This window comes from Croceitalea rosinachiae, assembly GCF_031846445.1.
Classification (GTDB): Bacteria; Bacteroidota; Bacteroidia; order Flavobacteriales; family Flavobacteriaceae; genus Croceitalea; species Croceitalea rosinachiae.
In genome coordinates this window covers 980,411-1,038,081 of record NZ_JAVRHR010000002.1, presented here as the reverse complement: position 1 = coordinate 1,038,081, position 57,671 = coordinate 980,411, and the positions used below count along the sequence as shown (strand labels likewise).

The following is a 57,671-nucleotide window of genomic DNA, read 5'->3' as shown; positions in this document are numbered from 1 at the left end:
AATGCCTTTTTCCATAATCAATCTGGCCACTATTATGAATTTGACCGTAGGCCCTTCCACAGATTGTATACGAAATGGATAGCGGTCTAGATTTACTCCAGAACCATTGACAATTGCGGTATTCTGTTTTTTTGAAAGAATTCGTTTCGAATGGAATAGTTTTAAGTCGTCTTCATTTTGGAAAATGACTAATTCGTTCTTCCTTAAGGCATAACGGTAAAGCCGTTTCGTTACCTGTTGTAACAAATTGGCTTTTGTTGAAGCCCCGCTAAATGTGAACCCCAAACCTGTTATCAATGAAACTGTGGGAATATTGTACATAGCTGCAGCAATGGACCCATAGACTACAGGTTTAATAGTATATGGAAATACTAAATCAATCTCATGTTTTATAATGAGCCGTTTAAGCTGTTTTATGGTCCTATAATCTTTGAAGGGGTTCAAACCCGTCCCATCAAGTTGAATTTCCAATGGAGTTCCACCAATTCTTTCTAACCCTTTGGCAACTTCGAGAGATATTTCAGGGGCAACACCAAAGACCTTGAATCCTGATTTGACTAAGGCTTCAATGAAATCACCTCTAAAATGAATCAACGAGTACGAAAGTGAAGCGATAATCATTATTTTCTTGTTCATATCTATAGAATAATTTTTACACAAAAATTTTATAGTTTTTTCTTTTTAAATGAAAGCTCTTTATAAAGTCTTATATAGTTGTTAGTCATAAAACGAATGTCATACATTTTGGCCCTTTCTTGACACTTAGCTACTGTTTTCATATAGAATTCACGGTTATCAATAAGGGATTGTATTAACTGTGCCAATTCCTTATGGTTTTTAGATTGAAACATCAATCCTGCATTTTCCACAACTTCAGTGAGGCCTGGTACATTTGAGCTTATAAATGGCTTTCCGGAGGCCAAACCTTCCACACTCGCTAGGGATAGTCCTTCAAAGAGAGAGCTTAATACAACAACATCAACCGTTTTGAGCAATCTTGGAACGTCGTTTCTAATACCAAGGAAAATCACTCGTTCAGATAAGTCCTGTTTTTTGACATAATCTAAATTCTCCGCTTTTAACGGACCGCCCCCAACTAGTACTAGTTTAAATTGATCAGGTAAATGTTGTAATGATTTGATAAGCGTTGATTGGTCTTTTTGAGGTGTAAAACTAGATACCTGCATGATGAGGACATCACTTTCCTTACACCCAATTTCATTTTTGCCATAAGGTTTTGCCACAGCTATTTCATCTAAATCAATCCCATTGTAGATTTTCACAATTTTACTATGATGATTAACTAGATGTGATTTAAGTGTTTCGTCAACGGAATTCGAAATGGTAATTATTCTATCATACCTTCCATATATCAGTTTATCGAAAAACTTGAATAAGGAAATTTCCCTACGTCTGTTGGTCGTATTGTGTTCAGTGAAAACCAGATGAAAGTTCTTTTTTTTAAAGAAGTTAAAGATACCACTCCAATACAATGCAGGAAACAGATGTACGTGTACAACATCATACAGATTAAAATAGGCGTTGAGTTTGAGGATGTGAGAAGGGTTATAAACACTTCCTTTTCCAGTCAGTTCCATTACCTTGATATCCATATCCGAACTCAATTTTTCCAAAAAAGGAGAGTCACCACCTTTTATCATCAAAATATCGGTTTTAATACCTTTTTTGTTCAAACGTAGAACTAAATCCACTAATAAACGTTCTGCACCACCTGCTGAAAGTGAATTTATGAAATGTAATACTTTCATGTATATTTTTTTGTGGGGTTTAAAAACAACTTTTCATTACCGATACTTTTTCTGACTTCCAACGCACAATAGTTGTTTCAATATAGAGGTTACTGCTCCTTTCGGTTTTCTATGGAATTGGTTGATTGTGGAACCTTTCATAATCTATTGTTGTAATGCTTCTAAAAATAAAGTCTCATATTGTTTCAAAATTTTGGAACTGCTGAATTTTTGGAATACCGTAAAACTAACCTGTTTGGGGTTTAATTTTTTAGAGAGAAGTAGGCTGAGTTTATCGGTAAATTCCATTTCATTTTCAACGATGTACCCATTTATTCCATTTTCCACAATTTCATTTATTCCCCCTTTGGCTTTAAAAGCTATAACAGGTGTGCCAGTGGCACAACTTTCAAGAAGTGCATTGGGGAATCCTTCTACGAAGGAACCTTGTAAGAACACATCCGCTTTTTTAAGGTAATCAGCCACATTTTTTGTAAATGGGATGTGGGTTATATTCTCTTTCATTCCTTTTTCCGCCGCATAATCTAAAATTTCATCAGCCATACTTCCATTACCAATAATCATATATTCATATGCCCCATCATAATTTAGGAGCGCGTTCAGAATTCTTTTATGTCCTTTTCTTTCCACCAGACTACCCACTGTCACAAATTTGGGTACAAGGTTAATTGGGTATTCCTCTTTTGGATAAAATTCATCAGATATTGGATTATTTACAATTCGTATTTTTTCAAGAGGAACGTCAAAGTTAATTCTCATGTCATCAGCCATATCCCGCGACTGACATAAAATGATATCTAGTAGTTTGTATGTGTGTTTTGTTAAATTAAGAAAGGCATACCATTTTTTAGAAGGTTGAATTTTTGACAAAACACTTATTACGTTTACTTCCCTCCCTACAAAGATTATTCTCCTAAAAAAAATAGACTCCAAACCCATTAAGGCATTAACATGACCGATGGCACTTATTACGATATGGGGTTGATGTTTTTTTAGAAAAAAAAAGATGGGAAGGAACGAAAACAATACCCGGTTTTTTTTCAAAAAGACTACGTTGGTTCGGTCTAGAGTATATGAGGTATCCTTTCTATGACCAATGACCAGCAGAGTGGTGTCAAATAAATTTGGATTGAGATTTTGTGAAACATATGACATGACTCTTTCCGCCCCTCCTGCTCGTAATGATGGTATAACAAATAGAACTTTGATTTTTTTACGACTCATGTAATTTCGTTATGATTCCTTGGTAGTGAGGTGTGTTGTGCTACTTGAACGTAAGTATTTCCATTTCAGTACATTGTCTCTTGCACTTTTTTCATTGTTTAAGCTAAAGGGAATTAGCATTAATATCATTAAAAATGTATAATCAGATTCAAGAATGAAATTGTTATGAAAACTCGTATGAATCACATAGCCAATAAGAGCAATTTTAAAAAATATCACTAGTTTCTTGTTCTCGATATTATTTATGTTTTTCAGTAGCAATGAGACTAAGAAAACAAATATTATATAACCGAAGAACGTATAATGAAAACCAATATTGATTGCGCCATTATGTGGCCAAAGATATAGAATATCGGGATTTCCAAAAATCCGAAACATTTCTTCCCTTGCGATTTGATAGTTGGCTTGGGTAAGACCAAAAGGATTGCTGGCAACAGCGTAAAATGCCGTAATCCATAACAATGGTCTTGAATCAGAATGTCCGTTGGCACTAATTGAGGTAATTCTGCTAGAACCACCTTTAAAAAGAACATCGCCAGCTGTGTAAATACTTAATGATAAAATTAACGCTCCCAAAACAATAGCTATTTTATAGAAGAAGTGTTTTTTAAAGGGAGCGAAAAACAGGTATCCGAAAATCAGAAATGATTCGGCTAGTAATAGTGAACGCGTTTGTGAGAGGATAGAGGCAATAAATAAGACGATTAGTAAAAACAAATATTGCTTCCTCTTATATTTTATAAAGAGAAATAAATTAAGGGCAAAGCTGCTAAATGCGAAATATGAGAAATTTATGGTATTTGCAAATGGACCTGCAAGTCTAAATCTGTCCCCATAACCACCAGTGATATAAGTTCCTTCCCTTTTCAAATCTTGAGCTATTCTTTCTGATTCAGCACTTACATAGAGCAATTTTTTTATCTCCAACATTTGATCCGCAATTGGAGACAAAGGATGTTGTAAAAAGGCAAATACGAGAATGAATAAATGTATTAGCACAATGATATTCAAATATTTAACCCCTTCTTTTGCTAGAATTAAAAATAAGAACGAAAACACTATAAAGGAAAAACTCTTGATTAGGGGGGTATAGACAAATTGAAATTCCAGTTCTCCTATAATAGATAAATAAAGTTTGAACAATAATTGAATTGCTGCAAGGCAAACAATTATCCTACACCATTTTCTAAAAAAAGAATTTACTTTAAGTTCAAACACGAAGTCTTTAAATAGAATAAAAAAGAAGATGAACTCTAAAAGTCTATCAAAACTAATAAAACCAATCTTGAATCGTATGAATATTTGGTCAATTGCCAATAGAATCGCAATAAAGATGAATTTCAATTTCATAATCTTGTAAAATTTAATAAGACCAAAATCACACTGTTTTTCATCACTTTTCTTTTTTACAAAAGGCTAAACGTATTTCTTTATCACCGGAATTTTATCAGTTTTTTTGAATGATATTAGTAAATACTGCATCACTTCCATTATGTCGTCCTTTCATTGTCTCTTTCAAATATGATATTTCCCTTATTGATGATAAAGAAAATAATATGAAGTGCATAATAGCCACAATATCAGGGTCAAATGGAACCAAATTGATTTTCTCCTAGAGAAAACAATAGTAGCATCAATCCAAAAAAAAGCAAATATGGAATTAGAGTTTCCATCTGGATTTCAAAAAAAATCTTTTTATTAAAAGTAAGTTCCTTAAAAATTCTTACACTCATTTTAATTTAATGAATTAAAGCAGCTAAGATAACTTAAATGGCAACACCTTTTAAAGCTAAAACGATGCTTCCAAATAACAAAACAAGATGTCAAGAACCAAGATTGTATTTGATAACACGATGTATTTCCAAATAAATCCGTTAGTTGCATATTTGCTTGAGATATTTAAAAAATAGCATTTCTCTTATAAGATTGCTCGTCTAGATAATCATACCAGCTGCCACTGTTTCATTGGTAGTCTCATCTATTAAAATCAAATTACCTGTGCTTCTATTTTCCCTATATGAATCTATCATTAGAGGTTTGGTGGTTCTAATCTTTACCTTACAAATATCGTTCATGTTTATTTGTTTGTCCTCAAAGTTTCTACCTAATGTCTGAATATCTATCTTATATAATATTTCTGTAATCATTGCGGTCTGTTCATTTGTAGTATGTCGAATGGTATACTTTGCTCTCGGCCTAGCCGGGGCGTTATTCATCCAGCAAATCATTGCTTCCAAATCCTGAACGGGTTTAGGCTGGTTGTTCGACCGAACAATCATATCACCGCGACTGATATCGATATCATCTTCCAAGGTAATTGAAATGGACATGGGCGCATAGGCCTCATCAATTTTTCCTTTAGGTCCCTCTACTGTTTTGATTTTTGAAGTGAACCCAGACGGCATTACCGTAATTTCATCGCCCGGTCTAAATATCCCGCTTGCAATTCTACCTGCATAACCTCTATAATCAATGAACCCTTCACGTTGGGGGCGAAGTACAGTTTGAACCGGGAATCGGGCATCCACACTGTTGAAATCACTGCTTATATGGATAGTCTCCAAAGTATGGAGAAGGGGCGCGCCGTTAAACCAAGACATATTTTTTGATCGATTGACCACGTTATCACCTAAAAGTGCACTAATTGGAATGAACCTGACATCTTTAACTAGTAATTTTGAAGAAAAATCTTGAAACTCTTTGACAATTTTATCATAAGCTTCTTCTTTAAAGTCAACCAAATCCATTTTATTGATACAGACTACTAAATGTGGAATCTGTAATAATGAGGCAATAAAGGAGTGCCTTTTTGTCTGTTCAATGACTCCGTGTCTAGCATCTACCAAAATAATGGCAGCATTCGCGGTAGATGCACCAGTAACCATGTTCCTTGTGTATTGAATATGGCCAGGAGTATCGGCAATTATGAATTTTCTCTTTGGGGTGGTGAAGTAGCGGTAGGCGACATCAATTGTTATCCCCTGCTCGCGTTCATCTTTTAATCCATCTGTGAATAAGGCCAAATCCACACCTTCGTGGCCTTTTCTTAAACTGGTACTTTCAATTGCTTCTAATTGATCCTCAAATATTGATTTAGAGTCATAGAGAAGCCTTCCTATGAGTGTGCTTTTACCATCATCGACACTTCCAGCGGTGGTAAACCTTAATAATTGATTGTTATCTATTTTCATATTTTTTTTTAAAAATACCCTTGTCTTTTTCTATCTTCCATTGCACTTTCAGAACGTTTGTCATCTGTTCTATTACCTCTTTCGGTTTGCCTCATACCAGAAACTTCTTCCGCAATTTTTTCTAAGGTATCAGCATCAGATTCAATACCACCAGTAATGGTAATATCCCCAAGGGTTCGAAATCTAATTTTCTTTTTTACTATTTTTTCCCCTTCTTCTAACTTTAAAAAATTAGAATTTGGAATCCAAGAATCACTTCTCCATACGACCTCTCTTTCATGAGCAAAATATAGCGAAGGAATGGCAATATTTTCACGTTTTATATAGTTCCAAACATCCATTTCAGTCCAATTACTTATTGGGAAAGCTCTAAAGTGCTCTCCTTCGAAATGTTTTCCATTAAACAAATTCCATAATTCTGGTCGTTGATTTTTCGGATCCCATTGTCCAAAATCATCGCGATGTGAAAAGAAACGTTCTTTAGCTCTAGCTTTTTCTTCATCACGTCTTCCACCGCCTATTGCACAGTCAACTTTATGCGCTTCAATAGCATCGAGTAATGTAGTAATCTGTAGTGAATTCCGAGTTGCACTTTTCCCTTTTTCCTCTGCTACCCTTCCATCGTCAATGGCTTCTTGCACAGAACCTACTATCAAATTAACCCCAAGCTCTTTTATAGTATCATCCCTAAATTGTATTGTTTCTGGGAAATTATGACCAGTATCTACATGCATTAATGGGAATGGAATTTTGGCTGGAAAAAAAGCTTTTTTAGCTAAGTGCGCCACAAGAATTGAATCTTTACCCCCAGAAAAAAGAATAACTGGATTTTGAAATTGTGCCCAAACCTCGCGTAAAACGAAGATGGCTTCTGATTCCAATTCGTCTAGATAATTTAAATAGAATTTACTCATTTTTTGAGTCTTATTTGGTTTTTGATTTTATTATATATGATATCAACAGATTCTTCAAGACTATTTTCATTTGAGACTTCTACATCTGGTTCAATGGGACTCTCATAAGGCGCAGAAACACCGGTCATATTTTTGATTTGCCCTTTGCGAGCTTTTGCGTAAAGTCCCTTGACATCCCTTTCTTCACAAACATCCAAAGGGGTGTTAACAAAGACTTCGACATAGTTTGCGGCGTCAACAGTATTTTTTATTGACTCCCTATCTTTTTGGTAAGGTGCTATGAACGCTGCTAAAACAATAATTCCAGCATCTATAAAAAGCTTTGAAATTTCACCGATTCGTCTAAGATTTTCTGATCGATCTTCCGGTTTGAAAGAGAGATTACTATTAATACCCTTACGTACATTATCCCCATCAAGTACATAAGTCCTAATCTTTTCTTTATGCAACCGTTCTTCGAAGGCATTGGCCAAAGTAGATTTCCCGGAGCCTGATAGTCCTGTGAAGAAAACGAGAAGTGAATTGTGACCATTTAATTCACGGCGTTCTTCAGCTCCTATTTTGTATGAATGCGCTACTATATTCTTTTCCATGTTTTTGATCTAATTATTTTGTCCAGACCAAAATTAATCCGGTACCAAGCCCTTTCATGGCAATAATACAATATCATTTTGGTAATGATTTCAAAACCACCAATTTTTAAGCCGGTCATAGGGTTTCCCGAGATTAACCACGATAGTAATATGGTATCTAAAGTCCCGATAAATCTCCATGAAAATGTTTTAAATAGGTGTCTTTTTCTACTTTCTGGTATTTTCACCTTTACCCATGTTCTTTCATGTAGGTAATATAAAATCATTTTAGTCAATACCTCTGAAAATCCAATTTTGAGCCCAGTGGTCGGGTTTCCAGTGATAATCCAAGATAATACGATTGTATCCAGCGTACCAACCATACGCCAGGTAAGTGTTTTAGCAATATGTCTTTTATGGGAAATCTTACCCATAAAACTGGAAATTTTACCCATAGTTATTGCGTTACCAAAAAATAAGGATTTAACATACTCTCTTTATTGTACAGTAATTCATCATTTGTATCCTGTGAAATCACCTTTAGTCCGACGGCGTTGCAAATCGCATGACCTGCAGCTGTATCCCATTCCATAGTTGGAGCAAATCTTGGATATATATCGGCCTTGCCTTCGGCCACTAAACAGAACTTTAGGGAACTGCCCTTTGAAACAATCTCAACAGCATCATATTTGGTCTTCAATCCTGTCATAAAATCAATAGTATCTTCATTCATGTGCGAACGGCTACCTACAATGCGGATTTTTTTCCTATCAATAGTTGAAGGTTGGATATGGTCTCTTTCATTGAAAAATCCATCGGTAACTTCATGATTTTCATTTAATACTGTTTTGAAGGCAACTTCGTCTTTGACCCTCGCATAATAAAGTTCTCGAGTCACCGGAGTGTAAATCACTCCGGATATCGGTATTCCATCATGACAAAGGGCAATATTAACGGTAAATTCACCATTTCGCTTTATAAACTCCTTGGTACCGTCTAGAGGGTCGACCACCCAGCAAGTTGTCCACGACTCTCGAAGGGATTTTTTTTCCGTTTTTACTTCTTCACTGATAATAGGGAAAGGAGTTTGAGTCAAATGTTCGTTGATGATTTTGCTAGAAATTAAATCGGCTTCTGTTAAAGGGGAGGAATCTTCTTTTGAAGTCACACCGTAATCAGATTTATCGTAAACCTCCAATATTGCTCTTCCCGCCTCAATGGACGCGGTAAGTGCAGCTAGAAAAAAATCGTTTTTTGAATCCATAAGAACCTTTATTGGTTAAAAATTGGTAAAATTAACTTTCACCTTCAATTGAAATGAACCATGATCTAGGAATAGTAGTTTTTATACCAATCTATGAAATGTGCTATGCCTTCCTTTACAGGGGTGTTTGGGCTATAGCCATAGTCAGTAATTAAATCATTCACATCCGCCCAGGTCCTAATTACGTCCCCCGGCTGCATAGGTAACATATTTTTTTTTGCTTCAATCCCTAAGCATTCCTCTATGGATTGAATAAAATCCATAAGTTTTATAGATTGGTTGTTCCCTATGTTGTACACTTTATAAGGCACCTCTTTTTTTTGGTTAGTGGTTTCCGACTCAATGATTTTTGTAACACCTTCTACGATATCATCGATATAGGTGAAATCCCGCTCCAATTGGCCATTGTTAAAGACTTTAATAGGTCTATCATTTAAAATGGAGTCCGTAAACAAAAACATAGCCATATCCGGTCTTCCCCAAGGACCGTATACCGTAAAAAAACGAAGCCCAGTTGTGGGCAGGTTGAACAAGTGACTGTAAGTATGAGCCATGAGTTCATTGCTTTTTTTCGTAGCAGCATAAAGACTTACTGGGTTATCTACACGATCTTTTGTTTCAAAGGGAACCTTTTCATTGGCTCCATAGACACTTGAACTGCTGGCGTAAACCAGATGTTTAATATTGTTATGGCGAGAGGCCTCCAATATGTTCAAAAAACCTACCAAATTGCTATCAATGTAGGCCTCAGGATTTTCCAAACTGTAACGAACCCCTGCCTGTGCCGCTAAGTTACAGACAATATCAAATGATTCGGTCTTGAAAAGTTCAGGAAGATTTTTGCGATCCTCCAATACCATTCTTACAAAACTAAAGTTAATATGCGTTACACTTTGCACCCGCAAATTTTCATTTTTGGCCTGTTCTTCTTGGATACCTAGTTCTTTAAGTCTGTCAAATTTCAGTCTTGTGTCGTAATAATCATTAATATTATCAAGACCGACTACTTCATGTTTTTTTTCCAGAAGGCTTTTGCAGACATGGAAACCTATGAATCCGGCTGCCCCGGTTACCAAAATTTTCATGATTGCCCTATTTTATAATACTTAAACCCGATATCCTCCATTTTTTGGGTTTCCAACAAGCGTCGGCCGTCAAAGAGGAAGGCAGGTTTTAACATATTTTCAAAGATTTTTACCCAGTCAAATGTTTTAAACTCGTCCCATTCCGTCATTATGGCCACGGCATGGGCTTGTTCCGTTGCTTTAATGGGATCATCGACAACTTTCAATAATTCCCTCGTCAAACTAGAACTTCGGCTCCCCAAGTAATCAAGATCGGCATATATCTGATCTTCTGATACTTTTGGGTCGTACACCACAATCTCTGCTTTCTCCTCCAGCAGAGCATCAGCAACGTAAATGGCAGCAGATTCCCGGGTATCGTTGGTATCTTTTTTGAATGCCCATCCATACATAGCAATCTTTTTTCCAGATACGGTGTTGTACAGCGTGTTCACGATATTCTCGGCGAAACGGCGCTTTTGGTAATCATTCATTATAATTACCTGTTCCCAATAATCAGCTACTTCTGCTAATCCATAACTTCGGGCGATGTATACTAGATTAAGGATATCTTTTTGAAAACAGGAACCTCCAAAACCTACAGAGGCCTGCAAAAACTTTGGACCTATTCTGCTGTCAAAACCGATGGCTTTTGATACTTCTTGAACATTGGCGTCAGTCTTTTCACAGAGAGCGGAAATTGCATTGATGGAAGAGACGCGTTGTGCCAAAAATGCATTGGCGACCAGTTTCGATAACTCTGAAGACCAAACGTTTGTCTGTAATATTTTCTCCTTAGGAATCCAATTTTCATAAACCTGGCTCAGCGCATCTTTGGCTTCTTGGCCAGTTGGGGAGTCATTACCACCTATTAACACCCTATCAGCGTTGATAAGATCATCAATTGCCGTACCTTCAGCCAAAAATTCGGGATTGGAAAGTATCTCAAAATGTACTCCTTTACCCGTATTGTCCAAAATGCTTTTTATCGCTTGGGCAGTTCTAACTGGCAAAGTAGATTTTTCAACCACTATTTTGTCATCTTTGGCTACCTCGGCGATAGTTCTTGCGCACAGCTCAATATATTTTAAGTCTGCCGCTTGACCCTTTCCCTTGCCATAAGTTTTTGTTGGTGTATTGACCGAAATAAAAATCATTTGGGCCTTATCAATGGCCTTATCGACTTCGGTTGAGAAGAAAAGGTTTTTATTTCTGTTCTTGGCTACGATTTCTTTTAGTCCCGGTTCGTATATAGGTAGGTTTTCAAGATTTGTGTTATTCCAGTCATCTATACGTTGTTGATTAATATCCACCACGGTGACATTGATTTCAGGACATTGATTTGCGATTACCGACATTGTAGGTCCTCCCACATATCCAGCGCCAATACAGCAGATTTCTGTAATTTTTTTCATGAAATGATTTTGTTCATTGAGCGTGCAAAGATTAGTAAATAACTCCACTATTTAAAAAATATTGTCGATAAATGGATTTTTAAGTCGACAAGATGTTACACTATCAAATTCTCGACTTTAGGTTTATTTGTTTGGGTTGAAAAAGCCCTTTAACCGATATTTTTTTGATATTAATCGAAATTATACCCAATTTTGACTTGGGCTACAAAACTATGGCTAATTTGGCTGTGTATTTTAATTGAATCTTACTATAATTTAACCTTGTGGAAATACTTACTAAGATTTGGCTTTCATCTCCCCATATGGGAACCAACGAACAAAGTTTCGTCGAAGAAGCGTTTAGAACTAATTGGATTGCCCCTCTTGGTCCCAACGTTTCTGGATTTGAAAAGTCAATTGAAGATTATCTAGGAAATGGCACGCATGTAGCGGCCTTAAGCTCTGGCACTGCTGCCATACATCTTGGACTTAAGCTATTGGAAGTTGTCCCTGGTGATGAGGTGCTGTGTCAAAGTTTTACTTTCTCCGCTACTGCCAATCCAATTGCCTACTTAGGTGCGCGACCTATTTTTATTGATAGTGAACTGGAAACTTGGAATATGTCTCCCGAACTTTTGGAGATGGCTATTCTTCAACGTTTAGAAGAGGGTGTTAAACCCAAAGCCATAATTGCTGTGCATTTATATGGAATGCCCTATAAGGTTGGAGAAATTCATGCTATAGGAAAAAAGTATAGTATTCCAATATTAGAAGATAGTGCCGAGGCTCTGGGAAGTTCTTGGAATGGACAAAACTGTGGTACCTTTGGTGATATTGCCATACTCTCTTTCAATGGTAACAAAATCATTACTACCTCTGGGGGTGGTGCATTAGTATCAAAGGACATAGAAAAAAAGGAGAAAGCCGTTTTTCTGGCAACTCAAGCCAGAGATAATGCACCACATTATCAACATTCTGAAATTGGGCACAATTATCGAATGAGTAATGTACTTGCAGGTATCGGAAGAGGACAAATGGAAGTCTTGGACGAAAGGGTAGAGGCAAGGAGAAGGAACTACAGATATTACCTTGAAGAGCTTAATGATATAGATGGATTATCTTTTCTCCCGGAGCCGGAAGGTATGTTTTCAAATAGATGGTTGAGTTGTGTCTTGTTTGATAACTATGCTACAAGAGAAAAGGTTAGGATTGCATTGTTAAACGAAAACATAGAATCACGACCTTTATGGAAACCAATGCATTTACAACCAGTTTTTGAGGAAAATATGGCGTTTGTAGATGGGACTTCAGAAACATTATTTGATAAAGGACTTTGTTTGCCTAGCGGCTCCAATTTAAGTTCAATAGATTTAGAACGTACTGCCCAAACCATTAAAAAAACCATTCAATGATACAAAGTTACTTAACCAATACTGTAGAAAGATATGCCTCTAAATGGTTGGTTTTGGCCATCGATGTGGTTATTGTATGTATGGCTTTTGTGTTGTCTTATTTTGTAAGATTCAATCTCACTTTTGACTTCGCAGTAGAAAACTTATATATGCAAGTGCCGCTTGTTGCTATTGTAGCTCTTTTTTCATTTTTGATTATCGGCTCTTATAAAGGAGTCATAAGACATACGGGTATAAAAGATGTTTACAATATTTTTAATGCAATATGTCTTACAAGTATCATTGCCATATTTATTGTTTTGACTTACCGATCTTTTGAAACAGAAGTAAGGTTTACTATTCCGCTATCCATAATCATTATTAATAGTCTGATAAGTTTTATTGGGATGGTTTCCTCTAGATATGTCTTTAAAGTCTTTTACCTAAATGTTCTGAATGAAAATAGGCCAAGCTCTTCTAAGAACATCGTAATATACGGTGCAGGAGAATCGGGAATACTCACATATAATGCGATTATCAACCTTTCCAAAAATAATGTGAAGGTTGTGGGATTCGTTGATAATGACAAAAAGAAGATTGGCAAAGTCATTAATGGCGTTAGTGTGTATTCGCCAGATGTCCTCACTGAAGACTTCATTGTTAAGAGAGCCATTTCTGAAATCATATTTTGTATTCAAACCATTTCCAGCTCGAGACTAAAGGCACTTGTAGAAGGACTGGTTGATTTTCCTGTGGTGGTTAAAATTGTTCCTCCGATTGAAGATTGGATCAATGGGGAATTGAAAGCGTCCCAAATAAAGAATATTCAAATTGAGGATTTATTAAATCGCGCTCCTATTGATCTGGACAATCTTAACATAGAAAAGGAATTGTATAACAAAACTATTTTGGTAACAGGAGGAGCGGGTTCAATAGGTAGTGAATTGGTTAGGCAAATATGCAATTTCAAGTACAAGTCTTTGATTATCATTGACCAAGCAGAATCGGCTTTGTATGATTTGCAGCAAGAATTAAAACAAAAAGGATTTCACAATTTTTCTGCTATTGTAGGAGATGTAAGGGATAAGAAAAGGATGAATAATCTTTTTGAGGAGCACAAGCCAAATATGGTATTCCATGCAGCAGCTTATAAACATGTCCCACTAATGGAGCAAAATTCGTACGAAGCAATTAAAATAAACATTGCAGGGACAAAGAATATAGCTGATTTATCAGCCGAACATGAGGTGGATAAATTTGTGCTGGTTTCCACTGATAAGGCGGTAAATCCAACAAACATAATGGGCGCTAGTAAGCGAATAGCTGAAATTTATGTAAGCTGTTTACAACAACTTAGTGATACGCGGTATATTATTACAAGATTTGGAAATGTTCTAGGTTCCAATGGGTCGGTTATCCCATTATTTAGGAAGCAAATCGAAAAAGGTGGGCCACTTACGCTTACCCATAAGGATATAACACGTTATTTTATGACAATTCCTGAAGCGTCTCAACTGGTTTTAGAGGCAGGTTCAATGGGTGTCGGTGGTGAAATTTTTATTTTTGACATGGGTGAGTCCGTGAAGATTTTTGATTTGGCAAAAAATATGATTAAGCTTTCAGGTTTACTTTATCCGGAAGATATAGATATTATTATTACAGGTTTAAGACCTGGAGAAAAGTTGTATGAAGAATTATTGGCAAATGGAGAGAACACGCTACCTACCTACCACAAAAAAATAAAAATTAGTAAGGCTAGAAAAATGGAATATGGGAAACTTAAATCTCTTATTGACGAGCTTTGCATAGCCAATATGTTTTTTGGAAATAACACAGTACAGCTAATGAAGGATATTGTTCCGGAGTTTATATCTAACAACTCTGAATTTTGCAAATTGGATAAGAAAAAAAACACTATTTTTGAAGACGAAGGCAAAATTATAGCTAGGAAAACTGCAGCTATTTAAATTAAATTGTTTAACACTTCTTATTTCATGAAAAAAAATAATTTGATGCTATTCGGCAAGGTAGTAGTTGTGTGTGTTTTGATCTTACTATCTTCTTGTGCCTCCAGAAAAGAGGTGGTATATTTTCAGGATACTGGAAATTTCGAGACTTTGGTTAATGATAATTCATTCATCTCTAAGTTTAAAGTTGACGATTTGATATCCATTCATGTTTCTTCATTAAATCCGGAAGCAAGTGCACCGTTCAACCTTTTTAGAGGACGTACAGAAGGCGGCTTTCAAGCAGAACAAGTGGACTATTTGGTCGACCAAGGTGGAGAAATAGATTTTCCGGTTATCGGAAAGTTAAAAGTCGAAGGACTATCTCCTGATGAGTTACGCCAATTGTTACGTAATAAATTATCCGAATATTTAAAAGACCCAATTATAAACATTAGGCTTAGAAATTTTACAGTCACGATACTTGGGGCGGTTAATAATCCAGGGACTTATCCAGTTAGTGGAGAACAGGTTACCATCTTAGAGGCTTTAGGATTTGCTGGTGATTTGACGATTAGAGGTGTCCGCGAAAACGTATTGGTTATTCGGGACTTTAATGGTACTAAGGTCTATTCCCGAATTGATTTAACTTCTAAAGATATAATTAAATCACCGGTTTACTATCTGACCCAAAATGATGTGGTTTATGTAGAACCCAACAAGTCTGGAATAAAGGAAACTTCAATCGATGCTAGGGCGGGATTATACGTGTCTCTCATTTCAGTTCTGATAACATCTACTGTTATAATCATAACTAGAAACTAGTCCTCATTTTAAAAAGCCATCTATAACTATGAATGTTAGAAACCACATTAATACTGGGGTTGATTTCAACTTGTTGTTGAAACCATATCTGAAAAATAAGGTTTGGTTTTTTGTAAGTGTTTTCTTATGTGTTTGTTTGGGTTTACTTTACATTCGCTATACCACACCTAAATATGCAGCTCAAGCTAAAATCAGAATTTTGGATGAAGAATCTTCAGGACCTTCTCTTAATCCATTCAAAGACCTAGAAGTTCTAACCGGTTCGGGGGAAGCTAAGGTCATGGATGAAATGGAAGTCTTTTTGTCCCGCTCTAATATGATAAGTGTAGTTAAGAAACTAGGTTTGAATATAAAAATTAGGGCTTTAGGAAATATTCGTGATTCAGAACTGTATGATAAGCCACCGTTTAATATTAATTTTTTAACTCCTGATACCTTAATAAATTCTTTGGATGATGTGAGTTTTTATTTGAAACCAATCAATAATACATCATTTCTATATGGTATCGAAAGTGGAGAATATGGTAATAGCTATTCATTTGGTGAGAAAATCAGTTCTGAAGTTGGAGAAATTATAATAACTCCAGCCTTAGATAATCTCCCAAAGAGTTATGAAAAGGAATACAAAGTCACTGTAGTCCCTCTCTCTGTAATGGCAGAGTTTTATCAAAATGCGATTACGTTAGTGAATTCAGGAGATGTTTCTAACATTATAACTGTTTCCTTAGAAGATGCCATTAAATCAAGAGGTAAGGACATAATTAATTCGTTAATTGAGCGATACAATCAAAATGCAGTGGATGACAAAAAAGCCGTTGCAGATCGTACGGCAAATTTTATTAATGACCGCATCGCCGATATTTATGGAAACCTTTCTGCAGTAGATCAGAATGCAGAAGATTTCAAATCGGGACGTGGAATTGCTGATATCGCTGCACAAACTAATGTAAATCTAAATATTGGTGCTAGCAATCAGCAGGAATTGCAAAATGCAACGGTACAACTAGATATTGCATCATCAATGAGAGACATAGTTCAAAGTGAAGAAGGCTACGAACTACTCCCTGCGAATGTTGGTTTGTCTGATGCCACTATTGCAAATACCACTGCACGATACAACGATCTTGCTTTGGAGAGAAAGAGATTGTTGGAGAGTTCCAATGAAAAGAACCCTATTATCGTTAATCTTGATCAGCAACTGGATGGATTAAAGAGAAGTATGCTATCCAGCTTAAATGGTATGGAAAACAATCTCACCCTTCAGGTCAATAGTCTTAGCAGTCAACTCTCAAGAATTAACTCTAAGATTTATTCTGCTCCCAAAAATGAGCGTGCACTTAGGGACATAAGTAGACAACAGCAGACTACAGAATCCTTATACCTATATCTGCTACAAAAAAGAGAAGAGTCACAAATTACCTTTGCTTCTGCATCTCCGAAATCTAAGATTATTGATGATGCTTATTTGGTCAGTGAAATTCCAGTATCGCCAAAAAAAAGTATTATTTTATTAGCATCCATTGTATTTGGACTATTATTCCCATTTTCGATAATTTATGTTAATGAGGTATTGGATAATAAAATACACAATAAAAATGATTTAGAAAAGTTAACTGGTGATGTTCCGGTTTTAGCCGAGCTACCAAAGATTTCTAGCAAAGAAGATACCCTAATTAAAACGGATGAACGTACAGTATTGGCCGAATCCCTTAGAATTCTGCGTACCAATCTAGACTACTTACTAAAATCAAAATCGAATAGTAGAGAATTTGGCAATTCAATTTTTGTAACTTCAAGTGTCCCAGGTGAAGGAAAAACATTGGTTTCTTTCAATTTGGCCATGATTTATGCGAATGCAGGGAAGAAAGTTCTTCTAATTGGTGCTGATATCAGGAATCCAAAGATTTACGAATTTTACAGCTCAAAGAATGTAGATAAATTGGCTAAGTCTCAAACAAACAAGGATAATAAAGGATTAACTGACTTTCTTTCTAATCGTGATTTGGTTCCAAAGCAAATTATTTCCTCAATTCTTGCGAATAATCAAACCATTGATATCGTATTCGCAGGCAATATTCCGCCAAATCCAACGGAATTACTTATGAATGAAAGAGTGGATGAACTTTTCGAATATGTTAGACAGAAGTATGATTATATCATTGTGGATACCGCCCCACTAATGGTAGTTTCCGATACCTTGTTGATAAGCGGTAATGCCGATCAGACCTTATATGTAACAAGGGCGGGAATAACGGAAACCAGTGTTGTAGATTTTCCTGTTCAATTACAAAAGGAGGGGAAATTAAAAGGCCTGTCGTTTATCGTTAACGGTGTAAAGTCATCTAATTTGGGTTATGGAGGAAAATATGGCTACGGTTATGGTACTAACAAAAAGAAATGGTATCAATTTTAGATTGAATTAGTTTCTGGGAAACATATCGATGATTGTCTCTACAATTAAATGCGTTGGGCAGACTTCGATTTTGTTTAAAGAAGCTTGGGCGCACTCTTGATACTTACTCTTCATCATGAGGATATCGCTAAATTCAGTTATCCCCACATAAGCAAATGTTTTAATTAGGGATATTAAGGAATATGCATAGTAATTCAATCTAGGTTTTTATTTAATATTTTCCGGCGGCTGATTTGATTTTTTTTTGGTTTCTTTTCCCGATTTTAAGTGCATTTGAAGTGTAGATGCCAAAAAGAATCCATCAAAAGGTTATGGTCGGTATCAAAATTTGGATAAACAAAATGACCTTGGAACTCAGATAGTCTTCGAAATTTTAATTCAACTATACAAGACAAAACCTACTTTTTGGACGATGTCGCCAAATTTGGAGGTTTGTTGTTTCTGTACGTAATGAAGTATTAGAATATAAGTCAACAGATTAGAGTGCTCTATATATCCCAAATTCCAAATGGAAAGGCCAAATTTCATACAATGAACTTGCTGACAAATAGTAGATTATGACTAACTGTTAAGAAAGGAGAATTGTTGGAAATAATCTGTCGTCTTTGTTTTCAGAAGGTTTATTATAGGTTTCAAAATACCATTTATTAAAATAGCCTCCATACTGGTTGGCGAGGTCTAAGCTCATACCATGGTACTTTTCCTTTAAAAAGTTCAAAACCACGGGGGGGCAATCTAGTTCTATGGATTTGTTCACTACCTTATTTATTGTCGAATCGTTAACATTCCAAGATTTTTTCAACCCTTCCTCAGATTCATTTTTGGATGAAATAAAGTGTATCACCTCCTCAAGCAATTGCTCTGGTGCATCCATTATTGCATCAAAAAAACCGATCAATAGTTGCTCTTTAGGAAAAACACTGGTAAAGTTGTTAATGGTACGCACATAATCCGACCTTAGTTGCTGCCCTTCACTTTGCATAAAAGCTATAATGTCATCCTCTTTGACGTTATCAAGATTAAATCCTTTAATACCTTTTTTAGTATGCCTAAAATGAGACCAGGCTCTATCAACGGGGTTTCTGAGCATTAAAACTAACTTAGCTTCAGGAGCCATCGCATGCATTCTGGATATATCTTGCTTGCTTAGCATGGAATAGCTAGGTGTTATCTCGCCTTTAATTCCCTTTAAAGGGGCAAAAACTGAAATATACCATTCATCGCTATAATCAGAGAAGAACCATTTAAATGTAAAAGGAAGATTCTTAAATTTTCCCTTAACAATTGTTGATATAATGGATCTTGAAGCCTTTTTTAAATAGGCGAAGCTGGTAATCCTATCTCGAACCTGGGTTTTGGAAAGGATGTTTGGCGAAGGGTATTTGGTGTCCCTGTCAAAATAATGCATTTCCTTTACTGGAGGAATCACAAACTCTGGTTTTTTAGACAAATTGTAATATAACCATGAAGTCCCTGCTTTTTGAGCTCCTATGCCCCAGAAATTAATTGGTGATTGCTCTTTCATAATTAAAACTCAAAATATTTATAATCCTACTATACTTAAAATAACAGTATTACCTTATGTCCAATGTATTTCTAATTGTCGTTTCTAAATATTGCCCAAATACAGTAGGTTTAGACTTTACCAAAACAGCACACAATATCAACAAACCTACTATAAATACAATAAACATAACGACATCGGTTTTTCCCCATAAATTGAATAAGTATTTATATCCAAAGATCAAAAATCCAAGATAGAGGCCTAGCTTTAGCCCTTCTTTAAAGGGCTTATAAAAATATTCTCCAATTGATCCCTTGAAAACATTTTTTACTAAAACAATCATCATCGCATAGTTTATAAAATGACTTATAACAATTCCAACGGCCGCACCATTGATTCCATATAAATAACCTAATACTCCAGAAAGTACTAGGATGATTACCATAAAAATGTACTTGCGAGTGACATTTTTATAAATTAAACCTTGGGCCCTAATAACTGTATCTGTCATTTTTCCGGAATTACTGAAAGTCAGAACTAGAAACATAATTTGCAGAGGTATTACAGCCTCTGACCACTTCGCTCCCATTAGAATTTGTACAATTTCAGCTGAAAAAAAAACTAGTAAAACCGTAGTAGGAATCATAATCGAGTTGCTTAACCCCAACCCAAATTTGTAAATTCTAATCGACCTTTCCTTCTCATCCTGTATTTCAGACATCACCGGAAACATAACTTTATTTATAATCTGCGCAAGAAATTTACTGGGTATATCCTTTACCGTAGAGGCTCTTTCATAGACACCTAATATATCTTGTGCAAAGATTTTTCCAAAAATCAGATTCAGCCCCTTATTCGATAAAAAATTGCTAAACGTCAATAACATCATACCTGAACCAAAACCAAACAACTCACGGGCTTCTTTATAATGTACTTTTAGGCTGATTTTTATAGGAGCTAAATAAAGCAAAGCTATAGCACTTAGTAAAGAGGCTATAAGGGTCGCAATAACAAGAGACCATACTCCATGATTATTCATTGCTAAATAAACGCCGGTACCATAGCCGATTATATTTGAGATAATTTGAACTATCGCGACGTTTTTAAAGTAGTAATATTTAAAAAGCAAATTGACTGAAATATTACTCAGCGCAAGCAATATAAGATTTAAGGACGATACTTTAATGAGACTATCTAACCTAAGGTCGTTATATGAGGAAGCAATAAATGGGGCGATAATATAAAAAACGATATACAATATTACTGCTAAAAGCAGGCTCGTTTGCAAGGCGCCATTAATATGCCTGTTATTTATTTCCTTTCTTTGTATTAATGCAGATCCCATACCCCCTTGTATAAAAATATTTCCAATACCTATTATTGCATTGATAATCGCCATGAGACCATAGTCTTCTTTAAATAAAATCCGGGTCATGATGGAAAAGTAAAGAATCTGCAAAACGCTTAGAGATAGGACAGAAAAAGACTGCCATTTACCTGCGTGCTTAATTTTGCCGCTAAGACTCATCCGATTTTGTTAAGTATATAACCTAAGGCATTGAAAAGGGGAAGTTTTTTGGCGGTACTATGCCATTGATCATCGTATTTGATCTTTCTCTTCTCAAAGCGGTTCGGAGTACCAGCTATTGTGTGGTCATTGTTTAGTTCCATATATTCAGGCATCTCATATGCATCAAAGCCAAAAAAGTTTGACATTTCGTCCAATATCTTCTGAGGATTATCGAAAAATTCTTCGTACTTGAGGTAATAAATATCTTCTTTCTTTACACTTCGAAGCATTGATGAATATCTCATTCTATGTAAATAGTTGGACAACAGAAACCTTAAAAGGCTTTTGTCTTCCCCACCGTATCTTTTCCACCATTTTTGTTTTGAAATTGATACGGCACGTAAATCCCTTCTCAAATAGATGAATTTAAAATTAAAGGGGGAATTTTGATAAAGAGAAGTCCCATGAAACGCTTCCTTAGAAGAGTCAACCAATACGTTACATTTAGTGGTTTCAAAGACAGCTTTGTAAATCTGGTTCATCAAGGCTTTAACCTTATCATTATTTGATTTTTGCTTTGCCTTATCTTCCCCTTTAGGATTGTCAATCCTCGTATTAGTGATTTCTCTGGGGTCTGAAATTTCCAGCTTTCTATATATTTTATTCCAAAAATCACATTCCAATAAACTTTCACCACAAGAACAATTCCAATCCCAATTACTACCGGGTCCGGTCTTATGAATATGTCCGCTCAAAAGAGCCGCTTCCCCTAACGAAACAATTTGGGAAGATTTTGAAAGCACATTCTCAATTAGTGTAGAACCAGATCGTTGATTAGACATGATATAGATGATAGTTGGTCTTTCCTTCATAAAATTATCTTGATATTTTGTTATTACAATTTTTACTCCTGATATCAGGCTTTTAAACAATGGTATTAATTAATTGAACCTAGATGCTACATCAATTCTTATGACTATCGGATTCGTTACATACGTCTTTTGCAATTTACCTCATTAATAACGTACTATATGCAATATATTATATGTTGGATCAGTTATTTTCTGCTAAAACTAATGCTAAATAGGGATTATCCTTCCATGATGTTTATACCTCCCAAAAATGTTAAAAAAACTTGCACTTTGTCGAATAAATCATCGATAAAAATCCAAAACCGATTCTTTCGGCGTATTACTTAAGTGCTTAAAATATATTTCAATATTGTGCTTAGTGCGAAAGATTTGTTAAGAAAACAAGCGTTTTATCGAAAAAAATTAATGAAAGTCTAAAAGGTTTTGTAAAGCGCACAACTATTGTATTATAAAAGTGTATTTCATCGAAAATATCATGATTTTCATCGATTAAGCTTAAATATTAAATAATTTTAAGACCCAAACATTGAGTACTTAATATTCTTAACCTATATTCCCCATGAATCAAAACACTAATTCCCCACTCAAGGTGTTATTATATACAGCATCATTATTTATTATTTTTTCTTGTTCAAAAGATTCTGACCTGTTCAATGAATATGTATTGGCTGATTCCGAATCTGATATTGAGACTGCAACTGATGAAAACGATAATACCAACACCGAAGAAGATAATATCAACATCGAGGATAATACTAATCCCGATACGGATGACTCTAATCAAGAGTACACGGGACCGTTAAAAGCATTTCCAACCGCTTTTGGTGGGGGGTCCAATGCAACAGGAGGAAGAGGTAAGATCCTATACATAGTCGATACACTTGATGACACTGTAGCTGCAACATTCCATTCTGAAAACGGTGTTAATGATGCGTATTACACAGGTGGTCTTCAAGATGCTTTAACACTCCATGATGTTGGATATATTGTATTCAACGTAAGCGGTAATATTGACATTGGCGTTGGGGGAACGAAGAATTGGCCCAAAGGAAATGGACAGGGAATTTATGTCCGTGGGAAAACGGTTTTTGGCCAATCAGCACCCCGGGGGGGCATTACTTTAACAGGCGGAACCTTCAGAATCGGTGGCTTTAATCCTGACCAAGGTAATATCATTATACGTTATTTAAGGTCACGCCCCATTTTTAATATTGAAGGTGTACTTTCCACAAAAGATGATCGTCAAACGTGGGCATTTCATTTCACTGGGGTCAACGATTTGATGCTTGATCATGTCTCAGGTAGTTTTGCACCAGATAAAATTGCAGGTTCTGCAGTGAGGCAAGAGAACGTTACGGCGCCTAATTGTCCTTGTACCAACAAAGGACAAACGTTCCAATATGGACTTTTTGCTGATGGCCATACAGGTCTTTATACTGAAGTAAATCCTGACCGGCCGAGCAATCCCGAAGAACTTATTGATAACATTAGTTACTTGAATAACGTATTAATATCAACAAACCGTGCTCCTAATATGGCATTTGATGGGTTTGGAGAAGTAGTCAATAACGTGATTCACAATGGTCAGTCCAAATCCAGCAGAGTTTACCATGACATTCGATTGAACCATCTAGGTAATTATTATCAAAGAACCAATGGCGTATATTCTTGGATTGGAGGTCTGGAATCAAATGATGTGCCCCAAGTGTTTACGCGCAGAAATGTGTATAGTGGATCCATTAAAATAAACGGATACAATTCGGGAACAATTGATCTTAAGGGCAATGATTCGGAGGACAATACAGTTCTTTGGATTAATAATCCAGATAGGAATAGGATTGCTGACCCTTTGAACATTGCGGCTTCACAATTCCCATCCACCGTACCCAATCCCTGGGCAGAGACCACGGCACAAGATGCTTTTAATAGGTTGGTAGTTAATGGGGATATAGGTGCTTATAAGTATCTTGATGATAGTGGAGAAGTTCAAGAATACCGAGATTCTTTCGATGTAAAGATGCTTTCCGTTCTGCGGGACAACATCGACTATAAGCCAAAGGTTGCTGCAAACTGGGTGTTGCCTAACATACCTTCAAATATCCGACCAACTAATTATGATACTGATAACGACGGTATGTCCGATTCATGGGAAATACAACAATTTGGAAATTTAGATCAAAGTTACCGGGGAGATTTTGATGGTGATGGTTATGAAAATATTGAAGAATATATGAATCAGGTCGATTTTTGATAATAAAAAGACACTAGCTAGGCAAGTGTACTAATTAAAAAAGACCAGGGTTGGACTTTTTTAGGGCCCGAACTTTTTTGTATTAATTTTTAATGTACTTGTAACTTCTTTTAAGATAATATTCCTACAATAAATAATTTTCAATTTTAAATAAGTTGAAACCAATTCTTGGAGTAAAAAACCAGTATTGATAAGTGAAAATGCAGATCAAACTCCTTATGTAACTAGGGCAGGTACTACCGAAACAAATGTAATTGGTTTTCCTATACAGATGTAAAAAGAAGGTAAGTTAAAAGGTCTGTCGTTTATTGTTAACAGTGTAAATGCCCCCAAATTTGGGATATGCCGGGTAATATGGGTATGGCTATGGAAAACCTAAAAAGAAAAGGTATCATTTTTAGTTTGAGTTACTTTCAGTGAAAAAAAGTTGATTGTTGGACTTAAGACGATAAATTTCATCCAATACCTTTGGTTGGATTTTTATTTCCTTGAGAGTATCTAAATGTTCAATGTTATGCACATCACTGCCCAAGAAATCATACTTTTCCATTTCCAAGAGTTTTAAAGATGTTTGTTTTGGTTCTTTTCCATAATGACCTCCCAGAGAAAGTAAATTAAGTTGAAGTTTAATACCTAAGGGCTTATAGGCATAATAATTTCTAATATCATTATTCAAATATTGATATCGTTCAGGATGCGCAAAAATAGGGAAATACCCTCTATTTTTTATCAGTCCGATGGAAGCTTCAAAATTGATGCTAGGTTGTAGATAGGACATTTCAATAAGTATATGACTTGAATTTAGAGGGATAATCATATTGTTTTCCAAAAGCTCATCAAAACTTGAATCAATCATGTGTTCGGCGGCATAGCTTAAATTGGCATTTACGATCTTCTTCTCTTCAAGCTCCTTTCTAAGTTTTATAAAGGATTTTTTTATGGTTTCTGGAGTATTCTCGTAATAACCACTCATAATATGCGGGGTGCAGATAAAATCTTTTATTCCAAATTCTCCAAAACTCTTAATCAAATCAATAGATTCTTCTACTGTTTTTGCACCATCGTCAATTCCTGGTAGTATATGATTATGAATATCAATGAGTCCAGATAAGTGGTCGACAAGATATTCTTTCTTTGAAAAAAAAGTAAACATGCATAAAATTTGGAATACAAAGATACACTTTACGATTCGGAGTTTTTAAAGGTTATTTCCCCGATGCAATATTTTACTACGTCCATAAACAGTGGGGTAGGGGCATTCGAGGTGGAAAATAGGTGAAAACCTTTGGTTTCTTTTAGTAGTATTTTTGTTTTCCATACCTATTGATTCGAATCTTCCATTGGATAGTGAATACTCTCGTATTCTTCAATAATGTCTGAAACTCTGAGAAACTCTTTAGCCAATAGACTATCCAAAGGTGTATTGTCATCGACTAGATTAATTAATTCTTCTAAACGACTGGTTGCAGATAGGTATTGTTTTCGAGAGATTGTTTTCATAACAAATACTTTCAACTTGGTCATTTGATAAATTTAGGGATATCCCTTCTACCATGTAAGACCCTTGCAATTAAGATATACTCTTCATGTATTTCATAAAAAATGATATGCTCCTGTTCAACAATACTATAAATGCCTTTCTTTATTTCCTTTCGCTCTTTTCCGAGATTGGGATTTTTGACCAACCGCTCAAACAAGTTATCCAAATCTGATAAGTATTTAACAGCTTGATTAAAACCATGTTCAGTTTCTGTATAGTCAAAGATTTCATCTAAATCCGCATCGGCATCATTGGATAATAGAAAGGATTTAAGTTTGTCGTTTCCCATCAAGCGGTTTTCCTAGATTTACGCTTGGCCTCGATAATGTCTTTCACTGACCTTATGCTAATACCACTATTTAAACCTTTTTCAATCTCTGCCCTTAAGTCTGCAATCACCTTATCGCGATAAATTTGATGCAATCGAAGTGCATCTCTTATTACCTCGCTATTGTTTTGATACTCTCCAGATTTAACCTGTTTAGAGATATATTCTTCTTGTGTTTTTGTGAAACTTATGTTCATTTTATCTGTTTTTAGAAGATAAAGATACTCTATTTATCTATATATAGCAAATTTGGACATTATTAATGTTATTCTATTTGATTCCCAAATCTTACCCCAAAACTTTGCGCATGGCTCCTGTGGAATTTCTTCCGCGTTCGGGAAGATAAGCGAGAAGCCCGCCAGAGGCGGGTAAAAAGAAATTCCGTAGGGCGCAAACTACTTTTTGCCTGTGGGGTCGCGCCATTCTTCGTAAAGCGCACCTGCCTCTGGGTTTTCCTCCATAAATCGCTCAAAGTGCCGAACTCCTTATAAGAAATAAAAAAATAAACTTATTTACTTCCCGATACAGAAATTAGAGAATATATTTCCTAGTAAGTCGTCAGTTGTTACATTACCTGTTATCTCACCAAGGTGGAACAGCGCTTCTCTAATATCAATGGTCATTAAATCGCTCGAAAGCTCTATTTCCATGCTTTCTTTTACTTTCTGAATTGATTCTAAGGCTTTGAGCAACGCGTCATAATGACGGTTATTAGTTACTATAGTATCATTTTTGCCCAATTCACCCGCATTTGAAAGTTTGAGTAATTTTTGTTTTAAATCTTCTACGCCCTTTCCTGTTTTTGCAGAAATTAGTTGAATTGAAGGAAAATCATTTTTTAGTCTTAGCAAATTTTCTGCATTTGCTTCATCAACTTTATTGGCGATTAATACTATTTTCTTATCCGAATATTCTTGTTCCAACCTTTTTATGTCTTCTTTTTTATCTTTTGAGGCTTCAATAAGATAAATAACCAATCGAGCTTGTTCTATTTTTTCAAAGGCTTTGGCTATTCCTATTTGTTCTACCTTATTATGGGTTTCGCGTATTCCAGCAGTATCAATAAATCTAAAATTGATTCCACCGATTGATATTTGATCTTCAACAGTGTCACGTGTGGTACCAGGAATATCACTTACAATAGCGCGTTCTTCGTTTAGCAAGGTGTTCAATAAAGTTGATTTACCAACATTTGGTTCACCAACAATAGCAACGGGTATTCCATTTTTGATAACATTGCCGAGGGCAAAGGAATCAATTAGCTTTTTTAATAGCTCTGTTATTTTACTTAGGAGCTCTTTAAATTGGGCTCTATCGGCAAATTCTACATCTTCTTGAGAGAAGTCCAGCTCTAATTCAATCAATGATGCAAAGTCCAATAATTCTTGTCTCAGATGAGCAATCTCATTACTAAAGCCACCGCGCATTTGTTGCATTGCAATTTGATGTGCTGCTTCACTGTCACTTGCGATCAAATCGGCCACGGCTTCAGCCTGGCTTAAATCCATTTTACCATTTAAAAATGCCCTAAGGGTAAATTCCCCAGCTTTTGCAGACCTACATCCATTGCGTAAAAAAAGCTGAACGATTTGTTGTTGAATATAGGGCGACCCGTGACAAGATATTTCAGCTACATTCTCACCTGTATAAGAATTAGGATCTTTGAATATAGATACCAAAACCTTATCAATGATTTTACCTTCATCAACTATGTGCCCTAAGTGAATTGTATGCGTTTTTTGATTTTCAAGTTTCTTATTTCGAACGGATTGAAATTTTTTCGAAACTATGCTGATAGCATCTTTTCCAGATATACGAATTACCGCAATTGCTCCAGTACCAGAGGGGCTTGCAAGAGCTATGATGTTATCATTGTATGACATATGGCAAAAATACGAATTAGACTGTGGTTGTAACATTTTTGTAAAAAATGCTACCAATAAATACATCATTAAATCAATCAAAAATGGAAGTAGTAAATCAAAATGTTTTAAGAAAAGACAACACACTAGTATCTATAACCCATTTGACACAGTTATTACATTATGTAACTGGTTTTGGCGGGTTTCTAGTGCCATTAATAATATGGCTGAGCTCAAAGAATAATGTTACCGGTATGGCTGAGCATGGCAGATCTATCATTAACTTTCAATTAAGCATGCTCCTTTATATTGTTTTGAGTATTCCTGCAATATTATTATTAGGATTGGGAATTTTAACTTTAATTGGAGTGGGAATATTAGGGTTTGTTTTACCAATAGTGAATGCTGTTAAAGCTGCAAATGGAGAATCACCTTCATATTTTTTAACTATTAAGTTTATAAAATAAAAAAGGTAGTGTTATTAGACACTACCTTTTCAATATAATGGGTTGGTTTGTTTAACTGTTGAGCATTACTGGCATAACTAACATGGTCACTTGTTCTCCTTCATCAAGTCCGTCAGCTGGGGTCAATATTCCCGCACGATTGGGCAAGCTCATTTCTAATGAAACTTCATCAGAAGATAAGTTGTTCAACATTTCAACCAGAAATCTAGAATTGAAACCAATCTGCATATCGTCACCTTGATAGGCGCATGACAAACGTTCTTCAGCTTTATTGCTATAATCAACATCTTCAGCTGAAATATTTAATTCAGCACCTGCAATTTTAAGCCGAATCTGGTGCGTCGTTTTATTAGAAAAAATAGATACTCTTCGTACCGAGCTTAAAAGTTGATTTCTTGAAATTGAGAGCTGGTTCGGATTTTCTTTTGGAATCACAGCTTCATAATTCGGGTACTTTCCATCTATCAATCGACAAATAAGTTCAGTGTCATCAAAAGTAAATTTAGCATTACTCTCGTTATATTCAATTTTAACTTCAGATTCTGAGCCCGCTAAAATTCCTTTTAGCAGATTCAAAGGCTTTTTAGGCATAATAAACTCTGCTACTTCCGTCGCCTGAACATCATTTCGTTGGTATTTTACCAACTTGTGTGCATCTGTTGCAACAAAGGTCAAATTCTCTGATGAAAACTGAAAAAAGACACCACTCATCACAGGTCTTAAATCGTCATTACCAGCGGCAAAAATAGTTTTATTGATTGCTGTTGCCAAAATATCGCCCATTATGTCGGTAGAGCTTGGATTTGAGAGTTCTACAGCTTTTGGAAATTCTGCACCATCAGCGTAAGCCAATGCATATTTACCATGGTTTGAACTAATTTCAATAATATTATTGTTTTCAACAATAAAAGTAAGAGGTTGCTCTGGAAATGTCTTTAAAGTATCTAAAAGTAATCTGGCAGGCACCGCAATGGCTCCTTCTGATTCTGAATCCACTTTAAGGACAGAACTCATAGTAGTTTCTAAATCTGATGCAGAAACTGTCAATTTGGATTTACTTAAATCAAAAAGAAAATTATCTAATATGGGCAGTGTATTACTGCTATTGATTACTCCGCCTAAAACTTGAAGTTGTTTTAATAAATAGGTGCTTGATACAATAAATTTCATTTTGTCAATTTACATGGTTCTTTGTTGGTTTAAAGCCAATAAATGAAGATATAGCTTTCTAAACCAGTGAAAACAAAGATATTTTAAAACTGTCTTCTTCTAAAACAATTTTATCAACATCTAAAGACCAAATTTCTTTTTGCGGAAGAAATTGAACATAAGCCCCAAGAGTAATGTGATAGTCACTGGAACACCAATGTTTATCAGTTGCCATTTTGATTTTTGATTCTTGATTTTTTGGATATCTAAAAGTGGAATGGTCACTTTTTTGTTTCGAATGTTTATAAGTCCCGTATCATCAAGAAGGTAATTGATGCTATTGACCAAGAATTCTTTGTTACCATAAGTATTATTGGTCCACTTGTCATATCCCAATGCAAGTGGTCTATTATTTCTAATTTGATTTTTGATAATATCGCCATCAGCTACAACCAACATTTGGTTTTCACCACCTTTTTTTAGTGCATTTTTCAGTTTAACTGGCTTGACCCTATTGGCAAAAGCTGAAATGAACTCTCCTTCAATCAATACAGCTAACGGAAGATTTCCTTTTTTTAAATAAGATTCTTTTTTTGGTTGAACGTTTAACATAGAAAGACTGATTTGCTTTGGTACACCATCAGATTTTGACAAGGGAGAAGAACGTAGTAAAATCGTTTTATCATTTTGATTGGTTATGGTATCAATGGAATTTGCAAATTGTAATCGTGATGCTTCAATATTGGTGTTGATAGGATGGTCATTTTTTGAGAAAACCATTGGATGATAAATCCATGGTAGTGGATTGTACTGTGAGTCGTTGGCTTCACCTGATGCCAATACAATAGGGGTGTTGTATAGATCATTGATCAAAACGGGATTGACTCGAACACCATATTTAAAGAAAAAATCATCTAAATTTAAATCTCTGCGAAGTGCTATGGCACTTCCGTCTTTATTAAAAAGGCTGTCAAGTTCAATGCCAACTTGGTCTATAAGCCAAATAGACTTTCCGCCATTTATAATATACTGATCTAGAATGAATTTTTCTTGATCACTAAAAGGTTCTGTTGGTTTTGCAATTAATGCCAAGTCAAAATTATTTAGTTGGTCTAAAACATTTTGCGGATTACTACTAACAGAATCTAAAGTAATCGCACCGATATTGTAGTAATCACGAATAGAGGTTAAGTAATCGGCCAAAAAAATATCATCAAGCTCACCATTGCCTTTAATAACAGCTACACGCTTCTTTTCTTCGATTGCCAATTTGGTAAAGGCATCTGCAAAAGCATATTCCAATTGCTGAACCGAATTGTTGATGCGATCTTCGGAGGTAGCACCTAATTTGTTCTTTAATAGTGGAACTTTTACTGTAGTATTGTCATAATTCACCATGGCCCATGGAAATACCAATTCATTTGATACTTTTCCATCTTCTTCAATAGTTACATTGGCAGGGATTAAACCTAATTGCTGTAATTCTGCAATGGTCTGTTGTTGATTTTCAACATCTTTTAAAGGGTTAATGAAGTTAAATTGGATGATGTCGTTCTTCGATTGAAACTGCTCCAAAAGCAGAATCGTTTCAGTTTTAAGTTTGGCAAACTCAGCAGGTAAATTCCCTTCTAGTAGAACATCAATGATTACGGGGGAATTAAATTTTTCAATAGTAGAAATAGCTTCTTCTGAAAGGGTATATCTTTTGTCTTCAGTCAAATCAAAGCGAGCATAAATAAAACTAGCCAGAATGTTGGTAGCTATCAAGAATCCTAATCCTTTAAACAAACTTAGAATGACCTTTTTTCTCATTTGTTTAAATTTTTAAGTTGTGCATAAGTCAGATAGATAAAAAAGAAAGTCAATACCAAAAAATAGATAATATCTCGAGTATCAATGATGCCTTGTGCAATAACTTCGAAATGAGCTTTAGCCCCAAATGATTTTATTACTTGCAGCTTATGCCCATCGGTAATTAAAGTTGCGAGCGCTTCAAATCCAAAAAAGAGGAAGAAGCAGAGTACAATGGCAATGATGAAAGAGAGAATCTGATTATCAGAAATAGAAGATGAAAAAAGGCCAATACTGGTATAAGCAGCTATTAGAAACAACAATCCAAAATACGACCCGATTACCACTCCAAAATCATAATTACCCTCTACTATACCCAAACTAGATATTGAAAAGACGTAGATAGTAGTAGGTATGACCGCAATAAGACAGAGCGCGAAGGAACCCCAAAATTTGCCAGAAACCAACTGGAGAATGCTGACAGGTTTAATCAATAGTAATTCTAAAGTGCCTAGTTTATGTTCTTCAGAGAAACTTTTCATCGTAATTGCAGGAATCAAAAAAAGAAACACCCAAGGAGCCAATAGGAAAAAGTTACTTAAATCAGCAAAACCATAATCAAAGATGTTGAAATTACCCTTGAATACCCAGAGAAAAAGCCCATTTAGAAGTAGGAATAGCCCAATAATCAAATACCCGATGGAAGATGTGAAAAACGATTGAATTTCTTTCTTAAAAATGGCTATCATAGAATTTTTAGCTCAAAATGGCTTTTTTCGTTACGCTCCATGCTTCAGGTTTGGCATCAAATAATACTTTGGTTTGTGACCAGACCGATTTGAAAAATTCAGATTTTCGGTAACTTTCCAGATTATTTGCATTCTCCCAATAGCTATAAGTGAAAAAGATATTAGGATGCTTTTGGTCTTGATACAATTCCAATAGGGTGCAACCTTCAAAATTTCTAATATTTTTTTTCGTTTCCTCAAAAAGCGATTCAAAACTAGAAATATTTTCTGTTTTAAAAGTCAATTTTACAATTCGCACTAACATTTATAAAAAGTTTATGGTTATCATGTCAAGATGTTTAAGGCCTAATAAAGTTGAGGCTCCCCCGACAGACTTTAAATCACTTTTGTAAATAGCGAGCTCAATATATCCTGAAGAATTGAATAATGCGAGTAAATCACTAGGTCCTAATCGCTTATTTTCTGGCAGTTCAAAATTTATGATGCTATTATAGCTATTGTGTATTGAAGTTATTTTTTGACGCCGTGCAATGATTTCAAAAGCTCGTCCATTTCTATAGGCCTCAAATATAGCCTTGGTAATATTAGTAACCACATTACCATAATTATCAGTATAGATTACATTGCCGATTATTGTTCGCCCATCATTGGTGACTCTAGGTTCTAATTCCCTAATTTCTTTAAGGTTTTTGAACGGTTTGCTAACTACCCCAAGTTTGCCTCCTCTTGCCAAGTGACTCGCTACTTTAGTAAATATTTCCATAGAAGGAAACGAATTTATCGAAGTATTCGGAATGTTAATCTCAACCAATTGGTCGAGATTCAGTTCTTTTGCAATCAATGAGATAACCCCGTTGTTCGCACCTATAAAGTAATGGCCATTCAATTCAGCTGCAATATGTTGATTTTCTGGGGAAACTTCAGAATCCATGCCAATAATATGGATAGTGCCATTTGGGAAATAGGGGTAAGCATTTTTCAAGATGTATGCGCATTCTTGCACATCTAATGGAGAAACAGCATGAGAAATATCAACAATATTTGCATTCGGAACTTCATTTAGAATAGTTCCCTTTATGCCTGCAACAAAATGGTCTTTGTACCCAAAATCTGTCGTTAATGTAATGATTGCCATGCAGTCTGTTAATATGTTTTTGCGCTAAAAAAGGCTTTTTTTGACTATGTTTGTGTACGAGTATAAGACGTAAAATTAAACAAAAAGGAAGAGTAATTTTTTCCTAAATTCCACAAACCCCATAAATAGTAAAATTTCTTTGAACGAACTTGTAATAGAACTCACCGAAATTAGCCCAAGAGATTTTTTTGGGCAACAAAACGAAAACATAGAATTATTAAAAAAGTATTTCCCAAAGCTTAAAATTGTTGCCAGAGGCAGTAAGATTAAAGTTTATGGTGATGAAGAGCTTCTTGAAGAATTTGATAAGCGTTTTGATATGCTTACCGAGCATTTTGCCAAATACAACAAACTAGATCAAAATTCTATTGAAAGGGTATTGACAAGTAATGGAGAACAAGAAAATTCTTCCAAGGCCAGTGGTGAGGTTTTGGTTCATGGTGTTAGTGGAAGGTTGATTAAAGCGCAAACTGCCAATCAACGCAGAATGGTAGATGCCAGTAAAAAACACGATATGGTTTTTGCTATCGGGCCTGCTGGTACAGGTAAAACCTATACAGGTGTGGCACTAGCCGTAAAAGCTCTAAAAGAAAAGCAGGTGCGCCGTATTATACTAACAAGACCGGCAGTCGAGGCTGGAGAAAACTTAGGTTTTCTTCCTGGTGATTTAAAAGAGAAATTAGACCCGTACATGCAACCTTTGTATGATGCGCTCCGTGATATGATTGCTCCTGAAAAGTTAGAAAAGTATATAGAAGATGGAACTATTCAAATTGCACCTATGGCTTTTATGCGCGGTCGTACTTTAGATAATGCATTTGTCATTTTGGACGAAGCACAGAATACCACGCATGCCCAAATGAAGATGTTTTTGACCCGAATGGGCAAAAATGCTAAGTTTTTACTGACCGGTGATCCCGGACAAATAGATTTACCCCGTCGTATCATTTCAGGATTAAAAGAGGCTTTGCTAATATTAAAAAACACTGAAGGTATCAGTATCATTTATTTGGATGACAAAGATGTCATTCGTCATAAATTGGTCAAAAAAGTTATTGACGCTTACAAAAATATTGAGCACCAAAACTAGCTTAGCATGTCAAATACCGTAATGGACACTGATTTTTACTTTTCTGGACAAAAGTCGGTATATAAAGGAAAAGTAAGGGAAGTTTATACCTTAGAAAATGATATTTTGGTGATGGTGGCTACAGACCGCCTATCAGCCTTTGATGTTGTAATGCCAAGGGGTATTCCCTATAAAGGGCAAATCTTAAACCAGATTGCAACAAAAATGATGCAGGTTACAGAAGATATTGCCCCCAATTGGTTATTAGCTACACCTGACCCTAATGTTGCTGTTGGTAAAGCTTGTGAACCTTTCAAAGTAGAAATGGTGATACGAGGCTATATGTCTGGTCATGCAGCTCGCGAATATAAAACGGGCAAACGAATGCTTTGTGGGGAGTCAATGCCTGATGGAATGAAAGAAAACGACAAATTTACTGAGCCAATAATTACCCCTGCTACAAAAGCCGAAAAAGGAGATCATGATGAAGATATCTCAAAAGCTGATATTTTAAAGAAAGGCATTGTCTCCAAAGAGGATTATGAGGTTTTGGAAAAATACACTAGGGCTTTATTTCAACGTGGTACGGAAATTGCCGCAAAGCAAGGATTGATTCTAGTAGATACCAAATACGAATTTGGCAAAACTAAAGATGGTAATATTGTGCTTATCGACGAAATCCATACCCCGGATTCGTCACGCTATTTTTATGCAGAAGGCTATGCTAAAAGACAGGCTAGGGGTGAAGCCCAAAAGCAACTCTCTAAAGAATTTGTACGGCAATGGTTGATTTCTAAAGGGTTTCAAGGCCTAGAAGGTCAATCAGTACCAGAAATGAACGATGAATATATTAAATCGGTCTCAGAGCGTTACATTGAGCTCTATGAAAGTATTATGGGGGAAGCTTTTGTGAAAGCTGATGTTTCTAATATTCAAGAACGGATTGGGCAGAATGTTCAGGAATATCTTAATGAAACTACTTTTATCTAATAAATATTTTTTCTACATAAAGATTATCAATATTTCTTAAGTTCAATAAATAAAGACCTTCAGTTAAATTATTAAGCGAAATATTATAATTTCCTTTAATTTCAATGGTCTTCTGTAACACCAAACTACCTGATAAAGAATAAAGAGCCATTTCATAAGTACCATTTTCAATACCAACAATATTGACATTTGTATTGGAAAGAGCTGGATTCGGATAAACTTTAACACCTTCGGCGATATCATTAGTGATAATAGCTATAAAGGATTCGGATACAAAGTTTCCATCTTCAGTAGTCACTATGATAGTCACGGTTCCTTCTGAAACTCCGGTTACCGTTCCATTATCATCAACGGTTGCAATGGTCTCATCATCGCTCGACCAACTTACTGCTTTATTAGTGGCATTTGCAGGCAAAACTTCGGCGATTAATTCTAATGAGGCATCGATTGCGATGGTCGGATTTTCAGGGCTCAAACTGATGCTGGAAACGGCAACTGCTTCCATACCACTAATGACAGTTACTAACGATTCTGAAGTAAAACTTCCATCTTCAGTAGTCACTGTGATAGTCACGGTTCCTTCTGAAACTCCGGTTACCGTTCCATCATCATTAACGATTGCAATGGTTCCATCACCGCTCGACCAAGTTATAGCCTTGTTAGTGGCATTTGCGGGCAAAACTTCGGCGATTAATTCTAATGAGTCGTCGATTGTTATGGTCGGATTTTCAGGGCTCAAACTGATGCTGGAAACGGCAACTGCTTCTCCCCCTGTATTTTCATTACATATTGATTCTTCCAAACTTAAATCTGTTGCATTAGCAAAATCATTGCTCAAAACAATTCTATCAAGTAAATGATGGTTTGACCTGCCAGCAATTTCTAGAGTATAGGTGCCAGGCTTGTCGAAGGATACATAAATTTTATGGGAATCATTATCACTAGTATTGGTGGACCAAGTCCAATCCGTTGTACCACTTAGAAAGACTTTGAACCAGCCATCGGAACTTGAGCCATTGGGATTTGGGGTTTTGCCACTTCCATTGGGGTAAACAATACTACCATTATTTTTTTCACCAAAAAAATCATCCGCATCAGGAAATCTGAGCCATGAATCATTACTTTCGGTGCTATTGTTTCCTTCACCTACCTTTGACCGCCATCTAAACAGGTAAGTTCCAGGACTGTTTATTTGTATTTGAGTAGTAATGAGTCCGATTCCAGGCGAATTAAAATTATCTCCCCCTTCCCACTCAAGATAGGAGGTGCCTGAAAAACCACTAATGGAATTTTTTTCTACCCAACCATTGCCCACTTCCAAATTTTCTACTTCTATAACGACCAAACCATCATTTTCTACATAATCTACATTACAGTTGCCATCAGAATTGTCACCCATGTCACTATCATCATTTCCGTCACCATCATCGCTTGTTTTTTCAATCAACACAGTCCAGTCAGAAGAATCATTGCTTGGCGGATTACCAATACTTTTATTGCCACCACCGGTAATTTCAGTAACACTGCCATCATTGAGGTTACCACCATTTCTAGGATCAAACCATTTTATACTAAAAGTACCGTTGACATTTGATAAATCTAAATTTGCAGAGCCACCATCGGGAAGGTAGACTAGATAGACCTCACCATCTTTCACAAAGCAGTAGTCATTGTTGTCCGAAGTCAACCCATCATCCGATTGCATCTCCCAAAACGGAATATTTTCCTTAAAAAAGTCAATGGCTATTTTAGCATCGCTCCATTTTGTATCGCGACTCCTAAAATCTTGTGCGGTAAGATCAGTTTCTCCCGTTCCATAACCAAAATAATATTCTACGCCAGACCCGCCTGCCATAAGGGTGCCCCATAACACTTTGTCTCGGACATCGTTGCGATTATCACCTTGGCTACCCTTGTCACCGCTGTAATTGGCATCTGCGGCTACCCCAACTTGGGCTCCACCTTGTTCATCATTGGCCACGACCCATTTTTTACCTGAATTTCTTGAATCTATAACCCATTTCTTGACGTCATTATGAATGTTGTTGATACCGGATTGAATCGAAGGACCCGTATATTCTGAAGCATTGCCTAGTAAAGGGTTGTAAACTTGATTTTGTTGATTTGGATAAGTATGTATTACTATATGGTGTCCATAAGGATCTAAATCTTTAAAGAATTCAGCCATTTCTTTACGCTGATTATCGGTTTGAGTATTTTCTTCACCCATATTCCAATTTAAGACAAGATGGTGACCAAAACGAGCTATTAGCTCACGATAGTATAATTTTCGTTGCGTACCCAATTCACCTCCGTCCAATAATTGGTCATTTTCGGTTTCTTGAGTTTTGAAATGTAGAAACATTCCTTTAGCGTCAGCATGTGAGAACAAGATTTCCCATTGTTCCAATTTTGAAACATCGTAGCGCAATCTATTATTTGCATCATTTCCTGAATCGCCATCAAAATCCCCATTATTGGCAGCAATCCAAGGCCAAACATCTTTACCATCACCTTTTACGTTCATGGTCAAAAATGAAAAAGCATTCATACCTTTGTTAGAGAGATAATTAATGGCACCTATCAGACCCTTTCCTTTTTCATTACCCCAGGTAGGATTTCCAGTTTGCCAATCACCTATATGAGGTGACCAATTTTTACTGTTTTTTGTGTTATCAAAATCACCAAAGGCTAACATATTTTCAGGTGAGTCTGACCCAGCTTTGATAAAATATTCATTAGTTTCTTCAAACTGTAAGTAATGTTCACCTATATAATTTAGTCTTCCCTTAGCCCTATTATCAGGAATGTTTTTATTAGAAGCGGAAATTGAAAAATTGCCCGAGTCCCCATCAAAAAAGGTAGGACTACCTGCATTATTATCCAAAGAGACTGCAATATTGTTGCCTGTTCTGAAGGAAGAAGAATAGGACCATGAACCAGTTTCGTTAGGTGTAAAACGAACCTGCCATACATTTCCTGAACTTGAGCTACTTTGTGCAGCATTTCCATCCGCAGCATAAAATCCGGGCACAAGCCATGTTTTACCGGAAGGACTTGTGAAAGTTACGTTCAATCGGTATTCAAGAAAAGGGTTGGTGTCATCAGTTTCTGTGACCATTGGACCATTAAATGATAAGGTTACCGTATGCCATTTTTTTAACTCTCCTGATATTGTTGATTGAGAAGTTATAATATTGCAGAAAAACAACATTAAAATTACTGTTAGATGGGGCGTCAGTATTTTCATTGATTTAAGTAGGTTTAAGTTTTTAACAAAAATTATTACTTTATTTCAATTCGAAGCTTATAGGGTTCTGTCTAATACAAAGAAAAACACTTTTTAGCTGTTTGTCGTTTTTTTTGGCACTTTATCGATGAATTACATCGATAAACTACTCGAAATCAGATTATTTCAGGGATTTTAATTGAGACTGTTATTTTTGAGGCCTAGTTAGAATAACTTATTTTTTCGAGATTGAATAATTATCGATTAGGATTCGTTTTTGTAGTATTGTAGATATTTTGAATGAAGTAAATGTGAAAGAAGTTGACCGTAAAAAATACTGGCGAGAAAATTTGAAATACCTCGCAATTCTTCTCACAATTTGGTTTATAGTTTCTTATGGGTTTGGTATCCTTCTGTTAGATGAATTAAACACTATCCGTTTAGGTGGTTTTAAACTAGGCTTTTGGTTTGCTCAACAAGGGTCAATATATGTTTTTGTGGTGCTCATTTTTGTTTATGTACAATTGATGAACAAGTTGGATAAAAAATACGGGGTAAACGAATAGACTATGGGAATTCAAACATGGACGTTTATCATTGTAGGAATCACTTTTGCACTTTATATAGGTATAGCTATTTGGTCTAGAGCTAGTTCTACAAAAGAATTTTATGTTGCAGGAGGTGGTGTTTCTCCTTTAGCTAATGGATTGGCAACTGCGGCAGATTGGATGTCTGCAGCCTCTTTTTTAGGAATGGCAGGTATTATTGCTTTCTCTGGCTATGACGGCTCTGTATACTTAATGGGATGGACTGGGGGCTATGTTTTATTGGCGCTACTCTTAGCGCCATATTTAAGAAAATTTGGAAAATTTACGGTGCCAGATTTTATTGGAGATAGATACTATTCTAACATTGCACGTACAGTAGCAGTAGTAGCAGCACTTTTTGTGTCATTTACTTATGTAGCAGGACAAATGCGTGGTGTGGGTGTTGTTTTTTCTCGATTTTTAGATGTTGAGGTCAACACTGGCGTATATATTGGTATGGCAGTAGTTTTATTCTATGCTTTTTTAGGTGGAATGAAAGGCATCACATATACACAGGTAGCACAATATTGCGTATTGATATTCGCCTTTATGGTTCCCGCAATTTTTATATCTCTTATGGCTACGGGCAATCCTGTACCTCAATTAGGAATGGGTTCAGCCGGAAGTGATGGCGTGTACCTTTTGGATAAGCTGGATGGATTAATGACAGACCTTGGGTTTACGGCTTATACAGATGGCACAAAATCCACTACGGATGTCTTTTTTATCACTGCAGCTTTAATGCTGGGAACAGCTGGTTTACCACACGTTATTATTCGATTTTTTACAGTACCTAAGGTTAAGGATGCTCGGAAATCTGCAGGGTATGCATTATTGTTTATCGCAATTTTGTATACCACAGCGCCAGCTATTGCAGTTTTTGCAAGAACTAACCTGATGGAAACTGTTCAAGATACACTTTATAAAGAAATTCCTGATTGGTTTACCAAGTGGGAAGAAACAGGACTTATTGCATGGACTGATAAGAACGGAGATGGAAAAATTCAATATTTGCCAGGTACAGCGATTGAAGGTAAAAAGCCCTTGTTTTCAGAAGCCAGAGGGGCAGTTGGACAACGTTTAATTTCTAACTCAAGCGCAACAAGGAACGAGTTGTATGTAGACCGAGATATTACGGTTTTGGCAAACCCTGAAATAGCGGGCTTACCCAATTGGATTATTGCTTTGGTAGCCGCAGGTGGTTTGGCAGCAGCACTTTCAACCGCTGCTGGACTATTGTTAGTGATATCTACATCTATTTCACACGATTTAATCAAAAAACAGTTCGCACCAGAAATTTCAGATAGAAAAGAATTATTGATAGCCCGCTTGTCAGCGGTTTTGGCCGTTATTGTTGCTGGTTATTTTGGAATCAATCCACCAGGATTTGTAGCTTCTGTAGTAGCCTTGGCTTTTGGTTTGGCAGCTTCTTCGTTTTTTCCTGCTATTGTGATGGGAATCTTTAGTAAGCGAATGAATAGGGAAGGAGCTATTACAGGAATGATAGCCGGGCTGGTAATCACTTCATATTACATTGCACGTTTTAAGTTAGGCTGGATAGGTAATCCAGAAACTAATACTACCCAAGATTGGTGGTTCGGTATTTCTCCAGAGGGTTTTGGCACAGTTGGTATGCTCGTTAATTTTGTACTTGCCATAGTAGTATCACGATTTACAAGTCCGCCACCAGAAGAAGTGCAAGAAATTGTTGAGAATATTAGAATACCTAGTGGTGCTGGGGAAGCGATTGAACATTAAATAGAGCTAAACTTGAACTGTTCAAACAAAATTACAAGTGAACCTTTGTTTTTGTATCTAAAGTTGGAAATAAGATATAAGTCTTAAAGTTTCTTTTTTGCTATTTTTAATTTCTTATTTCATTTTCCATGAGTAACTATCATATTAAACATTTAGAAGAGTATTTTCAAGTGTACCGCAAATCGGTTCGCAATCCAGAAGGATTTTGGGAAGAAATTGCAGAAGAGCATTTTGTTTGGCGCAAAAAGTGGAATACCGTTTTAGATTGGGATTTCTCAAAGCCAGAAATCAAATGGTATGATGGCGCAAAACTGAATATTACTGAAAATTGTATTGATAGGCATCTGCATATACGAAGCGATAAGACCGCCATACTTTTTGAACCTAATAATCCAAATGAAGAGGCACGGCATATTACTTACAAACAATTGAAGGAAAAAGTTTGTAAAATGGCCAATGTGCTAAGTGAAAAGGGCATCAAAAAAGGAGATAGGGTAGTGATTTACCTCCCTATGATACCAGAATTGGCAATCTCGCTTTTGGCTTGCGCAAGAATAGGCGCAGTACATTCTGTGGTATTTGCGGGTTTTTCTTCTACAGCGCTATCAACTCGTATCAATGATTGTGGAGCAAAAATGGTATTGACTTCTGATGGTTCGTATCGAGGTTCAAAGACCATTGATTTAAAGGGTATTGTTGACGACGCCCTAGAAGATTGTCCTGATGTGAAGTCTGTATTGGTTGCAAAACGAATCAACTCCAACATTGTGATGAAAAAAGGTCGAGACGAATGGTTGGCTCCACTTATGGAAAAAGCCTATGGAGATTATCCGCCAGAGGTTATGGATGCTGAAGACCCGCTTTTTATTTTATATACTTCTGGATCTACTGGTCGTCCAAAAGGCATGATGCATACCACTGCGGGTTATATGGTATATTCAGCTTATACTTTTAAAAATGTGTTTCAATATAGAGAAGAAGACGTGTATTGGTGTACCGCTGATATTGGTTGGATAACGGGTCATTCTTATATTGTTTATGGTCCTTTAGCTAATGGTGCGACTACGGTCATGTTTGAAGGTGTACCTTCATACCCGGACTTTGGACGTTTTTGGGATGTGGTGCAAAAACACAAAGTAAGTCAATTTTACACCGCTCCAACTGCAATTAGGGCTTTAGCAAAAGAGAATTTAGATTTTGTTACTAAATATGATTTATCGAGTTTAAAGGTACTGGGCACGGTTGGTGAACCTATCAATGAAGAGGCTTGGCATTGGTATAATGATCACGTGGGTGAAAAAAAGTGTCCTATAGTAGATACTTGGTGGCAAACAGAAACAGGTGGAATATTAATTTCACCCATACCTTTTGCCACACCAACAAAGCCCACATATGCCACACTGCCTATGCCAGGAATTCAACCTGCATTAATGGATGAGAATGGTGAGGAAATCCAAGGAAATCAGGTAGATGGAAGATTATGTGTTAAATTTCCTTGGCCATCAATTGCCAGAACTATTTGGGGTGACCATAAACGCTATAAAGACACGTATTTTTCAGCTTATGAGGGAAAGTACTTTACAGGCGACGGGGCATTGCGCGATGAGGTGGGCTATTACCGAATTACGGGCAGGGTAGATGATGTCATTATTGTTTCTGGTCATAATTTGGGTACTGCGCCTATTGAAGATGCTATTAATGAGCATCCTGCAGTTGCAGAATCTGCTATTGTTGGTTTTCCACATGATATTAAGGGCAATGCACTCTATGGCTATGTAATACTTAAGGAAACAGGTGAATCACGTAATCGTGACAATTTGAAGAAAGAAATCAATCAAATGATTACTGAGCACATAGGGCCTATTGCTAAATTGAATAAAATTCAATTTGTACCAGGACTCCCTAAAACTAGAAGTGGAAAAATTATGAGACGTATCTTAAGGAAAATTGCGTCCAAAGACACTAGTAATTTAGGAGATACCTCGACATTACTGAATCCAGAAGTAGTTGATACGATTATGAAGGAATCATTATAAGGAATGTTTTATTTATCATAATTTAAAAACCCCGTCTCTTTTAAATAAGTCATTTAAAGAGGCGGGTTTTAATTTGCTTAAAATATGGAGGAATGCAATTGCTGTGATGTAGGCATCTCCTAAAGCCGTATGTCTGTCATTAACAGGAATTTTATATTTTTCTGCCAAGTTATCTAATGTAAAGTGTGAACCATATTTTTCTTTCTCACGAATGCTCAAAGTTTTGGCGAATAAGGTCGAAGTGTCCAATACTTTATTCTTTAGTTTAGGCAGTCCTTGTCGTTTTAAGGCATTATTGAGCATGGTAACATCATACATGGCATGATGAGCCACCAAAACAGCTTGTTCCAAAGTTTTTAAGGTATTTTTCAGGGCCTCTTCCTCTGCAATCCGTTTTACTTTGCCTTTCTTAAGTATGCCATGAATTTTAACACTTTCTTTACTATAATGCTCCTGTTCTACATAAACCTCAAAAGCTTCTGAGGGTTTTATTTCCTTATTATTGATGACCAATGCACCTATACTCAGTATTCTGTCATTTTTTACGTCAAATCCAGTTGTTTCGGTATCCAGGACAACAAATTTGTTGTCTTTGACCTCTCTTTGAATTCCGTTGTCAAAAGAAGCTATATAGTTGTTCCAATAGTTAGGATATGTTTTTTTTGCCCACATATTAACTCACCCTTGAAGTCATAAAACGTAATGAAAGCACCTCTTGAATATCTTTTATAGTGCTAAAGGTTCTTTTTAATTTAATGCGCTCTTCCTTACTTAACTTTTCCAATGATATAAACCGCCCCGTATCGTTATTTAATAGTCCTTGTCGTGTCCTAAATTTTAAGAGTGCCTTACTGGCATAAGAGCAAGATAAGTACTGTTCTGAATTATTGGGTTCCAATTGTGCTAGTCTTTCATAGCGTTCCCAAGTATTGCTGATTCCTGTCATGTTATGTGATAATGTCAATACACGAGCCGCATCTATTAGAGGCATCAAAGCCCTTCTTTTTAAATCGAAAAAATCTTTGTGCTCTCCATCTTGTTCGACCAGAAATTGTCGAAAAAAACCTGTGGGCGATGGATTTTGGAGTGCTCCACTTGCCAAGTGTGCCAAGAAAATGGGATATTTTGAAACGGTCTCAAAAATGTGCTCAGATAGATTATCGACCAGTTCTTTATCACCATAAGCCCTGTTGTAGTCAAAAAAGATAGATGATAATAAAATTTCATCGGGTCCGGGGTTGGTAATCCAGGATTTGGTTTCTTTTTTAAATTCATCCAAACTCAAGCACCATTTCTTATTTGACGCCATCATATCTGCCGGACAGTATTCATAGCCTATATGGTTTAATCCTGCGGTCACTTTTTTAGCTAAATCTAAAAAATAGCTACGGGTTTCTTCAAGTTGTGATTTGGCCACGTTTTCAAAAATGAGGGCATTGTCTTGGTCAGTGTGTAACAATTGTTCGCTGCGCCCTTGACTGCCCATGGCCAGCCATGCAAATACAGCAGATGGTGGGTTTTCCATTTTAGCTAATGATAAGGCAACGATTTGCTTTATACAGGCATCATTGAGTTCAGAAATTATCTTTGAGGTCAATGCCATGGGCAGGTTTTGTTCCAAATACCCCTTGAGCAAATTGGTGATACCTTTTCGTATAGGTTTTATTTCGTCGACACTTTGAGCCCTTTTAATAGCTTTTACAAATACCGCGGGATTATTGCCCAAGGAAACCATAACGTCATGTTTGGAAAGAATACCAATTGCCTTGGTGTTGGTTGTGCCATCTTCTGTCAATACCAAATGACTTATGTTACTTTTCATCATGGCCATTTGTGCTTGGGTAACAGTAAGTTTTCTAGGATATGTTATTAAAGGACTTGACATTATATGCTTTGCCTTGCCAGTAATGGATACTTCGCCAGTAGCAACTTTATTACGGAGGTCCTTATCGGTAATTATTCCGACGGGTAGCTCATCTTTTTCAATCAACATGGCGCCAACCTCTTTTTTTGTCATTTTTTGGGCAATGTTTTTTATTTTGGTTCCGGGTGAGCTGCTTATGATACTTTTTGAATATTCTACCAATTGAACATCCAATAGTCTAGAACCCGAATTATTGGGATTAAATTTTACCGTATCTCCTAAAAGCTGTCCTTTATGGCTTTTTGAGTAGGGATTACGGGTATTGGAAGCAAAACTTTCTACCAAAAAATTACCAATGCTGGCATTTACTTTACTATATGGCCTAAAAAGTTCAATAGGAATGGCATATAGAATACTCTCTTCTTGCGCTTTTGCTTCTAGCCTATAATTTTCATTGGCCATTAAAGGGCGTAACCCGAAAACATCTCCCTCGTCACAGATATCAATTGTGATACCCTCATCCTTTTTAATAAGGTTTATAGCGCCTTTATTGACGACATAAAAGTGCGGATGAGGTTTTTCTTCGCTTTCAAAAATAACGTCGTTCTTTTCTTTATGGACAATGGTTATTTCTTGAGAAAATTCTTGTAATACCTTAAGAGTCAGATAGGAAAAAGGAGGGAATTTTTTTAAAAAATCAGCTATTCTATAGGATATGGCATTCTGCATATCTTAAGATACTGATTTATTTGTTTTTTGAAAAATGAACTAAATGAGAATTGAATATTTTAAATCCTAGTTAAGCATAAATTGCTTTTCTATGCTATAGATTTGCTTGTACTCCAAAACTTTAAATACAACCGGACCGTTTCCTAAATTTTCAAGGTCATTGATAAGGTTCTTTTCACTATTCTCAAAAAACTCAGTGTCTCCTTGACTTACCCTTATCAAGGAAATACGACCATTGCCCCATCGGCTTTTTAAAATGGCATCACTTTCAGAAATCCAAGAATAATCTTTATTATGTCTGACAAATGGCATCCGCTCACCCTTATTTAGTTTTAAATTCCACAGTTTTATAGTATCATCTTCAAACAAGAGCATATTACCTAGGGCATCTTTAAATTCGAGGGAATGTAATTCTTTGATGTACTTTTCTTCCCATTTTGTAAAATCGTTTGCCGAATTTAGTTCTAAACAATCCATTGGATAAAATTTTGAGGCGGCGAAAATACCTACTTTTTAATATTTAAATATCTTATTTTCAGGGTTTAACTTATTATTGTGATTGTAAGAATATTTTTTAAAGAAGAATTATTAATATCTTAAATATGAGCAATATATTTTATGGATTTGATTAATAACCTGTCCATAGGTAATTTCTTGGCCCATGAAAATAGAATGGAAATCATCACTTTTGTGCACAAAAAAACCCCAATCCTTTATAGAATGGGGCCTGATTGTAGCGAGAGGGGGACTTGAACCCCCGGCCTCCGGGTTATGAATCCGACGCTCTAACCAGCTGAGCTACCTCGCCAAGGTACTGCTAAGCGGCTGCAAATATAAATCTAATTTTTCGCCGAATCAAAATTCAGAATTAATTTATTAATTGACATTTATTTTTTTATATTACCGAACTATACAAAAACATCAATAGTTAACGAACAGATAATGAGTGATAAAATAAAATTTGAAATTGAGTTCGTGATTCAGTCATCACCACAACTATTATATAACTACATTTCTACACCTTCAGGCCTTTCAGAATGGTTTGCAGATAATGTAAACTCTAGGGGAGAGCTTTTTATTTTTATTTGGGATGGTGCTGAGGAGAATGCAATATTGCTAAAGCGTAAAAGTGACGAATTTGTTCGATTCGCTTGGGAGGAAAATGATGATGATGACTATTTTGAAATGAGAATTATTGTGGACGAGATTACTAAAGATGTTTCTCTTTTTATAACAGATTTTGCTGAAGAAGATGAATTAGATGAGGGCAAGATGTTATGGGAGAATCAAATTTCTAGCTTAAAACAAGTACTCGGTTCAAAGTAAATTAGTAGTATTTGAAAACGTATCTTTGGCCTTGATTTTTTCAAGGCTTTTTTATGGTCAATTATAACGGACAATTACATTCAGGATCCACTTTTTTTTTGAATCAAGACAGCCGTGGTTTACAATACGGAGATGCTCTTTTTGAAACTATTCGTGTCGTAAATGGTAAGGTTTTCTTTTGGGAAGAACATTACTTTAGGTTAATGGCAAGCATGCGTATTCTGCGTATGGAGATTCCTATGGAATTTACCATGGAGTTTTTAGAAGCAGAAATTGCTAATACTATTAAAGCCAATAAATTACAAGGTTCAGGCGCTCGAGTGAAACTTATGATTTGTAGACAAGCAGGTGGGCTTTACGTGCCTCTAAGCAATACCATAGATTATATTATTAAGGCAGCACCTCTAGAAAATTTGTTTTACGTTTTATCAAATGAAGCTTACGAAGTAGAGTTATTTAAAGATTTTTATGTGAATGCTGACATGCTTTCCAATTTAAAAACTACCAATAAGATTTTAAATGTTGTTGCTGGAGTTTATGCAAAAGAAAATGGCTATCAAAATTGCATTTTGCTTAATAGTAAAAAACAGGTTGCTGAAACTATTAATGGAAATATTTTTTTGGTAAAAGGAAAAGTTATTAAAACACCTCCATTAGAAGACGGCTGTTTAGATGGAATTATTAGAAAAAAACTTATTGAACTAATAGAAGGGTCAGAAGAGTATGATGTGCTACAAGAATCAATTTCACCCTTTGAGCTCCAGAAGGCAGATGAACTTTTTATTACCAACGCTATATCTGGTATCATATCTATTACAAAGTATCGCAAAAAAGAATTTATCTCAGAAGTTTCAAAAAGCCTTATCGGTAAATTGAATGCAAGAGGTAGGCTAGCTTAGTTTAGTTAAGAGTTGGATTTTCAGGTGCGTTGGACCAAATGAGATAGTCGCCGCCTAATTCCACCATCTTCTCTTTCCAAAAAGCTGAAGATGATTTTTCAATAATACTACTTTGATATTCATTATTGACTACAACCCAAGATTTTGAAGTGAGCTCTTGGTCAAGTTGCAGTGAATCCCAACCTGAATATCCTAAAAAGAATCGGATGTCAGTTTCAGAAATGGTTAATTCATTAATAAGTTTAATGGTTTTTTCAAAATCACCACCCCAATAAATACCATCAGAAATTTCAATACTTCCCTCTATCAAGTGCGGTACTTTATGAATAAAATAAAGATTGTCTTGCTCAACAGGCCCTCCATTAAATACTTTAAATGGAACATTTATTTCGGTAACAAGATCGCTGATATCGTACTCAAGGGGTTTGTTCAAGATAAACCCAACGGAGCCTTCTTCATTGTGTTCGGCCAATAGTACCACAGACCTATTGAACGATACATCGCCCGTCAAAGCTGGTTCTGCAATCAATAATTTTCCTTTTTTTGGCACTATACTTACCATTTTTATACTGAAACTTAACTAAATGTAAGATTTTATGCTATAATTTCAAAAACTCTATAAACAATAAAAGCACTTCTTTTAGGGAAGTGCTTTTAAAGTATAAAAAATATAGTTTTTAGTTTACTGCGTTACCCAGCTCAGTACCTGCTTTAAACTTTACAACATTTTTAGCTGCAATCTTGATAGTTGCTCCAGTTTGTGGATTTCTACCATCTCTTGCATTTCTTCTAGAAACAGACCAAGATCCGAAACCTACTAGAGAAACTCTGTTTCCTTTTTTAAGAGAACCTTCAACATTTCCTAAGAAAGATTCCAATGCCTTTTTGGCCGCTGCCTTTGTGATGCCAGCATCAGCTGCCATTGCATCGATTAATTCTGTTTTGTTCATAATTGAATTAAATTAATTGTTGTTAAAATAATTTTAATGCTGAACAAAAATATACGGATTTGGCGTTGAGGCAAGTAAAACCAAGGGAAATCAGCGTTTTTGTTGATAACTTGAAGGGTTTGTTGATAAACCTAACCATTTTTGGCTAAAATTCATAATGCTAGTGACAGTAAGGCTTTAGCGGACATAGGCATCCTCGGAAATAGAAAACCCGTTTAAAACCTCTTGGGTTTTCATTCTGCGTTTTCCAGGTAACTGAATTTCCAGCAGATCGATATAACCATTTGTAACTGCAATTTTAATATGTCTTCTATTGACAATTACCTTCCCAACTTTATATCCATGGTTTTCAAATTTAATAGCGGTCTTATAAATCTTAATGATAATTTCTTCTACCTCATTGTTCAAGGTTGTCCAGGCGACAGGGTAGGGGCTTAAGCCTCTAATATGGTTATAAATACCTTCAATAGATTGATTCCAATCAATTTCGCAGGTTTCACGATAAATTTTATACGCAGATTTAAGAACCTCTCCATCTGTTTGCTTGCAAAGCTCAACGGTATCATTTTCAATTTGAATTACGGTTTTAAGAATCAACTCAGCCCCTAAGTGCATTAATTTGTCATGAAGCTCACCAGCTGACTCATCAGCACCTATTGCAATTCGTTCTTGAAGAATGACTTCGCCCGTATCTATTTTCTCATCGATAAAAAAAGTGGTGACTCCAGTTTCAGTTTCCCCATTTATAATTGCCCAATTAATTGGCGCTGCACCTCTATATTGTGGTAGTAAAGATGCATGAAGGTTAAAAGTACCATATTCAGGCATTTGCCAAACAGCTTTGGGCAACATTCTAAAGGCAACTACAATTTGGAGGTTAGCATCTAATAACATTAATTCCTTTAAAAAATCTTCATTTTTTAGGTTTACAGGTTGCATTACCATTAAATCATTTTCAAGAGCATATTTTTTTACTGCTGACTCTTGTACCTTTCTTCCTCGACCGGCGGGGCGATCAGGGGCGGTAATTACGCCGACAACATTATAATCATTTTCGATTAGGCTTGCTAAACCAGCAACTGCAAAATCTGGAGTGCCCATGAAAACTATTCTTAAATCTCTTTTTTTATTTTCTGATAGCATATTGGTTTTTATGATTTAATTGTAAAAGGCCATCTTCTAACAGTTCTTTAATTGCATTAATAATATCTTTTTCTTCAAAATCTATTAATGATACTAGTATTCTTGACGTTTTATCGCCGCTCTGTAATTGTTCTAAAATAACCTGTTTTATAAGATCCAAGACAACAATTTTTTTGTCGCGTTCTTTGCAAACATCGCAAACACCGCAATTGGTCTTTTGAATCTCACCAAAATAATTTAGTAAAAAATTGCTTCTACAAGCGTTATTTTCATTTAGATAAGAGAGCATGCTTTCTAAGTTACTCGTTTTAACATCATTGAACTGCTTTATCTTTTTAGCAAAGCGATTAATACTTTTTTCATCTTCGCGAGGTACTAAAAAAGTAATCTCTAAATCATTATTATTTGCTTTGTAGGCTATGATATCATCTTCTTGTAATTGAACAAAAATTTGATGAATTCTCTTCTCACTTAAACCACTTTTTCTTGCAAGAAGAAATGTATTTATTTTTGTTTCAAAATCAAAAATTCCTCCATAAGTCCTCAATGTCATAAGAACAATGGCTGAAATTGTTTTTTTGTTTTCTAAATAGGTAAATAAAGAGTCTTTTGAAGCTGTAAACTGCACCGTGGTTTTTTGATGGAAATTTTCAGAAAGGGAAAGCACCCCATTCTGATCTAAAATGCGCAGGGCATTATAGGTCATAAGCTGATCTAATTGATAATGGTTACAAAAGGCATTAAAATTTAAACTGAATGCCCTACCATTTCCTTCTCCATAAGCTATCTGAAAATTACTGTTCAGTTTTTGATAACACTTTTTCACAAAAGTGGTATTGGGCAATGATTTTAGAAATTGTTTTTTTGCTAGTTCTTCATCATTATTGTTAGTAATTATAACTGCATCAGATGGAAATCCGTCTCTGCCAGCTCTCCCTGCTTCTTGAAAATAGTTTTCAATACTATCTGGTATTTGATAATGGACTACTAACCTGACATCGGGTTTGTCAACTCCCATTCCGAACGCATTAGTCGCAACCATCACATTGGTTTTATTGGTAAGCCAAGCATTCATTTTTTCTTTTTTATCTATTGCCCTAAGTCCACCATGATAAGGAGTGGCATTCCCTCCAATTTTGTTCAAAAACTCTGCAACTTCAATGGTCTTTCGCCGAGTTCTAACATATACAATGGCGCTTTCAGTATAATAGGAGAATAGCTCCTTTAGATAGCGTTGTTTGTCATCTGTTTTCTTTACGCTAAATGCGATATTTTTTCGAGAAAAAGAATCTTTGATTACAAGTGGTTCACTAAGATGTAGATTGGTGACAATTTCATTGACTACTATTTTCGTAGCTGTTGCAGTGAGGGCAATAATAGGAATCTTTGGTTGAAGCTCACGCAACACAGAACAATCTAAATAAGCAGGTCTAAAATCATTACCCCATTGCGAAATACAATGTGCTTCATCTATGGCAACAAGATTGACATTCATTTGTTGAATACGTTCCCGTATTAAGCTTTGTTGCAATCTCTCGGGTGATAGGTATAGGAATTTGTAATTACCATAAAGGCAATTATCAAGCAAGTCGTTCAACTCATTGAATGGAATTCCACCTGTAAGTGCTATGGCTTTAACCCCCATTTTTTTTAGGGTATCAACTTGATTTTGAATTAATGCTACTAAAGGTGAAACTACAATACAGATACCTTCTAACACCAATGCAGGAACTTGATAGCAAACAGATTTACCACCACCTGTGGGCATTAACGCTAGAATATCTTTACTTTCAAGAATTGAAGTGATTATTCTTTCTTGTGATCCTTTAAACGTGGAATACCCCCAGTATTTCTCTAAAATCTCATTTGGATTTCGCAGCACTATCCAAGTTTTAATTTGTTTACTATAAAGGTAATACGTTCGTCAATAGAAGTTTTAGGAACAATAATAGGTTCGTAATTAAATCGTTGATAGGTTTTCATCAAACAATTATGAATTGCTTCGGCTTCTTGAAAAGTTTCTAAACGTTCATTATCTGAAATATAAATTTCTTTCCATGGGGGCATTATAAAAAGAGCGTCATAACGATAGTTCTCACTGGCAGTAATAAATTCTTTTTCATACTTCTGGTCAAAATAATCCATGTATGCCAAAACATCAGGGATACCACGATCAAAAAAGCTAACGGGACCTTCTATTTGCTTAGATTGTGAAAAATGTTCAATCCTTCCATTTAATAAGTTCATATTAAACTGGTAAGGATCTTCGACAAAAACCAAAGGATTAGAAACCAATTCTTTTGAACTTTCATCATTCTTGGCCTTAGCGGTCATACTCCGTATAATTTCATGAAAACAATGGTATCCTTTTTCTTCAAGCTGTTCAATAACAACTGTTTTTCCAGTCCCTGGTGCTCCTGTAATGGCCACTTTTTTTGAATTCAAAAACCTTGGTTTAGTACTGCAAAGAAATGAAAACCAATCAAGGGATAAAAATTCTTGCACAACCCATTATATTTGTAAAAAAATGAAATGGAAGACCAAAAGTCAGAAAAATTTTATGCTAGATTGAAAGAACAATTACTTGAGACTGGAAAATGGCCTTCTAATTACCTATATAAATTTATTGTCCCAACGGACAAAAGCAAAATAGACGGCATTACAAAAATCTTTGACAATACTGGAGCGGTAATAGAATCAAAACAATCTAAAAAAGGCACATATACCAGTGTTTCCGTTACAGTAAACCTTAAAAATCCTGATGCAGTAATCGAAAAATATAAAGAAGTATCCAATATTGAAGGGGTAATTTCGCTATAAATACAATAAAATGGCATAAATTTCTTATTTTGCAGCCGTCAAACAGTTACTTCCTGTTTGCTTTAATCATAAACTTTCCAGATTGAATTTAGTAGAAAACTTAGAATATAATACCGAGAGACCGCATTTGATAATTCCCGAATATGGACGTCATTTTCAAAAAATGGTGGATCATGCTGTCTCAATTGAAGATAAAGAGGAGCGAAACAAAGTGGCTAAAGCTATCATTAGTGTGATGGGAAATTTACAGCCCCACTTGCGCGACGTACCGGATTTTCAACATAAATTATGGGATCAGTTATTTATAATGTCCGATTTTAAATTAGATGTCGATTCTCCTTTTCCAATTACATCAAAAGAAGTTCTACAGAAAAGACCTGAAGCACTTGAATACCCCCAGAACTTTCCGAAGTATCGTTTTTACGGCAATAACATCAAACGTATGATTGATGTAGCTGTTAAATGGGAAAAAGGCGATTTACGTGATGGATTAGAGTATGCCATCGCCAATCATATGAAAAAATGTTATCTAAATTGGAATAAGGACACCGTTGAAGATTCTGCTATTTTCGCTCATCTTAAAGAGTTGAGCAATGGTGAAATTGATTTAGGACAGGATGGAGCTACACTTACCGAAAGTAATCAGTTCTTGAAAAATAGGGTTCAAAAGTCGAATAGATCTAATTCTCATAATAAAAAGAACCAACGTAATCACAATCGCGGTAAAAAAAGGTATTAACTTCTCAGTTAAAAGGTTTCATGGGAACATTTAGAATTGAAGGGGGGCATCAGCTAAAAGGTGAAATCACCCCACAAGGCGCAAAGAATGAGGCTTTGCAGATTCTTTGTGCAGTTTTATTGACGGCAGAGAAAATAACTATTCATAATATCCCGGATATCGTAGATGTTAACAAGCTAATTGCCTTATTAGAAGATTTAGGCGTAAAGATTCAGAAAAAAGGGAAAGGCTCTTATACCTTTAAGGCGGATGATGTCAATCTTGATTATCTGCAATCTGACCAATTCAAGCACGATGGTCGTGGCTTAAGGGGTTCTATAATGTTGGTTGGTCCTTTGTTGGCACGTTTTGGTAAAGGCTATATACCCAAACCGGGGGGAGATAAAATTGGTCGAAGGAGGTTAGATACCCACTTTGAAGGATTTATAAAACTTGGCGCGAAATTCAGATATAATCGTGAAGAATATTTTTATGGAGTAGAAGCTGAAAAACTAAAAGGCACCTATATGCTTTTAGATGAAGCTTCAGTGACTGGAACGGCAAATATTCTTATGGCAGCTGTTTTAGCGGAAGGTACTACCACAATATATAATGCAGCCTGTGAGCCGTATTTACAACAGCTAAGCAAAATGCTAGTTCGGATGGGCGCTAAGATTACCGGTATAGGCTCTAATCTGTTGAAGATAGAAGGTGTTGAGAGTTTAGGAGGAACAGAACATACCATGCTCCCCGATATGATTGAAATTGGTAGTTGGATTGGTCTTGCCGCCATGACCAAAAGTGAACTGACCATTAAAAATGTAAGTTGGGATGATTTAGGTCAGATACCTAATGCTTTTCAGAAATTAGGTATTACTGTTGAGCGACATGGTGATGATGTTTATATTCCAAAGCATGAAAAAGGGTATCAAGTTCAAAACTATATTGATGGATCTATTTTAACCATTGCTGATGCACCATGGCCAGGTTTGACACCAGATTTGCTAAGTATTTTGTTAGTAGTCGCCATTCAAGCTAAGGGCGAGGTGGTCATTCATCAAAAAATGTTTGAAAGCCGCCTGTTCTTTGTTGATAAGCTATTGGATATGGGTGCAAAAATTATACTTTGTGACCCTCATAGGGCCACAGTGATTGGTCATAACTTTCAATCTACGCTAAAAGCTACCACCATGACTTCACCAGACATTAGGGCTGGAGTTTCATTATTGATTGCAGCACTTTCAGCAAAGGGTACTTCTACCATTCATAATATAGAGCAGATTGATCGCGGTTATGAAAATATTGATGAACGTTTGCGAGCCATAGGAGCTAAAATTGATAGGATCTAAGATTGTTCATTAGATCAACAATCACTCAAAAATACCCCAACGGCTAGACCACCTTCTGAAGTTTCTTTGTATTTGGTACTCATGTCTTTTGCAGTCTCCCACATCGTATTTACTACCTTATCTAAGGGTACTTTAGCTTCTCTTGGGTCAGTATCCATGGCCAATTCGGCGGCATTGATTGCCTTAATGGCTCCCATCGAATTACGTTCAATACATGGTATTTGTACCAGCCCACCAATAGGGTCACAAGTTAATCCTAAATGATGTTCCATTGCGATTTCAGCTGCGCAAAGTACTTGTTCTGGAGTACCTCCCATCAATTCAGTAAGAGCACCAGCTGCCATTGCTGACGAAACACCGATTTCTGCTTGACATCCTCCCATAGCCGCTGAAATGGTCGCCCCTTTTTTAAAGATGCTCCCTATCTCACCGGCGACCAATAAAAAACGTTTTATATCATCGAAATTGCCATCATGGTTTTCAATGACTAGATAGTACATTAATACCGCCGGAATCACTCCGGCACTACCATTTGTAGGTGCTGTCACCACACGGCCTAATGATGCGTTTACTTCATTCACAGATAGAGCAAAACAACTTACCCACTTTAGTATTTGTCTAAATTTGACTTCAGTTTTACGAATGGTATGTAACCATTCAAGAGGAGTGGAATAGGGGAGGCCTCCCTTCAATTTTTGGTGAATATCATAAGCTCGCCTCCGTACATTTAATCCGCCAGGCAAAATGCCTTCAGTATGACAACCGATGTACATACATTCTAACATGGTATCCCAAATATGTTTAATTCCAGAGTTAATTTCTTCATCGGTTCGTAAAGAGCGTTCATTTTCCAAAACCAATTCAGAAATAAGTTTTTTCTCTGTTTCACAAAATCCTAATAATTCAGTTGCCGTTTTTATCGGAAAAGGAAAAGTCTTGAAAACGGCTTTGTTTTCTTTGGCATGAATGAGCTCTTCTTTTACTACGAATCCACCCCCAATGGAATAGTAAGTTTCCTCTAAAATCTCACCCCTTTTTAGCTTGGCCTCAAATTGAATTCCATTGGAATGAAATGGCAGGAACTCTCTGAAAAAGATGATGTCTGATTCAAAATTAAATGGAATGTCACGATTGCCACCTAATTTCAACCGTTTCTTTTGTTTTACGTTTTCAATTGATGTGGTAATTTCATGGATAGGAATAGTAACAGGATCAGTGCCCAATAAACCTAAGACCACAGCTATATCTGTTGCATGACCTTTTCCTGTTAATGAAAGCGAACCGTAGAGCTTCACTTTGATATTTTCAACTTTATCAAAATGTTTGTTTTCAAGCAATTCTTGAATCCAACGTTCCGCTGCGCGCCATGGTCCTAAGGTATGCGAACTTGAGGGGCCAACCCCAATTTTTAGCATATCGAAAATACTAATACATTCCATATGTTAAATTTTTGAGATTCAGTCTCCTTGTGTAAGGATTTTTATCCACCATTTCTCATCGATTTTTTCAAAGACCATTCTAAAATCCCGAACTGGTGATACCACATAAGTCCAATACACATAACCACATTTCGCACCATCAACAGTACAGATATAGTGCCATAGATATCCTCCCAAAAAATTAGATTCGGAAGATGTACTTTGATCATTTAACAATTCTACTAAATCATACTCTAATTGACCAACAATACTGGATTCCAAACTTGGAGCATCCCTAAGGTTTACATTTTTCCCTGTGATTACTGCATAGCTATAGGGGTCATAAATAGAATCTTGTTTTTCCCAATCTGAAAAGGTATATGGAATAGTGTAACGATTTGAGTTCTCTGGATAACTCGGTAATCCAATTTTTAGTAATTGTTCCATAAGTTTCCAAAACTTCGAATCCGGCTCATTAAATGTCCACCTTTCCAGAAATGCCTCAGTACCATAGGAATCGCCATCAAAACCCATAAAAATATTAGGATGTAAATGTTTTTTGATAAAAATAGAATCCTTTTTGCCAACGGCCAGAGTAAACTCTGTCAAGAATTTGGATAGGGTATGATCTGAAATTTCAATCTTTGGTGGGTAAAAGGTTACTTGCCCCAACAAATTTTGTAAAATCACAAAGAAGAAAGCCAAAAAAAGGAGTTTTTTCATAGATGACCGAATTAAAATTTGTTTTCGAAAAGAAATGATAAATTTTATAATTTCCTCAAAGGTAGCCAGTCTGCTCAAATAAAGAGATGGCCAACAATTTTTTTAATCTGCCACCTTGTCATATTTTTCGGCATGGCATAATCATTGTCATTTCACAAGCGAGTAAAAGAAGTATAAAGTTTAAAATTCTAATATATAGACATGAGCAAAATAATCGGAATAGATTTAGGGACAACCAACTCTTGCGTTTCCGTAATGGAAGGTAATGAGCCTGTGGTTATTCCAAATGCTGAAGGTAAACGAACAACACCTTCTGTAATTGCATTTGTAGAAGGTGGTGAAATTAAAGTGGGTGACCCTGCAAAGCGTCAGGCAGTAACGAATCCGCATAACACCATTTATTCTATCAAAAGATTTATGGGGAATAAATTCTCGGAGTCTTCTAAAGAGGCAAACCGAGTTCCTTATAACGTAGTAAAAGGAGATAATGATACCCCTAGAGTAGATATTGATGGACGTAAATATTCTCCACAAGAATTGTCGGCAATGATTCTTCAAAAGATGAAAAAAACAGCTGAAGACTACTTAGGTCAAGATGTTACAAGAGCCGTAATTACAGTACCAGCATATTTTAATGATTCTCAGCGTCAAGCCACTAAAGAAGCTGGTGAGATTGCTGGTTTGACAGTGGAACGTATCATCAACGAACCAACTGCGGCTTCATTGGCGTATGGATTGGATAAAAAAGATACAGATCAGAAGATTGTTGTTTTTGACTTTGGGGGCGGTACCCATGATGTCTCCATCTTAGAATTAGGTGATGGAGTTTTTGAGGTGTTATCTACAGATGGCGATACACACCTTGGTGGTGATGACGTGGACCAAAAAATCATTGATTGGTTGGCTGAAGAATTTAAGAAAGACGAATCAATGGATTT

At 36.0% G+C, this 57,671-nt stretch carries 52 protein-coding genes and 1 tRNA gene (2 of these 53 running past the window's edge); 17 read left to right on the top strand and 36 right to left on the bottom strand.

Annotated elements, in window-relative coordinates; all coding sequences use genetic code 11:
• The 11 genes from RM706_RS12385 to RM706_RS12335 form a co-directional block, all read right to left on the bottom strand.
• On the bottom strand, nucleotides 1–636 hold the 5' portion of the coding sequence (locus RM706_RS12385; protein ID WP_311351953.1) for a glycosyltransferase family 4 protein. Its footprint begins 501 nt before the window's first position; only the first 636 of its 1,137 coding nucleotides appear in the window; its start codon is at nucleotides 634–636; its stop codon lies beyond the left edge, outside the window.
• Between the two features lie 29 nt (nucleotides 637–665).
• Nucleotides 666–1,769: a glycosyltransferase gene (locus tag RM706_RS12380; protein ID WP_311351951.1), complete on the bottom strand. Its 1,104-nt coding sequence runs from the start codon at nucleotides 1,767–1,769 to the stop codon at nucleotides 666–668.
• A 144-nt stretch (nucleotides 1,770–1,913) separates the two neighbouring features.
• The gene (locus RM706_RS12375) at nucleotides 1,914–2,993 is read right to left on the bottom strand and encodes a glycosyltransferase (protein WP_311351949.1); all 1,080 of its coding nucleotides are present in this window, start codon (nucleotides 2,991–2,993) and stop codon (nucleotides 1,914–1,916) included.
• Nucleotides 2,994–3,002: 9 nt separating this feature from the next.
• Nucleotides 3,003–4,343, bottom strand: a complete 1,341-nt coding sequence (locus RM706_RS12370) for an O-antigen ligase family protein (RefSeq protein WP_311351947.1) — start codon at nucleotides 4,341–4,343, stop codon at nucleotides 3,003–3,005.
• 584 nt (nucleotides 4,344–4,927) lie between these two features.
• A complete protein-coding gene (locus tag RM706_RS12365; RefSeq protein WP_311351945.1) occupies nucleotides 4,928–6,184 on the bottom strand; it encodes a sulfate adenylyltransferase subunit 1 in 1,257 nt (418 codons plus the stop codon).
• Between the two features lie 8 nt (nucleotides 6,185–6,192).
• The gene (gene cysD, locus RM706_RS12360) at nucleotides 6,193–7,098 is read right to left on the bottom strand and encodes a sulfate adenylyltransferase subunit CysD (RefSeq protein ID WP_311351943.1); all 906 of its coding nucleotides are present in this window, start codon (nucleotides 7,096–7,098) and stop codon (nucleotides 6,193–6,195) included.
• A complete protein-coding gene (gene cysC, locus RM706_RS12355; RefSeq protein ID WP_311351941.1) occupies nucleotides 7,095–7,691 on the bottom strand; it encodes an adenylyl-sulfate kinase in 597 nt (198 codons plus the stop codon). Before cysC ends, cysD begins: the two co-directional genes overlap by 4 nt.
• Nucleotides 7,676–8,104 carry a DUF2061 domain-containing protein gene (locus tag RM706_RS12350; RefSeq protein ID WP_311351939.1) on the bottom strand — a complete coding sequence of 143 codons (429 nt, stop codon included), beginning with the start codon at nucleotides 8,102–8,104 and terminating at the stop codon, nucleotides 7,676–7,678. Before RM706_RS12350 ends, cysC begins: the two co-directional genes overlap by 16 nt.
• 23 nt (nucleotides 8,105–8,127) lie before the next feature.
• Complete coding sequence (gene cysQ / locus RM706_RS12345; protein WP_311351937.1) at nucleotides 8,128–8,934, bottom strand: 3'(2'),5'-bisphosphate nucleotidase CysQ; 807 nt, start codon at nucleotides 8,932–8,934, stop codon at nucleotides 8,128–8,130.
• A gap of 65 nt (nucleotides 8,935–8,999) precedes the next feature.
• Complete coding sequence (locus RM706_RS12340) at nucleotides 9,000–10,019, bottom strand: NAD-dependent epimerase (RefSeq protein ID WP_311351934.1); 1,020 nt, start codon at nucleotides 10,017–10,019, stop codon at nucleotides 9,000–9,002.
• On the bottom strand, nucleotides 10,016–11,413 hold the full coding sequence (locus RM706_RS12335) for a nucleotide sugar dehydrogenase (RefSeq protein WP_311351932.1): 1,398 nt from the start codon (nucleotides 11,411–11,413) through the stop codon (nucleotides 10,016–10,018). The genes RM706_RS12340 and RM706_RS12335 overlap by 4 nt, the downstream gene beginning before the upstream one ends.
• A 302-nt stretch (nucleotides 11,414–11,715) precedes the next feature.
• On the opposite strand from RM706_RS12335, the gene RM706_RS12330 reads away from it, so the two are divergent.
• From RM706_RS12330 to RM706_RS12315, 4 genes are read left to right on the top strand one after another with little or no spacing between them, the layout of a single operon-like run.
• Nucleotides 11,716–12,804, top strand: coding sequence for a DegT/DnrJ/EryC1/StrS family aminotransferase (locus tag RM706_RS12330; RefSeq protein ID WP_311352021.1), 1,089 nt, complete (start codon nucleotides 11,716–11,718; stop codon nucleotides 12,802–12,804).
• A complete protein-coding gene (locus tag RM706_RS12325) occupies nucleotides 12,801–14,750 on the top strand; it encodes a polysaccharide biosynthesis protein (protein ID WP_311351930.1) in 1,950 nt (649 codons plus the stop codon). The genes RM706_RS12330 and RM706_RS12325 overlap by 4 nt, the downstream gene beginning before the upstream one ends.
• A 27-nt stretch (nucleotides 14,751–14,777) precedes the next feature.
• The gene (locus RM706_RS12320) at nucleotides 14,778–15,554 is read left to right on the top strand and encodes a polysaccharide biosynthesis/export family protein (RefSeq protein ID WP_311351928.1); all 777 of its coding nucleotides are present in this window, start codon (nucleotides 14,778–14,780) and stop codon (nucleotides 15,552–15,554) included.
• Between the two features lie 28 nt (nucleotides 15,555–15,582).
• Nucleotides 15,583–17,967, top strand: coding sequence for a GumC family protein (locus RM706_RS12315; RefSeq protein WP_311351926.1), 2,385 nt, complete (start codon nucleotides 15,583–15,585; stop codon nucleotides 17,965–17,967).
• Nucleotides 17,968–18,535: 568 nt separating this feature from the next.
• Here the strand turns inward: RM706_RS12315 and RM706_RS12310 are convergent.
• From RM706_RS12310 to RM706_RS12300, 3 genes are read right to left on the bottom strand one after another with little or no spacing between them, the layout of a single operon-like run.
• Nucleotides 18,536–19,492: a sulfotransferase domain-containing protein gene (locus tag RM706_RS12310; RefSeq protein ID WP_311351924.1), complete on the bottom strand. Its 957-nt coding sequence runs from the start codon at nucleotides 19,490–19,492 to the stop codon at nucleotides 18,536–18,538.
• 49 nt (nucleotides 19,493–19,541) lie between these two features.
• Nucleotides 19,542–20,999, bottom strand: coding sequence for a lipopolysaccharide biosynthesis protein (locus tag RM706_RS12305; RefSeq protein ID WP_311351923.1), 1,458 nt, complete (start codon nucleotides 20,997–20,999; stop codon nucleotides 19,542–19,544).
• A complete protein-coding gene (locus RM706_RS12300; RefSeq protein ID WP_311351920.1) occupies nucleotides 20,996–21,853 on the bottom strand; it encodes a sulfotransferase in 858 nt (285 codons plus the stop codon). Before RM706_RS12300 ends, RM706_RS12305 begins: the two co-directional genes overlap by 4 nt.
• 559 nt (nucleotides 21,854–22,412) lie before the next feature.
• Between RM706_RS12300 and RM706_RS12295 the strand changes: the two genes are divergently transcribed.
• Nucleotides 22,413–24,104: a hypothetical protein gene (locus RM706_RS12295; RefSeq protein WP_311351918.1), complete on the top strand. Its 1,692-nt coding sequence runs from the start codon at nucleotides 22,413–22,415 to the stop codon at nucleotides 24,102–24,104.
• A 397-nt stretch (nucleotides 24,105–24,501) separates the two neighbouring features.
• Here RM706_RS12295 and RM706_RS12290 read toward each other — a convergent pair whose 3' ends face one another.
• From RM706_RS12290 to mnmE, 5 genes are all read right to left on the bottom strand, one after another.
• The gene (locus RM706_RS12290; RefSeq protein ID WP_311351916.1) at nucleotides 24,502–25,257 is read right to left on the bottom strand and encodes a tyrosine-protein phosphatase; all 756 of its coding nucleotides are present in this window, start codon (nucleotides 25,255–25,257) and stop codon (nucleotides 24,502–24,504) included.
• A gap of 167 nt (nucleotides 25,258–25,424) precedes the next feature.
• Nucleotides 25,425–25,628, bottom strand: a complete 204-nt coding sequence (locus RM706_RS12285) for a hypothetical protein (protein WP_311351913.1) — start codon at nucleotides 25,626–25,628, stop codon at nucleotides 25,425–25,427.
• Nucleotides 25,625–25,933: a type II toxin-antitoxin system RelE/ParE family toxin gene (locus RM706_RS12280; protein ID WP_311351912.1), complete on the bottom strand. Its 309-nt coding sequence runs from the start codon at nucleotides 25,931–25,933 to the stop codon at nucleotides 25,625–25,627. Before RM706_RS12280 ends, RM706_RS12285 begins: the two co-directional genes overlap by 4 nt.
• On the bottom strand, nucleotides 25,933–26,169 hold the full coding sequence (locus tag RM706_RS12275; protein ID WP_311351910.1) for a type II toxin-antitoxin system ParD family antitoxin: 237 nt from the start codon (nucleotides 26,167–26,169) through the stop codon (nucleotides 25,933–25,935). The genes RM706_RS12280 and RM706_RS12275 overlap by 1 nt, the downstream gene beginning before the upstream one ends.
• A gap of 315 nt (nucleotides 26,170–26,484) precedes the next feature.
• A complete protein-coding gene (mnmE, locus tag RM706_RS12270; RefSeq protein WP_311351908.1) occupies nucleotides 26,485–27,855 on the bottom strand; it encodes a tRNA uridine-5-carboxymethylaminomethyl(34) synthesis GTPase MnmE in 1,371 nt (456 codons plus the stop codon).
• 83 nt (nucleotides 27,856–27,938) lie between these two features.
• On the opposite strand from mnmE, the gene RM706_RS12265 reads away from it, so the two are divergent.
• Nucleotides 27,939–28,301: a DUF4870 domain-containing protein gene (locus RM706_RS12265; protein ID WP_311351906.1), complete on the top strand. Its 363-nt coding sequence runs from the start codon at nucleotides 27,939–27,941 to the stop codon at nucleotides 28,299–28,301.
• Nucleotides 28,302–28,352: 51 nt separating this feature from the next.
• Here RM706_RS12265 and dnaN read toward each other — a convergent pair whose 3' ends face one another.
• The 5 genes from dnaN to RM706_RS12240 all read right to left on the bottom strand — a co-directional run bounded on the left by dnaN (nucleotide 28,353) and on the right by RM706_RS12240 (nucleotide 33,125).
• The gene (gene dnaN / locus RM706_RS12260; RefSeq protein WP_311351905.1) at nucleotides 28,353–29,471 is read right to left on the bottom strand and encodes a DNA polymerase III subunit beta; all 1,119 of its coding nucleotides are present in this window, start codon (nucleotides 29,469–29,471) and stop codon (nucleotides 28,353–28,355) included.
• Nucleotides 29,472–29,591: 120 nt separating this feature from the next.
• Nucleotides 29,592–31,262 (bottom strand): gliding motility-associated ABC transporter substrate-binding protein GldG, encoded by a 1,671-nt coding sequence (gene gldG, locus RM706_RS12255; RefSeq protein WP_311351903.1) that lies wholly within the window; start codon nucleotides 31,260–31,262, stop codon nucleotides 29,592–29,594.
• Nucleotides 31,259–31,990, bottom strand: a complete 732-nt coding sequence (gene gldF, locus RM706_RS12250) for a gliding motility-associated ABC transporter permease subunit GldF (RefSeq protein ID WP_311351901.1) — start codon at nucleotides 31,988–31,990, stop codon at nucleotides 31,259–31,261. The genes gldG and gldF overlap by 4 nt, the downstream gene beginning before the upstream one ends.
• Before the next feature lie 7 nt (nucleotides 31,991–31,997).
• The gene (locus RM706_RS12245; protein ID WP_311351899.1) at nucleotides 31,998–32,294 is read right to left on the bottom strand and encodes a putative quinol monooxygenase; all 297 of its coding nucleotides are present in this window, start codon (nucleotides 32,292–32,294) and stop codon (nucleotides 31,998–32,000) included.
• Entirely contained in the window at nucleotides 32,295–33,125 is an 831-nt protein-coding gene (locus RM706_RS12240; RefSeq protein WP_311351898.1) for an SAM hydrolase/SAM-dependent halogenase family protein, read from the bottom strand.
• 139 nt (nucleotides 33,126–33,264) lie between these two features.
• Here RM706_RS12240 and RM706_RS12235 point away from each other — a divergent pair, with 139 nt between their 5' ends.
• A complete protein-coding gene (locus tag RM706_RS12235; protein WP_311351896.1) occupies nucleotides 33,265–34,215 on the top strand; it encodes a PhoH family protein in 951 nt (316 codons plus the stop codon).
• A gap of 6 nt (nucleotides 34,216–34,221) precedes the next feature.
• Nucleotides 34,222–35,184 (top strand): phosphoribosylaminoimidazolesuccinocarboxamide synthase, encoded by a 963-nt coding sequence (locus tag RM706_RS12230; protein WP_311351894.1) that lies wholly within the window; start codon nucleotides 34,222–34,224, stop codon nucleotides 35,182–35,184.
• On the opposite strand, the gene RM706_RS12225 is transcribed toward RM706_RS12230, so the two are convergent.
• Nucleotides 35,177–38,434, bottom strand: coding sequence for an Ig-like domain-containing protein (locus RM706_RS12225; protein ID WP_311351892.1), 3,258 nt, complete (start codon nucleotides 38,432–38,434; stop codon nucleotides 35,177–35,179). The genes RM706_RS12230 and RM706_RS12225 overlap by 8 nt on opposite strands.
• 275 nt (nucleotides 38,435–38,709) lie before the next feature.
• Here RM706_RS12225 and RM706_RS12220 point away from each other — a divergent pair, with 275 nt between their 5' ends.
• From RM706_RS12220 to acs, 3 genes are all read left to right on the top strand, one after another.
• Nucleotides 38,710–38,979, top strand: coding sequence for a DUF4212 domain-containing protein (locus tag RM706_RS12220; RefSeq protein ID WP_311351890.1), 270 nt, complete (start codon nucleotides 38,710–38,712; stop codon nucleotides 38,977–38,979).
• A 3-nt stretch (nucleotides 38,980–38,982) separates the two neighbouring features.
• Nucleotides 38,983–40,758, top strand: a complete 1,776-nt coding sequence (locus RM706_RS12215; RefSeq protein WP_311351888.1) for a sodium:solute symporter family protein — start codon at nucleotides 38,983–38,985, stop codon at nucleotides 40,756–40,758.
• A 128-nt stretch (nucleotides 40,759–40,886) separates the two neighbouring features.
• On the top strand, nucleotides 40,887–42,794 hold the full coding sequence (gene acs, locus RM706_RS12210; protein ID WP_311351886.1) for an acetate--CoA ligase: 1,908 nt from the start codon (nucleotides 40,887–40,889) through the stop codon (nucleotides 42,792–42,794).
• Between the two features lie 15 nt (nucleotides 42,795–42,809).
• Here the strand turns inward: acs and RM706_RS12205 are convergent, their stop codons facing one another.
• From RM706_RS12205 to RM706_RS12190, 4 genes are all read right to left on the bottom strand, one after another.
• Nucleotides 42,810–43,466 (bottom strand): 3'-5' exonuclease, encoded by a 657-nt coding sequence (locus RM706_RS12205; RefSeq protein ID WP_311351884.1) that lies wholly within the window; start codon nucleotides 43,464–43,466, stop codon nucleotides 42,810–42,812.
• A 1-nt stretch (nucleotide 43,467) separates the two neighbouring features.
• Nucleotides 43,468–45,387, bottom strand: a complete 1,920-nt coding sequence (locus tag RM706_RS12200; protein ID WP_311351882.1) for a DUF294 nucleotidyltransferase-like domain-containing protein — start codon at nucleotides 45,385–45,387, stop codon at nucleotides 43,468–43,470.
• A gap of 66 nt (nucleotides 45,388–45,453) precedes the next feature.
• Nucleotides 45,454–45,864, bottom strand: coding sequence for a hypothetical protein (locus RM706_RS12195; RefSeq protein WP_311351880.1), 411 nt, complete (start codon nucleotides 45,862–45,864; stop codon nucleotides 45,454–45,456).
• A 257-nt stretch (nucleotides 45,865–46,121) separates the two neighbouring features.
• A tRNA-Met gene (locus RM706_RS12190) sits at nucleotides 46,122–46,195 on the bottom strand.
• A 134-nt stretch (nucleotides 46,196–46,329) separates the two neighbouring features.
• On the opposite strand from RM706_RS12190, the gene RM706_RS12185 reads away from it, so the two are divergent.
• The gene (locus tag RM706_RS12185; RefSeq protein ID WP_311351878.1) at nucleotides 46,330–46,713 is read left to right on the top strand and encodes an START-like domain-containing protein; all 384 of its coding nucleotides are present in this window, start codon (nucleotides 46,330–46,332) and stop codon (nucleotides 46,711–46,713) included.
• 53 nt (nucleotides 46,714–46,766) lie between these two features.
• A complete protein-coding gene (locus RM706_RS12180) occupies nucleotides 46,767–47,612 on the top strand; it encodes an aminotransferase class IV (RefSeq protein WP_311351876.1) in 846 nt (281 codons plus the stop codon).
• A 1-nt stretch (nucleotide 47,613) separates the two neighbouring features.
• Here RM706_RS12180 and RM706_RS12175 read toward each other — a convergent pair whose 3' ends face one another.
• The 5 genes from RM706_RS12175 to RM706_RS12155 all read right to left on the bottom strand — a co-directional run bounded on the left by RM706_RS12175 (nucleotide 47,614) and on the right by RM706_RS12155 (nucleotide 52,150).
• Nucleotides 47,614–48,174: a YqgE/AlgH family protein gene (locus RM706_RS12175; RefSeq protein WP_311351874.1), complete on the bottom strand. Its 561-nt coding sequence runs from the start codon at nucleotides 48,172–48,174 to the stop codon at nucleotides 47,614–47,616.
• A 115-nt stretch (nucleotides 48,175–48,289) separates the two neighbouring features.
• Nucleotides 48,290–48,562 carry an HU family DNA-binding protein gene (locus RM706_RS12170; RefSeq protein ID WP_311351873.1) on the bottom strand — a complete coding sequence of 91 codons (273 nt, stop codon included), beginning with the start codon at nucleotides 48,560–48,562 and terminating at the stop codon, nucleotides 48,290–48,292.
• 177 nt (nucleotides 48,563–48,739) lie between these two features.
• Nucleotides 48,740–49,705 (bottom strand): methionyl-tRNA formyltransferase, encoded by a 966-nt coding sequence (gene fmt / locus RM706_RS12165; protein WP_311351871.1) that lies wholly within the window; start codon nucleotides 49,703–49,705, stop codon nucleotides 48,740–48,742.
• Nucleotides 49,689–51,587 (bottom strand): RecQ family ATP-dependent DNA helicase, encoded by a 1,899-nt coding sequence (locus RM706_RS12160; RefSeq protein WP_311351869.1) that lies wholly within the window; start codon nucleotides 51,585–51,587, stop codon nucleotides 49,689–49,691. The genes fmt and RM706_RS12160 overlap by 17 nt, the downstream gene beginning before the upstream one ends.
• A complete protein-coding gene (locus RM706_RS12155) occupies nucleotides 51,587–52,150 on the bottom strand; it encodes an AAA family ATPase (protein ID WP_311351867.1) in 564 nt (187 codons plus the stop codon). Before RM706_RS12155 ends, RM706_RS12160 begins: the two co-directional genes overlap by 1 nt.
• Nucleotides 52,151–52,237: 87 nt before the next feature.
• Here RM706_RS12155 and RM706_RS12150 point away from each other — a divergent pair, with 87 nt between their 5' ends.
• The 3 genes from RM706_RS12150 to murA all read left to right on the top strand — a co-directional run bounded on the left by RM706_RS12150 (nucleotide 52,238) and on the right by murA (nucleotide 54,592).
• Entirely contained in the window at nucleotides 52,238–52,525 is a 288-nt protein-coding gene (locus RM706_RS12150) for a DUF493 family protein (protein ID WP_311351864.1), read from the top strand.
• Nucleotides 52,526–52,607: 82 nt separating this feature from the next.
• The gene (locus RM706_RS12145; RefSeq protein ID WP_311351862.1) at nucleotides 52,608–53,264 is read left to right on the top strand and encodes a DUF4290 domain-containing protein; all 657 of its coding nucleotides are present in this window, start codon (nucleotides 52,608–52,610) and stop codon (nucleotides 53,262–53,264) included.
• 20 nt (nucleotides 53,265–53,284) lie between these two features.
• Nucleotides 53,285–54,592 carry a UDP-N-acetylglucosamine 1-carboxyvinyltransferase gene (gene murA / locus RM706_RS12140; RefSeq protein WP_311351861.1) on the top strand — a complete coding sequence of 436 codons (1,308 nt, stop codon included), beginning with the start codon at nucleotides 53,285–53,287 and terminating at the stop codon, nucleotides 54,590–54,592.
• Between the two features lie 14 nt (nucleotides 54,593–54,606).
• On the opposite strand, the gene RM706_RS12135 is transcribed toward murA, so the two are convergent.
• Nucleotides 54,607–56,031: an L-serine ammonia-lyase gene (locus tag RM706_RS12135; protein WP_311351858.1), complete on the bottom strand. Its 1,425-nt coding sequence runs from the start codon at nucleotides 56,029–56,031 to the stop codon at nucleotides 54,607–54,609.
• An 18-nt stretch (nucleotides 56,032–56,049) separates the two neighbouring features.
• On the bottom strand, nucleotides 56,050–56,733 hold the full coding sequence (locus tag RM706_RS12130) for an SH3 domain-containing protein (protein ID WP_311351856.1): 684 nt from the start codon (nucleotides 56,731–56,733) through the stop codon (nucleotides 56,050–56,052).
• 201 nt (nucleotides 56,734–56,934) lie between these two features.
• Between RM706_RS12130 and dnaK the strand changes: the two genes are divergently transcribed.
• Nucleotides 56,935–57,671, top strand: the 5' end (the start) of a protein-coding gene (gene dnaK, locus RM706_RS12125; protein WP_311351854.1) for a molecular chaperone DnaK. 1,183 nt of this gene lie beyond the right edge of the window; the window shows 737 of its 1,920 coding nt (coding positions 1–737); it begins with the start codon at nucleotides 56,935–56,937; its stop codon lies beyond the right edge, outside the window.

Coding starts and splice junctions, on each gene's coding strand:
- RM706_RS12380 (WP_311351951.1), bottom strand. CDS start 1,769: ATGAAAGTATTACATTTCATAAATTCACTTTCAGCAGGTGGTGCAGAA.
- RM706_RS12375 (WP_311351949.1), bottom strand. CDS start 2,993: ATGAGTCGTAAAAAAATCAAAGTTCTATTTGTTATACCATCATTACGA.
- RM706_RS12370 (WP_311351947.1), bottom strand. CDS start 4,343: ATGAAATTGAAATTCATCTTTATTGCGATTCTATTGGCAATTGACCAA.
- RM706_RS12365 (WP_311351945.1), bottom strand. CDS start 6,184: ATGAAAATAGATAACAATCAATTATTAAGGTTTACCACCGCTGGAAGT.
- cysD (WP_311351943.1), bottom strand. CDS start 7,098: ATGAGTAAATTCTATTTAAATTATCTAGACGAATTGGAATCAGAAGCC.
- cysC (WP_311351941.1), bottom strand. CDS start 7,691: ATGGAAAAGAATATAGTAGCGCATTCATACAAAATAGGAGCTGAAGAA.
- RM706_RS12350 (WP_311351939.1), bottom strand. CDS start 8,104: ATGGGTAAGATTTCCCATAAAAGACATATTGCTAAAACACTTACCTGG.
- cysQ (WP_311351937.1), bottom strand. CDS start 8,934: ATGGATTCAAAAAACGATTTTTTTCTAGCTGCACTTACCGCGTCCATT.
- RM706_RS12340 (WP_311351934.1), bottom strand. CDS start 10,019: ATGAAAATTTTGGTAACCGGGGCAGCCGGATTCATAGGTTTCCATGTC.
- RM706_RS12335 (WP_311351932.1), bottom strand. CDS start 11,413: ATGAAAAAAATTACAGAAATCTGCTGTATTGGCGCTGGATATGTGGGA.
- RM706_RS12330 (WP_311352021.1), top strand. CDS start 11,716: ATGGGAACCAACGAACAAAGTTTCGTCGAAGAAGCGTTTAGAACTAAT.
- RM706_RS12325 (WP_311351930.1), top strand. CDS start 12,801: ATGATACAAAGTTACTTAACCAATACTGTAGAAAGATATGCCTCTAAA.
- RM706_RS12320 (WP_311351928.1), top strand. CDS start 14,778: ATGAAAAAAAATAATTTGATGCTATTCGGCAAGGTAGTAGTTGTGTGT.
- RM706_RS12315 (WP_311351926.1), top strand. CDS start 15,583: ATGAATGTTAGAAACCACATTAATACTGGGGTTGATTTCAACTTGTTG.
- RM706_RS12310 (WP_311351924.1), bottom strand. CDS start 19,492: ATGAAAGAGCAATCACCAATTAATTTCTGGGGCATAGGAGCTCAAAAA.
- RM706_RS12305 (WP_311351923.1), bottom strand. CDS start 20,999: ATGAGTCTTAGCGGCAAAATTAAGCACGCAGGTAAATGGCAGTCTTTT.
- RM706_RS12300 (WP_311351920.1), bottom strand. CDS start 21,853: ATGAAGGAAAGACCAACTATCATCTATATCATGTCTAATCAACGATCT.
- RM706_RS12295 (WP_311351918.1), top strand. CDS start 22,413: ATGAATCAAAACACTAATTCCCCACTCAAGGTGTTATTATATACAGCA.
- RM706_RS12290 (WP_311351916.1), bottom strand. CDS start 25,257: ATGTTTACTTTTTTTTCAAAGAAAGAATATCTTGTCGACCACTTATCT.
- RM706_RS12285 (WP_311351913.1), bottom strand. CDS start 25,628: ATGACCAAGTTGAAAGTATTTGTTATGAAAACAATCTCTCGAAAACAA.
- RM706_RS12280 (WP_311351912.1), bottom strand. CDS start 25,933: ATGGGAAACGACAAACTTAAATCCTTTCTATTATCCAATGATGCCGAT.
- RM706_RS12275 (WP_311351910.1), bottom strand. CDS start 26,169: ATGAACATAAGTTTCACAAAAACACAAGAAGAATATATCTCTAAACAG.
- mnmE (WP_311351908.1), bottom strand. CDS start 27,855: ATGTCATACAATGATAACATCATAGCTCTTGCAAGCCCCTCTGGTACT.
- RM706_RS12265 (WP_311351906.1), top strand. CDS start 27,939: ATGGAAGTAGTAAATCAAAATGTTTTAAGAAAAGACAACACACTAGTA.
- dnaN (WP_311351905.1), bottom strand. CDS start 29,471: ATGAAATTTATTGTATCAAGCACCTATTTATTAAAACAACTTCAAGTT.
- gldG (WP_311351903.1), bottom strand. CDS start 31,262: ATGAGAAAAAAGGTCATTCTAAGTTTGTTTAAAGGATTAGGATTCTTG.
- gldF (WP_311351901.1), bottom strand. CDS start 31,990: ATGATAGCCATTTTTAAGAAAGAAATTCAATCGTTTTTCACATCTTCC.
- RM706_RS12245 (WP_311351899.1), bottom strand. CDS start 32,294: ATGTTAGTGCGAATTGTAAAATTGACTTTTAAAACAGAAAATATTTCT.
- RM706_RS12240 (WP_311351898.1), bottom strand. CDS start 33,125: ATGGCAATCATTACATTAACGACAGATTTTGGGTACAAAGACCATTTT.
- RM706_RS12230 (WP_311351894.1), top strand. CDS start 34,222: ATGTCAAATACCGTAATGGACACTGATTTTTACTTTTCTGGACAAAAG.
- RM706_RS12225 (WP_311351892.1), bottom strand. CDS start 38,434: ATGAAAATACTGACGCCCCATCTAACAGTAATTTTAATGTTGTTTTTC.
- RM706_RS12215 (WP_311351888.1), top strand. CDS start 38,983: ATGGGAATTCAAACATGGACGTTTATCATTGTAGGAATCACTTTTGCA.
- acs (WP_311351886.1), top strand. CDS start 40,887: ATGAGTAACTATCATATTAAACATTTAGAAGAGTATTTTCAAGTGTAC.
- RM706_RS12205 (WP_311351884.1), bottom strand. CDS start 43,466: ATGTGGGCAAAAAAAACATATCCTAACTATTGGAACAACTATATAGCT.
- RM706_RS12200 (WP_311351882.1), bottom strand. CDS start 45,387: ATGCAGAATGCCATATCCTATAGAATAGCTGATTTTTTAAAAAAATTC.
- RM706_RS12195 (WP_311351880.1), bottom strand. CDS start 45,864: ATGGATTGTTTAGAACTAAATTCGGCAAACGATTTTACAAAATGGGAA.
- RM706_RS12185 (WP_311351878.1), top strand. CDS start 46,330: ATGAGTGATAAAATAAAATTTGAAATTGAGTTCGTGATTCAGTCATCA.
- RM706_RS12180 (WP_311351876.1), top strand. CDS start 46,767: ATGGTCAATTATAACGGACAATTACATTCAGGATCCACTTTTTTTTTG.
- RM706_RS12175 (WP_311351874.1), bottom strand. CDS start 48,174: ATGGTAAGTATAGTGCCAAAAAAAGGAAAATTATTGATTGCAGAACCA.
- RM706_RS12170 (WP_311351873.1), bottom strand. CDS start 48,562: ATGAACAAAACAGAATTAATCGATGCAATGGCAGCTGATGCTGGCATC.
- fmt (WP_311351871.1), bottom strand. CDS start 49,705: ATGCTATCAGAAAATAAAAAAAGAGATTTAAGAATAGTTTTCATGGGC.
- RM706_RS12150 (WP_311351864.1), top strand. CDS start 52,238: ATGGAAGACCAAAAGTCAGAAAAATTTTATGCTAGATTGAAAGAACAA.
- murA (WP_311351861.1), top strand. CDS start 53,285: ATGGGAACATTTAGAATTGAAGGGGGGCATCAGCTAAAAGGTGAAATC.
- RM706_RS12135 (WP_311351858.1), bottom strand. CDS start 56,031: ATGGAATGTATTAGTATTTTCGATATGCTAAAAATTGGGGTTGGCCCC.
- RM706_RS12130 (WP_311351856.1), bottom strand. CDS start 56,733: ATGAAAAAACTCCTTTTTTTGGCTTTCTTCTTTGTGATTTTACAAAAT.